This window comes from Lysinibacillus alkalisoli (assembly GCF_014643595.1).
Lineage (GTDB): Bacteria > Bacillota > Bacilli > Bacillales_A > Planococcaceae > Metalysinibacillus > Metalysinibacillus alkalisoli.
Genome location: NZ_BMJT01000003.1, coordinates 1 through 57,671 on the forward strand (window position 1 = coordinate 1; position 57,671 = coordinate 57,671).

Annotated in this window: 59 protein-coding genes and 1 riboswitch (1 of these 60 running past the window's edge); of the genes, 42 read left to right on the forward strand and 17 right to left on the reverse strand. The window is 36.2% G+C overall.

Annotation, left to right across the window (positions count from 1 at the left end):
- Nucleotides 1–10: 10 nt before the first annotated feature.
- A complete protein-coding gene (locus tag IEW44_RS04380; RefSeq protein WP_308421628.1) occupies nucleotides 11–238 on the forward strand; it encodes a JAB domain-containing protein in 228 nt (75 codons plus the stop codon).
- Nucleotides 239–415: 177 nt separating this feature from the next.
- Here IEW44_RS04380 and tnpC read toward each other — a convergent pair whose 3' ends face one another.
- The gene (tnpC, locus tag IEW44_RS04385) at nucleotides 416–1,825 is read right to left on the reverse strand and encodes an IS66 family transposase (RefSeq protein WP_229704161.1); all 1,410 of its coding nucleotides are present in this window, start codon (nucleotides 1,823–1,825) and stop codon (nucleotides 416–418) included.
- Nucleotides 1,826–2,654: 829 nt separating this feature from the next.
- On the opposite strand from tnpC, the gene IEW44_RS04390 reads away from it, so the two are divergent.
- Nucleotides 2,655–3,143: a hypothetical protein gene (locus tag IEW44_RS04390; RefSeq protein ID WP_188613826.1), complete on the forward strand. Its 489-nt coding sequence runs from the start codon at nucleotides 2,655–2,657 to the stop codon at nucleotides 3,141–3,143.
- 15 nt (nucleotides 3,144–3,158) lie between these two features.
- The gene (locus tag IEW44_RS04395; protein ID WP_188613827.1) at nucleotides 3,159–3,575 is read left to right on the forward strand and encodes a hypothetical protein; all 417 of its coding nucleotides are present in this window, start codon (nucleotides 3,159–3,161) and stop codon (nucleotides 3,573–3,575) included.
- Between the two features lie 52 nt (nucleotides 3,576–3,627).
- On the opposite strand, the gene dcm is transcribed toward IEW44_RS04395, so the two are convergent.
- Complete coding sequence (gene dcm, locus IEW44_RS04400; RefSeq protein ID WP_188613828.1) at nucleotides 3,628–4,881, reverse strand: DNA (cytosine-5-)-methyltransferase; 1,254 nt, start codon at nucleotides 4,879–4,881, stop codon at nucleotides 3,628–3,630.
- Between the two features lie 453 nt (nucleotides 4,882–5,334).
- Nucleotides 5,335–6,846 (reverse strand): MutH/Sau3AI family endonuclease, encoded by a 1,512-nt coding sequence (locus IEW44_RS04405; protein WP_188613829.1) that lies wholly within the window; start codon nucleotides 6,844–6,846, stop codon nucleotides 5,335–5,337.
- 91 nt (nucleotides 6,847–6,937) lie between these two features.
- Here IEW44_RS04405 and IEW44_RS04410 point away from each other — a divergent pair, with 91 nt between their 5' ends.
- From IEW44_RS04410 to IEW44_RS04435, 6 genes are all read left to right on the forward strand, one after another.
- Complete coding sequence (locus IEW44_RS04410; RefSeq protein ID WP_188613830.1) at nucleotides 6,938–7,918, forward strand: DUF3427 domain-containing protein; 981 nt, start codon at nucleotides 6,938–6,940, stop codon at nucleotides 7,916–7,918.
- 11 nt (nucleotides 7,919–7,929) lie between these two features.
- A complete protein-coding gene (locus IEW44_RS04415; protein WP_188613831.1) occupies nucleotides 7,930–8,679 on the forward strand; it encodes a hypothetical protein in 750 nt (249 codons plus the stop codon).
- A 242-nt stretch (nucleotides 8,680–8,921) separates the two neighbouring features.
- Entirely contained in the window at nucleotides 8,922–10,745 is a 1,824-nt protein-coding gene (locus IEW44_RS04420) for a DUF262 domain-containing protein (RefSeq protein ID WP_188613832.1), read from the forward strand.
- Between the two features lie 132 nt (nucleotides 10,746–10,877).
- Nucleotides 10,878–11,681: an EVE domain-containing protein gene (locus tag IEW44_RS04425; protein WP_188613833.1), complete on the forward strand. Its 804-nt coding sequence runs from the start codon at nucleotides 10,878–10,880 to the stop codon at nucleotides 11,679–11,681.
- Entirely contained in the window at nucleotides 11,682–12,332 is a 651-nt protein-coding gene (locus IEW44_RS04430) for a recombinase family protein (protein ID WP_188613834.1), read from the forward strand.
- Nucleotides 12,333–12,469: 137 nt separating this feature from the next.
- Complete coding sequence (locus IEW44_RS04435; RefSeq protein WP_188613835.1) at nucleotides 12,470–13,363, forward strand: tyrosine-type recombinase/integrase; 894 nt, start codon at nucleotides 12,470–12,472, stop codon at nucleotides 13,361–13,363.
- Nucleotides 13,364–13,401: 38 nt separating this feature from the next.
- Here the strand turns inward: IEW44_RS04435 and IEW44_RS04440 are convergent, their stop codons facing one another.
- The 4 genes from IEW44_RS04440 to IEW44_RS04455 form a co-directional block, all read right to left on the reverse strand.
- On the reverse strand, nucleotides 13,402–14,127 hold the full coding sequence (locus IEW44_RS04440) for a Fic/DOC family protein (protein WP_188613836.1): 726 nt from the start codon (nucleotides 14,125–14,127) through the stop codon (nucleotides 13,402–13,404).
- Nucleotides 14,128–14,313, reverse strand: coding sequence for an antitoxin VbhA family protein (locus IEW44_RS04445; RefSeq protein WP_188613837.1), 186 nt, complete (start codon nucleotides 14,311–14,313; stop codon nucleotides 14,128–14,130).
- A gap of 107 nt (nucleotides 14,314–14,420) precedes the next feature.
- Nucleotides 14,421–14,702 carry a hypothetical protein gene (locus IEW44_RS04450; RefSeq protein WP_188613838.1) on the reverse strand — a complete coding sequence of 94 codons (282 nt, stop codon included), beginning with the start codon at nucleotides 14,700–14,702 and terminating at the stop codon, nucleotides 14,421–14,423.
- 721 nt (nucleotides 14,703–15,423) lie between these two features.
- Nucleotides 15,424–15,933, reverse strand: coding sequence for a hypothetical protein (locus IEW44_RS04455; protein WP_188613839.1), 510 nt, complete (start codon nucleotides 15,931–15,933; stop codon nucleotides 15,424–15,426).
- Between the two features lie 519 nt (nucleotides 15,934–16,452).
- Here IEW44_RS04455 and IEW44_RS04460 point away from each other — a divergent pair.
- From IEW44_RS04460 to IEW44_RS04510, 11 genes are all read left to right on the forward strand, one after another.
- Complete coding sequence (locus tag IEW44_RS04460; RefSeq protein WP_188613840.1) at nucleotides 16,453–17,283, forward strand: DUF6973 domain-containing protein; 831 nt, start codon at nucleotides 16,453–16,455, stop codon at nucleotides 17,281–17,283.
- On the forward strand, nucleotides 17,280–17,756 hold the full coding sequence (locus IEW44_RS04465; RefSeq protein ID WP_188613841.1) for a hypothetical protein: 477 nt from the start codon (nucleotides 17,280–17,282) through the stop codon (nucleotides 17,754–17,756). The genes IEW44_RS04460 and IEW44_RS04465 overlap by 4 nt, the downstream gene beginning before the upstream one ends.
- Before the next feature lie 552 nt (nucleotides 17,757–18,308).
- Complete coding sequence (locus IEW44_RS04470; protein WP_188613842.1) at nucleotides 18,309–19,445, forward strand: hypothetical protein; 1,137 nt, start codon at nucleotides 18,309–18,311, stop codon at nucleotides 19,443–19,445.
- Nucleotides 19,446–20,174: 729 nt separating this feature from the next.
- A complete protein-coding gene (locus tag IEW44_RS04475) occupies nucleotides 20,175–20,408 on the forward strand; it encodes a DUF896 domain-containing protein (protein WP_188613843.1) in 234 nt (77 codons plus the stop codon).
- 113 nt (nucleotides 20,409–20,521) lie between these two features.
- Entirely contained in the window at nucleotides 20,522–22,516 is a 1,995-nt protein-coding gene (tkt, locus tag IEW44_RS04480) for a transketolase (protein WP_188613844.1), read from the forward strand.
- 730 nt (nucleotides 22,517–23,246) lie between these two features.
- Nucleotides 23,247–23,471, forward strand: a complete 225-nt coding sequence (locus IEW44_RS04485) for a glutaredoxin family protein (protein WP_188613845.1) — start codon at nucleotides 23,247–23,249, stop codon at nucleotides 23,469–23,471.
- On the forward strand, nucleotides 23,468–23,827 hold the full coding sequence (gene nrdI, locus IEW44_RS04490) for a class Ib ribonucleoside-diphosphate reductase assembly flavoprotein NrdI (RefSeq protein WP_188613846.1): 360 nt from the start codon (nucleotides 23,468–23,470) through the stop codon (nucleotides 23,825–23,827). Before IEW44_RS04485 ends, nrdI begins: the two co-directional genes overlap by 4 nt.
- Complete coding sequence (nrdE, locus tag IEW44_RS04495; protein WP_188613847.1) at nucleotides 23,824–25,917, forward strand: class 1b ribonucleoside-diphosphate reductase subunit alpha; 2,094 nt, start codon at nucleotides 23,824–23,826, stop codon at nucleotides 25,915–25,917. Before nrdI ends, nrdE begins: the two co-directional genes overlap by 4 nt.
- The gene (gene nrdF, locus IEW44_RS04500) at nucleotides 25,905–26,873 is read left to right on the forward strand and encodes a class 1b ribonucleoside-diphosphate reductase subunit beta (protein WP_188613848.1); all 969 of its coding nucleotides are present in this window, start codon (nucleotides 25,905–25,907) and stop codon (nucleotides 26,871–26,873) included. Before nrdE ends, nrdF begins: the two co-directional genes overlap by 13 nt.
- Nucleotides 26,874–26,887: 14 nt before the next feature.
- Nucleotides 26,888–27,325 carry a dUTP diphosphatase gene (dut, locus tag IEW44_RS04505; RefSeq protein WP_188613849.1) on the forward strand — a complete coding sequence of 146 codons (438 nt, stop codon included), beginning with the start codon at nucleotides 26,888–26,890 and terminating at the stop codon, nucleotides 27,323–27,325.
- Between the two features lie 329 nt (nucleotides 27,326–27,654).
- The gene (locus tag IEW44_RS04510) at nucleotides 27,655–27,999 is read left to right on the forward strand and encodes a helix-turn-helix domain-containing protein (RefSeq protein WP_188613850.1); all 345 of its coding nucleotides are present in this window, start codon (nucleotides 27,655–27,657) and stop codon (nucleotides 27,997–27,999) included.
- 47 nt (nucleotides 28,000–28,046) lie between these two features.
- On the opposite strand, the gene IEW44_RS04515 is transcribed toward IEW44_RS04510, so the two are convergent.
- The 5 genes from IEW44_RS04515 to IEW44_RS04535 form a co-directional block, all read right to left on the reverse strand.
- Nucleotides 28,047–28,679 (reverse strand): response regulator, encoded by a 633-nt coding sequence (locus IEW44_RS04515; RefSeq protein WP_188613851.1) that lies wholly within the window; start codon nucleotides 28,677–28,679, stop codon nucleotides 28,047–28,049.
- On the reverse strand, nucleotides 28,676–29,689 hold the full coding sequence (locus IEW44_RS04520; protein WP_188613852.1) for a sensor histidine kinase: 1,014 nt from the start codon (nucleotides 29,687–29,689) through the stop codon (nucleotides 28,676–28,678). Before IEW44_RS04520 ends, IEW44_RS04515 begins: the two co-directional genes overlap by 4 nt.
- Nucleotides 29,686–30,351, reverse strand: a complete 666-nt coding sequence (gene liaF, locus IEW44_RS04525) for a cell wall-active antibiotics response protein LiaF (RefSeq protein ID WP_188613853.1) — start codon at nucleotides 30,349–30,351, stop codon at nucleotides 29,686–29,688. The genes IEW44_RS04520 and liaF overlap by 4 nt, the downstream gene beginning before the upstream one ends.
- 85 nt (nucleotides 30,352–30,436) lie before the next feature.
- The gene (locus tag IEW44_RS04530; protein WP_188613854.1) at nucleotides 30,437–31,063 is read right to left on the reverse strand and encodes a PspA/IM30 family protein; all 627 of its coding nucleotides are present in this window, start codon (nucleotides 31,061–31,063) and stop codon (nucleotides 30,437–30,439) included.
- A gap of 36 nt (nucleotides 31,064–31,099) precedes the next feature.
- Nucleotides 31,100–31,444 carry a lmo0954 family membrane protein gene (locus IEW44_RS04535; protein ID WP_188613855.1) on the reverse strand — a complete coding sequence of 115 codons (345 nt, stop codon included), beginning with the start codon at nucleotides 31,442–31,444 and terminating at the stop codon, nucleotides 31,100–31,102.
- 256 nt (nucleotides 31,445–31,700) lie between these two features.
- Here IEW44_RS04535 and IEW44_RS04540 point away from each other — a divergent pair, with 256 nt between their 5' ends.
- Complete coding sequence (locus tag IEW44_RS04540; protein ID WP_188613856.1) at nucleotides 31,701–31,919, forward strand: YneF family protein; 219 nt, start codon at nucleotides 31,701–31,703, stop codon at nucleotides 31,917–31,919.
- 67 nt (nucleotides 31,920–31,986) lie between these two features.
- On the opposite strand, the gene IEW44_RS04545 is transcribed toward IEW44_RS04540, so the two are convergent.
- The gene (locus IEW44_RS04545; protein WP_188613857.1) at nucleotides 31,987–32,937 is read right to left on the reverse strand and encodes an alpha/beta hydrolase; all 951 of its coding nucleotides are present in this window, start codon (nucleotides 32,935–32,937) and stop codon (nucleotides 31,987–31,989) included.
- Nucleotides 32,938–33,091: 154 nt separating this feature from the next.
- On the opposite strand from IEW44_RS04545, the gene IEW44_RS04550 reads away from it, so the two are divergent.
- From IEW44_RS04550 to IEW44_RS04560, 3 genes are all read left to right on the forward strand, one after another.
- Entirely contained in the window at nucleotides 33,092–34,270 is a 1,179-nt protein-coding gene (locus tag IEW44_RS04550) for an acetyl-CoA C-acetyltransferase (protein WP_188613858.1), read from the forward strand.
- Between the two features lie 10 nt (nucleotides 34,271–34,280).
- Nucleotides 34,281–34,535 (forward strand): YqkE family protein, encoded by a 255-nt coding sequence (locus tag IEW44_RS04555; RefSeq protein WP_188613859.1) that lies wholly within the window; start codon nucleotides 34,281–34,283, stop codon nucleotides 34,533–34,535.
- A gap of 83 nt (nucleotides 34,536–34,618) precedes the next feature.
- Nucleotides 34,619–35,746, forward strand: coding sequence for an S-layer homology domain-containing protein (locus IEW44_RS04560; protein WP_188613860.1), 1,128 nt, complete (start codon nucleotides 34,619–34,621; stop codon nucleotides 35,744–35,746).
- Between the two features lie 205 nt (nucleotides 35,747–35,951).
- Here IEW44_RS04560 and thiD read toward each other — a convergent pair whose 3' ends face one another.
- From thiD to IEW44_RS04575, 3 genes are read right to left on the reverse strand one after another with little or no spacing between them, the layout of a single operon-like run.
- The gene (gene thiD, locus IEW44_RS04565) at nucleotides 35,952–36,788 is read right to left on the reverse strand and encodes a bifunctional hydroxymethylpyrimidine kinase/phosphomethylpyrimidine kinase (protein WP_188613861.1); all 837 of its coding nucleotides are present in this window, start codon (nucleotides 36,786–36,788) and stop codon (nucleotides 35,952–35,954) included.
- Nucleotides 36,785–37,234, reverse strand: coding sequence for a VanZ family protein (locus tag IEW44_RS04570; protein WP_188613862.1), 450 nt, complete (start codon nucleotides 37,232–37,234; stop codon nucleotides 36,785–36,787). The genes thiD and IEW44_RS04570 overlap by 4 nt, the downstream gene beginning before the upstream one ends.
- Nucleotides 37,231–38,121: an aldo/keto reductase gene (locus tag IEW44_RS04575; protein ID WP_188613863.1), complete on the reverse strand. Its 891-nt coding sequence runs from the start codon at nucleotides 38,119–38,121 to the stop codon at nucleotides 37,231–37,233. Before IEW44_RS04575 ends, IEW44_RS04570 begins: the two co-directional genes overlap by 4 nt.
- Nucleotides 38,122–38,204: 83 nt before the next feature.
- On the opposite strand from IEW44_RS04575, the gene IEW44_RS04580 reads away from it, so the two are divergent.
- From IEW44_RS04580 to IEW44_RS04610, 7 genes are all read left to right on the forward strand, one after another.
- Nucleotides 38,205–38,756 (forward strand): NUDIX domain-containing protein, encoded by a 552-nt coding sequence (locus tag IEW44_RS04580; RefSeq protein ID WP_188613864.1) that lies wholly within the window; start codon nucleotides 38,205–38,207, stop codon nucleotides 38,754–38,756.
- Nucleotides 38,757–38,820: 64 nt separating this feature from the next.
- A complete protein-coding gene (fur, locus tag IEW44_RS04585) occupies nucleotides 38,821–39,276 on the forward strand; it encodes a ferric iron uptake transcriptional regulator (protein ID WP_188613865.1) in 456 nt (151 codons plus the stop codon).
- An 85-nt stretch (nucleotides 39,277–39,361) separates the two neighbouring features.
- Nucleotides 39,362–40,255 (forward strand): site-specific tyrosine recombinase XerD, encoded by an 894-nt coding sequence (gene xerD / locus IEW44_RS04590; protein ID WP_188613866.1) that lies wholly within the window; start codon nucleotides 39,362–39,364, stop codon nucleotides 40,253–40,255.
- Between the two features lie 82 nt (nucleotides 40,256–40,337).
- Nucleotides 40,338–41,516: a phosphopentomutase gene (deoB, locus tag IEW44_RS04595; protein WP_188613867.1), complete on the forward strand. Its 1,179-nt coding sequence runs from the start codon at nucleotides 40,338–40,340 to the stop codon at nucleotides 41,514–41,516.
- A 15-nt stretch (nucleotides 41,517–41,531) separates the two neighbouring features.
- On the forward strand, nucleotides 41,532–42,836 hold the full coding sequence (locus IEW44_RS04600) for a pyrimidine-nucleoside phosphorylase (RefSeq protein WP_188613868.1): 1,305 nt from the start codon (nucleotides 41,532–41,534) through the stop codon (nucleotides 42,834–42,836).
- Nucleotides 42,837–43,108: 272 nt separating this feature from the next.
- Entirely contained in the window at nucleotides 43,109–44,428 is a 1,320-nt protein-coding gene (gene lysA / locus IEW44_RS04605; protein WP_188613869.1) for a diaminopimelate decarboxylase, read from the forward strand.
- Between the two features lie 162 nt (nucleotides 44,429–44,590).
- Nucleotides 44,591–44,950 carry a GNAT family N-acetyltransferase gene (locus IEW44_RS04610; RefSeq protein ID WP_188613870.1) on the forward strand — a complete coding sequence of 120 codons (360 nt, stop codon included), beginning with the start codon at nucleotides 44,591–44,593 and terminating at the stop codon, nucleotides 44,948–44,950.
- Nucleotides 44,951–45,069: 119 nt separating this feature from the next.
- On the opposite strand, the gene IEW44_RS04615 is transcribed toward IEW44_RS04610, so the two are convergent.
- Complete coding sequence (locus IEW44_RS04615; protein WP_188613871.1) at nucleotides 45,070–45,537, reverse strand: DUF309 domain-containing protein; 468 nt, start codon at nucleotides 45,535–45,537, stop codon at nucleotides 45,070–45,072.
- Nucleotides 45,538–45,588: 51 nt separating this feature from the next.
- Here IEW44_RS04615 and IEW44_RS04620 point away from each other — a divergent pair, with 51 nt between their 5' ends.
- The 11 genes from IEW44_RS04620 to IEW44_RS04670 form a co-directional block, all read left to right on the forward strand.
- Nucleotides 45,589–46,359, forward strand: coding sequence for a segregation/condensation protein A (locus tag IEW44_RS04620; RefSeq protein WP_188613872.1), 771 nt, complete (start codon nucleotides 45,589–45,591; stop codon nucleotides 46,357–46,359).
- Nucleotides 46,337–46,921, forward strand: a complete 585-nt coding sequence (gene scpB / locus IEW44_RS04625; RefSeq protein WP_188613873.1) for an SMC-Scp complex subunit ScpB — start codon at nucleotides 46,337–46,339, stop codon at nucleotides 46,919–46,921. Before IEW44_RS04620 ends, scpB begins: the two co-directional genes overlap by 23 nt.
- Before the next feature lie 65 nt (nucleotides 46,922–46,986).
- Entirely contained in the window at nucleotides 46,987–47,718 is a 732-nt protein-coding gene (locus IEW44_RS04630; protein ID WP_188613874.1) for a pseudouridine synthase, read from the forward strand.
- A 102-nt stretch (nucleotides 47,719–47,820) separates the two neighbouring features.
- Entirely contained in the window at nucleotides 47,821–48,354 is a 534-nt protein-coding gene (gene resA / locus IEW44_RS04635) for a thiol-disulfide oxidoreductase ResA (RefSeq protein ID WP_188613875.1), read from the forward strand.
- Nucleotides 48,355–48,368: 14 nt separating this feature from the next.
- On the forward strand, nucleotides 48,369–50,024 hold the full coding sequence (resB, locus tag IEW44_RS04640) for a cytochrome c biogenesis protein ResB (protein ID WP_188613876.1): 1,656 nt from the start codon (nucleotides 48,369–48,371) through the stop codon (nucleotides 50,022–50,024).
- Nucleotides 50,025–50,026: 2 nt separating this feature from the next.
- On the forward strand, nucleotides 50,027–51,220 hold the full coding sequence (gene ccsB, locus IEW44_RS04645) for a c-type cytochrome biogenesis protein CcsB (protein WP_188613877.1): 1,194 nt from the start codon (nucleotides 50,027–50,029) through the stop codon (nucleotides 51,218–51,220).
- Nucleotides 51,221–51,312: 92 nt separating this feature from the next.
- The gene (locus IEW44_RS04650; RefSeq protein WP_188613878.1) at nucleotides 51,313–52,029 is read left to right on the forward strand and encodes a response regulator transcription factor; all 717 of its coding nucleotides are present in this window, start codon (nucleotides 51,313–51,315) and stop codon (nucleotides 52,027–52,029) included.
- Nucleotides 52,022–53,797: an ATP-binding protein gene (locus IEW44_RS04655; protein WP_188613879.1), complete on the forward strand. Its 1,776-nt coding sequence runs from the start codon at nucleotides 52,022–52,024 to the stop codon at nucleotides 53,795–53,797. The genes IEW44_RS04650 and IEW44_RS04655 overlap by 8 nt, the downstream gene beginning before the upstream one ends.
- Nucleotides 53,798–54,124: 327 nt before the next feature.
- Nucleotides 54,125–54,290, forward strand: a riboswitch (FMN riboswitch).
- Nucleotides 54,291–54,446: 156 nt separating this feature from the next.
- The gene (locus IEW44_RS04660) at nucleotides 54,447–55,034 is read left to right on the forward strand and encodes an ECF transporter S component (RefSeq protein ID WP_188613880.1); all 588 of its coding nucleotides are present in this window, start codon (nucleotides 54,447–54,449) and stop codon (nucleotides 55,032–55,034) included.
- A gap of 143 nt (nucleotides 55,035–55,177) precedes the next feature.
- Nucleotides 55,178–55,651, forward strand: coding sequence for a transcriptional regulator NrdR (nrdR, locus tag IEW44_RS04665; protein ID WP_188613881.1), 474 nt, complete (start codon nucleotides 55,178–55,180; stop codon nucleotides 55,649–55,651).
- Between the two features lie 14 nt (nucleotides 55,652–55,665).
- A protein-coding gene (locus tag IEW44_RS04670; RefSeq protein ID WP_188613882.1) for a DnaD domain protein crosses the window boundary here: on the forward strand, nucleotides 55,666–57,671 show its 5' portion. 625 nt of this gene lie beyond the right edge of the window; only the first 2,006 of its 2,631 coding nucleotides appear in the window; the start codon lies at nucleotides 55,666–55,668; its stop codon lies beyond the right edge, outside the window.

Below are 57,671 nucleotides of genomic sequence, written 5' to 3' on the forward strand. Positions count from 1 at the left end.
AAATTCAAGCATGGTGTCGCCTCGTGAAGTGTTCAAAACGGCAATTATGCAAAATGCCGCAAGCATTATCATTGCCCATAACCACCCGAGTTCCAATGTTGAGCCAAGCCCTGAAGATATCGAAGTAACCAACCGTTTAGTCGAATCGGGCCAGTTACTAGGTATCGAAGTACTCGACCATCTTATCGTTTCCAACCATCGCTATTTATCACTACGTGAGAAAGGGTTTATGATGTAAGAATTAAATTTTCAACTCAAGATTTAAATTTGAAAACAGCTTTCTGAGGTAACCCCCAATCAAACTACGCATAGAAATAATCTAAAATTAATGATTGTACAATCTAGTCAAAAAAAGCGCACCTCATGGTACGCACGACGAATAGCCAACTGACTGAAATTTTTTCAGCTAGTTGGCTTATTTTTTACATGTAGCTTGAATATTTTCTGACCAAGGTAAGTACTGATGTAACATCTCTGGTTGCTGATGAAACGGTAGATTTGGTAATTCCCTCATTAGCTTGACGATGTATTGATAAAAATCAATTCCATTCGCTTTGGCTGTTTCAGCCAAGCTTAAACAAATGGCATTTGCTTGCGCACCTGCTTCACTTACAGAGAAAAGCCAGTTTTTCCGTCCGATTACATTCGGACGAATCGCATTTTCAGCAGGGTTATTATCAAGGGCAACGTGACAATTCTCAAGAAACAGCATTAATTCTTCTTTTCGGCTTAATGTATAGTTAGCTGCTTTCCCAATAGCATTTTTACTGAAGAATGGCGAGCGATCTATCCAATCAAAAAATTCCTCAATGCTTGGCTTGGACTCTTGTTGGCAAATTTGGACACGTTCTTCTGGTGACAGATGTTTGATTTTACGCTCAATATGAAATAATCGGTCACAATACTGTACACCAATCTGTCCATTCTTACTCTCGGCCTTTAACCAATAGCGACGTACATGCGCCCAACAGTTAGCGAATTGAACATCAGGTAATTGCCCATAAGCCGAATAACCGTCGCATATGACGGTTCCTTTAAATCCCTTAATAAAATCTTCTAAAATAGCACGTCCAAGAGAAAGCGCACTTTTAAATAGAACGATTACAGAGCCTTCGCTTTGAACACTACGAGATACCGAGTTATAGGCGGTTGATTGTGCTGGCTTTCCATCGGAACGCTTAAGGATTTGGGAATAAGTTTCATCGAGATGAAGCACTGATTTTGCTGTTAATAATTGCTTCATCAAATCATACAGCGGTTGAAGCCAATCTTCTGCTACACGAATCACCCAATTGGATAAATTTTTATCGTTCGTTTGGAGACCATAGCGTTCCCATTCATTTACCTGACGGTAAAGAGGCAAGTACTGAATAAACTTATCGTAGATAAGCTTAGCCAAAACAGTAGGGCCGGCAATACTTCTTTGAATTGCACCTTTAGGCGCTTTCCCACGTTTAATTTGTGCTTTTTGTAGGGAATCTTTTTTACATGTTTTGCACTCATAAATATGTTCAAAATGCTGTACACGTTTCATTGTGGCTGGAATAAATTTCGCTTCTTCACGTACTAACATCGAACTGAATTCCACCATTTCTCCCTGGCAACATTCACAAGTTAAGTTGGCTGGATGATGATGAATGGCTTCTGTTTCAATATCTTCACGAAATGAATCATTTCGTTTTTTATTCTTCTTTTTACGTGTAACCGAATAACTAACCGTTTCGGTGCTTTGTTCTTCTGTTTGCTCAGGTTCGTTAAAAGACGTGTCGTCTTCAAATAAGGAAACTTGCCCATCGGGCGCTTGATACTTCGATTTTTCTGACATTAATTTTATCTAAGTATAATTAATAATCGGTTCTTGTGCCGTTTGTCATTTATTTAAACGCAAAAAGCCGCCTATACAGTTATAGACGGCCTCTCGTAGCGCATTGATCGTCTCACGCTCACAGTCTGTCTGATTCCGATGATATTAAGGAAACGATGTTGTAGCGTTCACTCTCGTTCACTTCAACATCGTCTCCATGAATGCACACGCTCTTCCACTCTCATCCCCCTCCCCCCGCCGCCCTCGAGCACCCGGCATCCCCCACACCCTATCAAAGCGGGAGGGGATTTTCGAGGCGTTCTTGGGGGGAGGACATTTTGGACCACACCCGCTCCGCTTTGTGCAGTCCAAATTTAGTCGGTGGCGAGGCTTAGGTTGTCATAGTAGTTAGATAATCGCTTTCGCAAAGAGCATGCTCCGCTAGGTCCTTGCGGCGCTGCGCACCTCGTCAGGACACGCTTCACACAAAGATAAAAGCCCTCTCGATGTCGGCGCTGGCGCACCTTTACAGATCGAGAAGGCTTTAGATATCACATTCAATAGATATTGCTATGTAGGTAGTAGTTCGTTGCGAGTGCCGCCTTGGGAGCTCACGCACCTGCAGCCCGCCCTCGTTTATAATTAGCAAGCCCTCTAGATATTCGGCGCTGGCGCACCTTTTCGTGAACCAAAATACCGCCAACTGGTCCCTCGGCGCAAGCACCTTGCGGAATGAAGTTGGCGGTATTAAATAATAGTTTAAATTATATCAAAAAAACATCATAGTGATTTAAAGTTAATAGATATACATATTATAGTTATTTAAAATAAAAGAAGGGAGATGAAAAAAATGAAAAAACATGTATCATTTTTAACTGCTACAGCATGCGCTATGAGTCTATTTTTAACACCAATAGCAAATGCTTTTGCGGATAGTAATACTTTAAATTATGCTGAAAAAGGTAGCGTTTCTAAAAACAAATTTAAAAAAAATAAGCGTTTTGAAAGTACCGTAACAACTACAAAGGATAAACAAATTAAATTGGTGTTTGAAAATAATAAAATCTACTACACTAATTATATTTATGAAGCACCCTGGGATTATAAAATAGTTAAAAAATTAACGATAAAACTAAAAGGAAATAAGAAAATAAATATAAAAAACGGTAAATTTTATTTGAAGGATAAATTATATACAGGATCTATTAGAACTGAAGATACTTTAGTAATTCCATTACAAGGTAAATCGTATTTCTATTTAAAAGGGAAAGTAAAAAAAGGTGTATTAGTTAGTGGAACAGAATACAGGACTGATTACGATGCGGTTTGGGCTGGTTAATGGCATATTGACTTTATGATATCATTAAAAGAAAATAGAAATGGTGAAAACATGCCTCAACTCAAACTTTATTACATAGACTTTCCAGAGCAACAAATGCAGTACGATGTCGGCACTGTAAAGATAAATAATGACAACTTAACTGTTCAAAATGCCGAAATTTGTCGAATTTTAAATGCCGAATCCTATGATATAGCAGACTATAGCGACGAAATTTCTATCCTTGTAGATGACGCCGGTTTCTATAAATCGGGATTGCCAATTTGGAAAATCCATACACCAGACGGCCAGACACTAGAGCTTATTGGTAAGTTGCTTTTCGTACGCAATATCGAAACAGAATATAGCACCGACTTTACTGATATTCGCGCAGAAGATATTTTCAACTTCCGCATTGGAATGGAGATAGAATTGTTGGGAATAAAAAAATAATTTAATTGGCATAAGGTAAAAACGACCGAGCACTAATGCCCGGTCGTTTTTCTTATTTCAAGCTCAAAGAAATTTGAGCCATATCATGCGTTTCCGCTGCCTCAATCTCTTTAATCGTTAAGGCCATTTTTTCAATCATTTGTGTCACAAGCGCATTCCCCATACAGAAATAACGCATACGCTTGCTCATCGTAGCTGTCCAGTTGTCGGGGAAGCCATTTAATCGTTCACATTCAATTGGTGTTAAGAAACGTTTGCGCCCATTTACTTCGACCACATGTGTACTACGATTTGTCGTTCCTTCACTTGTCAGCATTGTACGGCCAGGGAGCTCTAGTAGGTCCGTTGGGGACATACCACCCTCTGAGAAAATATATTTATGACCATCTTTTGACGTCCGTTCAATTTTCTTTGGCCCACGTAAATACGCGAATTTCTCAATTTGTGCTTCATTTAAATAATACGATTCATCGACTTCCGCTTCATCTTGTAAAATCTCGCCAAGTGGAATCGCTTGTGGATTTAATGCCTCTGGGTGCAAGGTATGCACATGACCATCAATCATAATACCGGCTTGGTGATATTCAAATGAAAATTCATCGGAGATTTCAATAATATCTTGTGGTAGCTCGACTTTTTCATCGCGGCCTTTATAAACTTCATCTTTTACGGGAAATGTTTTCGCAAAGAAGCCATCTTTTAAGAGAAGTTCACCCGTTGTGTGCTGTAATTGACGCTCCGCATAAGCGAGTGATTGATCATAGGCAAAGATAAAAATACGACGACGGCGCTGTGATGAACCGTATTCTGCCGCATTAATAATGCGCCATTCGACAATATAACCTAAGTCACGGAACGTAGCGAGCATAATTGAAAAGTCACGACCACGCTGTTTAGAAGGCGATTTTAAGAGACGATCGACGTTTTCAAGCAGCACATATTTAGGATGTGATACTTCAACAATTCGCTTAATCTCCCAGAAAAGGACCCCTTTCTTCCCTTCAATCCCTTTCTCTTTTGAAAGGGAACGTGCGACGGAGTAATCTTGACAGGGGAAGCCGCCCACAAGTAAATCAATATCCATATCTTCAAATGTTTTATTAGAAACTTTCGCAATATCATCGTTGCAGTTTTCGCTCGATGGAAAGTGTGTATTGTAGCAATCAAATGCATCCTGTGCCTTTTTAGAAGGTTCCCATTGGTTCGCCCAAACAGTATCAAATAGCTTTTTATCTGCTTTTTCCAACCCAACACGGAAACCACCTACGCCAGCAAAAAGCTCGACTACATTGAGTGTATTGTTCATTGGTTGACCCTCTTTCTTTTGGTGTTCTCATTATATCGTAAAAAGGTGCTAGGATCAACAATAATCTGCTCACGTTATAAAATAGAAATTTGAAAAAATTACGTAATTATTATATTAAAAATATATTTAATAGTATATTGAATTATTAATTCATCTATAATACAATATTTAAAGTTAATCCTTTGTGGAATAACATATTTTAATATAATTAAATATAAGGAGGAACATAGTGATACCTTTAATTATTTCTATTATTAGCACAGTAGCCAATCTTATTACTATTATTGAATTCATTCAAAGTCGTTTTACTAAGTAATAAGGGGCGTATCCAATTCTGTTGGATACGTGTGGTCAGATAAAATAAAGATTAGAAATTATTAGAGACATCTTCTTTCCTCATTAAATATAGAAAGTGCTGAACAGCTGGTTAATTAACAACTGTTCAGCACTTTTTTAAATAAAATCAATTTCTTTTAATAAATTGACCATCGTAGATCCTTTAATCCACACATATTGAGAATACATATGAATGCCATTTAATACAAAATTTTTATGAGTGGAATCTGTACCGCTTCCTCTTACAAAAACATCATATTCCGCAGACTTAGGAAAATTTAAAGATTTCTTTACCGTATTCGTTTTTTTATTAATCTGTGGTGTCCTATCTTTTTTATAGACAACACTTTCAACTAATAACCCATCGATGACAAGCTCACGAACATCTTCCCATAGCTTTTTAACCGTACTGTTTATAAAGGCTTCATCAAAAGCTAATCGTTTAAAGCCAATGAATTTATTATCGAGTAATTTATCTCCGTCCGTTGACTCTTGGAAAACGATACATAGAAATTGATGCTCTGCAAAATAATTATAAACAAACGATTGATCAAATGTCATAGGCAGCAATTGACCCTCGTCTGAATCATATTCACTACGCGTCCATTCCTCAAAATCAATTTGGAATAGTTTCATATCTTCAGTACGTGTTCCAGCAGTTGTGGTCACTATAGTCTTAGGAATAATTCCAGCTTTACTAAATAAATCAATCTTACTTAATTTCTTCGCCTTACCACCAAGCATTTTAACAATAATCTGCTCAGTTACACTTTTTGATACATCTTTATGTTTATTTAATGTTGCATTAATATGTAGCATTTCAAGTAACTCTCGTACTGTATGACCCTTATATAAAGTTGTTAAACGATGAAGCTCATCATCTAGCTCTTTGAATGACGAATAAGTCTCGTCTAACTCTTCTAATTTTTGGCCAAAGTGCTTTTCAACTATAGTGCCAACCGTAGACTGTTTCAAACGGAAACGAGGCGGATTAGGATATTTAGGTGCTGTATCAATAAGCATCAATTGTTTGCGGAGTTCAGATGAAATGCGCGGATATTCTGTACGAGGATCCACATAATTCGCTTGTATATCTCGAATAAAATCGCGCACAATCGTCCAGTCATTCTTTAAAATTTCTTTATCTTCATCTGAAAATTGATGGAATTGATAACCCTCAATTATAAACTTCGCATATTCTGCCGCAGGAACAGCTTTAGGTGCTGCGTAATTGTAATATACAAGCAATAAATTCTCTAGCTTGTGCCAGAAACGAGAATCCTCAAAATCATCCTCTTTTACAATGTTATTTACAGACACCGCAGTAATAGACATCGGTTCCTTTGCTTTGTACTCTTTTTTCGTCTTTCCCTTTGGAATTTTCACACGAATACCCGTTGTTTTTAATTCTGTGGGAACACCATCGACAATTAAGTCAGGATCACTATCTGAATCAGCTGGATAACCTAATATAGATTGTTCCACAACATCCCCAGCAATTCCTGTAATTTTAGGCTTATCAATTGTTTTGGCAAAGACGTTATTTACATCCGCTTCTCCAAGTGTTTTCCCCGTTGCTTCACTCAAAATCATATTTAATTCATTAAATGTAAATGGATGTTTTGCCATCATGCACATCTCCCTTAATAATGCTATATCAATAATATACCATGTTAAACTTAACGTAAAAGTAATATTATAGATATAGGGAGATGTAAAAATGAAAAAATTGACGTTACATGAAAAATATACTAGAGAAGATGTACATGAAATCTTTGATGGAGGGATTACGAAATTTACTGCTGGTGCAGGTATTTGGGGACTTCATGGCATTGTCAGAATTCCAAATCGTGCACACGATTATGTTTTCTTTGTAACTATTGGCCAAGATAAGTTAGGTGTTACATTTAAAGAAAGTCTCACAGAAGATGGTGTATTGACATGGCAATCTCAAAAAAAACATACGTTAGAACATAAACAAATTATTGAGTTTATTAATCATGATCATACGAAACACAATATTTACTTATTCCTACGCCCTAGTAAAAAGCAGAAAGAATTTCGATATATGGGACGGCTTGCGTATGTTGATCATGATACGACATTAGAAAACCCCGTCCATTTTAAATGGCAGGTTTTAGAATGGAATGATGAAGAAAAATTCGAAGAAATTAAGATTGATGCTATTGAAGAAAATAATGATCAGTCTCAAAATAGTTTGATTGAAACAAATGCTCCAGAAAGAAGAGAGCGAAAAACAAGAAAACGGACATTTACTTCAAGTAAAACTGATTATGTGGCTAGAAATGAAAATAATACAAAATTAGGCTTGTCAGCAGAGTTACTGGTTCTACAGTATACAAAAGAACAATTAATAAAAGCTGGACGAACTGATCTAGCCAATAAAGTAGTACATACATCTGTAGTAGAGGGTGATGGCGCTGGGTACGATATTCAATCGTTTAATCCAGACGGTATATATTTATATTTGGAAGTAAAAGCAACAAAAGGCGGTCTTAACTCAGAATTTTTCATTTCACCAAATGAAATTGCTTGTTCAGAAGAATATCCAGAACAATATCAATTAATTCGGGTATACGATTATGATACAAAAAATAACTCAGGTAAGTTTTATAAAATTGAAGGCGATTTAACAGAGAAATTGCAGCTAAAACCTACGCAGTATTCAGCTAAAATATAGGAGTGATTTTGTTGGAAAAAAGAAAAATTGAAGAATTAAAACAAGTAATTATTAGATTGTATGCAGAAAGGGGAGTAGAAAATTTATTAAAATATATAAGTCTAAGAGGAGATGGGTGGCATAAAGTTTCTTCTGAAGCCCCAGCAGAAACTCCAATCACGTATTGTTCCGGTAAAGAAAATGAACATAATATTGAAATACGTATACCAGGAATAAGAACTTTTTTAAAGGAAAAAGGAAGCATTGAAAAGAATATTTGTTCTTATGATTTCAGAATTTGTTTAAGTAATAACAAAAATAATAAAGGGTTAACACCTATTAAGCATACGGATATAGTCAAATATTTATATGAAATTGTGGCTAGAATTGAGAATCCAAAGCAACGCGGGAAGAAATACGAAGAATTAAAACAGATTCTTACAAATGTATATAATGACAATGAAATTTTCCAATATCCCTTCAATGAAATAATAGAATATGGGAAGAAATACGAAGGAAATTTAAGTTTAGTAGAAATTATAACTTTTATTAAATGGTGTTCCGCTCAAGAAGAATTAAATTTTAGTGGAAATAGAGCATGGGGAAAAGATTTAAGCTTCGCTCGTTATTTTGAAGCTATATATTATGCACAATTTAAGAACGAAAGTGGTTTAAAAAAAGTATTAAAAAATACAGAAAACAAAGAAAAAGGTATTCCATCATTACATAAAAATCCTGAAATTTATGGCGGTTGTTTAGATCATCGCTATACAGACAAATAACATGTCAATAGATTAAAACAGTAAAGTTAGAGCAGCTAAATTATTAATGACTGTTGATTCCGAATATTTTTAATGTGAAGTTGAATTGAATTCTGCTGAGAATAGGATAGAAAAGAGTGCACTGATATATTTCTGTTATAAAATATATTTATAAAGTAATTATTTAAGTGATTTAAATGAGCATATATACTATAATCACACTTAAAGAAAAGCGTGAAAAAACACATAAGGGGATAGGAAAAATGAATTTTGAAGCTACTAGCAATAATATAAAAGGAGTATTTACTGCTACTCGAAGATATAGAATCCCTAGATTTCAGAGAGATTTTTCTTGGGAACAAAGCAATTATAACGAATTCCTTACTGATATGTTATCTCAAATTACATTTAACACAGAGACTAATAAATTTGAAAACTCTCAATATTTTTTAGGTAATATGCTTTTTTTAGGAAGAAAAGAGAGTGATTTAGTTGAGGTAATCGATGGTCAACAAAGAATCACGACTATTACAATTTTATTAGCTGCTTTAAGAAATACATTATATAAATTATCAGAAATAGAATCTAATGAAGAAGAATATAGAAACCTAGCTAAAAGTTATGCCGATACTATTCAAGACGAATATTTAATAAAAAGAATCGATGGTGAACCGCAAAGAAAAGTAGAAACTACTTCAAGTTTTCCATATTTTACTCAAACTATTCAAGACTATCAGACTAGGAATAAAAATGTAGAGCCATCAACAGAAGAAGAGCAATTATTAAAACAAACTTTTGAGTTTTTCTTGAAAAAATTAGAAGAAAAGAATTTCTTGAAAATTTTTTCGGAAAGAGATGAATGTAAGAATTTTGACAAAGTTTATTATTTAGAGGCATTAAAGGCTTTACGAGAGCAAGTTTTAAAATCACAAGTTATTGAAGTATTTGTTGCGGAGAAAGAACAAGCTAACAGAATTTTTGAGAATATTAATTCGAAAGGTAAACCATTGACACCAGTAGATTTAATAAAAAATTCTATATTTAGTAGATTAGATACAACTAGTGCTGGAGTAGATGAAACTTCACTTATCTGGTCTAAATTTAATCAAAAGTTAATTAATTTAGACACATCTTTTAATGAGTTTTTCTTACATTATTGGAAGGCTATCTATCCTGAAGATTCAGCAAACGGATCTAATTTATATAAGAAATTTTCAAGACGATTTAATGCTCAAGCAGAAAATGATACAGAAATTTTATCCGAATTTGTTAGTAATTTATATAAAGGATTTAATTTCTATACAATGATTGTAAATCCTGATTATAATAAATTTAAACGGCAATCGCAAAAGCCTGAATTAGAATACTTAACATCCATAAATTATTTTAAAGGCGTTCAAGTTAGACCGGCATTACTTTCCTTATACATGAAAAATGAAATTTTAGGGGATAATAAAAAATTACCAACAAAAGAAAAAAATGAATTTCTTCAATTTTTAAGTAACTTTCATTTTGCAGCCTTTGGTACAACGTTGAAAATCCGATCAAATACTGTTACAACTCCTTATAAGGAATTTTCAACCAAAGTTACTAAATCTGAGAATAAAGGTGATATAAGAAAAGCAATTTCAAAATTAAAAAGTGATTTAATAGAATTGATTCCGAAAGAAAAATTTCTTCAAGCATTTATAGAACTAGAGTTTTCCAAAAAGAAAAGCAAAAATAAATTAGAATCATTTCCAGCTTCATATGCAATTAAACAGCTATCTAATAAATTAGAAACTAGAGATTTTAGTGATGATGAGTATTCTATTGAACATATTTTAGATGAATCTCTAGGCGGAAATACAAATATTGGTAATCTCGTTGTGCTTGAAACTAAATTTAACGAAGAAGCAAATCAAATTAAACAAAAAAAAGGTGTAATAACTTTTAAAGAAAAAAGAGAAATATATCTTCAAAGTAATTATAAAATGGTCACTTTACTACTTGAAAATTATGAAGTATTTAGTAGAGACAATATTCTGGAAAGAGCCAATGCTTTATCTAATCAATTCTGGGAAATTTATTTCACAGTTGAAAATTAAAAGCTTATCATGTTTTATGATTTGGTTTATAAAACCATACTTTACGGACACCTATTTTTAGGTGTCTTTTTTCGTTTCTAAAGCCTTCCAAATCATTTTACAAACGTTTTTTAAGAAAAGGAGTCGGATTTCATGCAAACATGGATTTTTCAAGGCAACCCAAAACATTTTGATGTAGATACATATTTAACTGAAGAAGAAATTATTACGTGGTCGGTACGCCAAAAACATTTCGTTGATCAAATGCAGCCAGGGGATGTCGTTTATATTTGGCGTTCAGACGGTGGTAAACGCGGAACTGGTGGTGTCGTTGCAAAAACGATCGCCAATTCAGTGCCTTATATCATTGATCAAACAGACAATCGTTCAGAACACTGGACAGAAGATCATGTACCAGATGAATTTGCGTCGATTGATTTGGAGGTACTGGATGTCGATTTAGCGCCTCGCGTTAAACGAGTGGATTTATTAGAGCACGAGCAATTGGCCGACATGCTGATTTTAAGAAACCCTGTTAACACAAACTATCTAATCAGCGAGGAACATGCTGCGCTGCTTCAAAAACTTTGGGACGGTCCGTCTGTAAAAGATGATCTACAAGCGATTGAAGTTGAAAATGGCCACATCGAAGGGAAACTACAAACGTATTATGGCCAGTGCTATGAACGTAACGCTACGAACCGTCGAATGGCCATTGAAATACATGGCACTACTTGTATGGCATGTAGCTTCGATTTCGAAAAAGTGTACGGTGAACGCGGTAGAAACTTTATTGAAGTGCATCACATCAAGCCACTCCATATCACAAAAGAAACGCGCGTCAATCCAGAAACAGACCTTGTGCCGCTTTGTGCTAACTGTCACCGTATGATTCATCGAAATCCACAGCAAGTACTAACTGTGGAAGAACTCAAGGAATTATTGGAGGGAAAATAGATGACGACTAAAACATTCGGTTATATCCGTGTTTCAACTGCAGATCAAAACACAGCACGTCAGGAAGCAAAGATGAAAGCGCTCGGTATCGATGAGCGAGATATTTACATCGACCATGCGAGTGGCAAAGATTTTAACCGCCCACAGTATCAAAACATGAAAAGTCGTCTGCGTGAAGGCGATTTAATTTATGTCGAGGCGCTTGATCGTCTGGGTCGTAATTATGAAGCGATTATTTCAGAGTGGAAGGAAATCACGCGTAAAATTCAAGCAGACATTATTGTACTTGAAAATGAAACGTTGTTCGATAGCCGGAAATTTAAAGCCATGAACAGTGAAGATAGCCAGCTTGGGTCATTAATGGAGGACCAATTCCTATCGCTACTTTCATATGTGGCCGATCAAGAGCGCAAAAAGATTCTGAAACGTCAGAAGGAAGGCATAGCAGCTGCACGCAAAGCTGGGAAGCATTTGGGCCGTCCAGCTATTAGTTTGGAAACATTGTCAAAAGAGCAGCGAGCGATTTTAGAGACTAATTTTGAAAAATGGCAGTCGAAGCAAATTAAAGGTGTGGAGTTTATGGAGATGTTGGCATTGAAGAAGAATACGTTTTATAAAGTGGTGAAGGAATATACTATATCACATAGTTAATAATGCTTATTTAAGGTTGATTATGGTATACTGAAACAAACGCAAGTTCGTACAATTTGGTAAATAACGGAATTACACTTTTCAAAAAGTAGAAAATTCTACTTTTGAAATAGTTCGTGAAGTAGGGAGGCTATATAATGGAAGAAACGCTATTTTCTTTGCAACAATATAAAATGGTAAAAGAGAAGGACGAAACGATTCGTCAAGTCCAACAACAAAAGCTAGCGCAATATGAGCCTGACTTTAAACAGTTTAAAAGTTTTAGTGAGGCGCATGGTTTACCTCTCACGTTTGAGACACTCGAATTGTACCTTCATCAGCTTATTACGCAGCAGCACGTGCGTTTATCTACTTTTAATCGACGTTTAGCGGGCGTAAAGTATTGGTTAGTACATGAACATGGATTTCAATTCACCTCAGCGCATGAAGCTAGCGTGAAATTACTGCGTAGTTTATATGACCAGGAGGCGTATATGCGCTTGAAGCCGATGAGAGGGCAACGTGCAGAAAAACAAAGTGATGTGCTGCGGCTCATTGATCGCTATGCTACGGATAAAAAAAGTGATATTCGTAAGCGTGCGATTTGTTTGGTTAATTTGATTACGGCCAACCGTCCGTCGGAAATGGTTCGGTTGAAGGTAAATGATTTTGATTTAGCTAATCGCACCGTACAGGTAATGATGGTAAAACAGGGCGAAATGAAAGAAAAACGCCTAACACTGGAGTGTGTACAGGCGATTCAAAACTATGTGGCAGCATGTGCGCTGTTACCTGATGATTATTTTGTGGGTGCAGCTGATAAATGGGGGAATCATACAAGCCGTCAGATTAGTGAAGTGAGTTATAACCAAGCGATTCACAGCTGGTTAGGCTTTGCGCCGTATACTTTCCGTAAAACACAAATTACAGCCATGTATCAAAAAGGTGCGGATATCCCAACGATTGCCAAGCAGTCTGGCCATAAATCACACCAAACCATTATGGAGCATTATATTAAGTTGAAATCGGATGATGTAGACGAGTTTTTATAAAATACGTGATTGAATAAAAAAATCGTTAGCGATGATAGCTAACGATTTTTGTCTTTATTTGTTTCAAAGGGTTTTTCTTCATAATGGGCAACATGATAGTTGCCAATCTTTTCATACTTTTCTTTTACCTGTGCCGTCGATTGAATAGAAGTATCTGTATGGTGTGAAGTAAGGGCATCTACAATGATTTTCTGCAAATAACTATCTTCAGGTGCCTCCTCAACTGCAGCCATAACAAGCGCATTGCGCAAGTATCCTGCATTTTGAGAAAGAAGCTCGGCATTAAAAGATAAATCATGCTTTTCAGCAAATAGTTTCATGAAAATTGAGACAGTGCGAGTGTTCCCTTCACGGTACGGGTGAACACGCCAAATATCAGTCATTAGCTTTGAAAATAATGAAGGTAATTGTGGATTTTGATGGGACCATGTCACTTGTTTTGCCCAGTTGAAAATATATTGTAAATCGTGTTGAATCTTTGTGTGATCACAGTACGTAATTGATAAGCCATTCAATACTTTTTCACTTTTATAAATGTTGATTGTTCGAAAATCGCCAGCCCATGTATATAAGGTTTCGAACAAAAAATGATGAATGGTTTGTAAGGAATGGTAATGATCAAAATTGATATCCTCGATAATAGTATCAATATCAATAAGGCCAGCAATTAAAAGTTGTGCTTCAATATCAATAAGTTGCTGTTCATCTTTAATATTGAGCTTATTAATTAGTATAGTTGAGTTATCATAAACATAGGGATCCATCTACTGTTGCACTTTTGCGTATCGCTCGATGATGGCTTTTTTTAGTTGCCCAGATGTAATACGACCTTCTTTATAGTCATCTAATAATTGTTGGGTAAATGCTGTGGGTTTACCACCGTCAAGTGCAGCCATACCTACAGCAAATTGAATTTGTTGCTGTCGTTTATTACGTTCAGTTACTGTCATATTACGCACCCCTCTTTGTAGTAGTAGTTTGATTATATCACGTTATTGAGGCTAGCTTAATTTATAACCTACGTAGGAATTTCTACTTTTAGACTTAATGCAATCATTTAACTCTTTTTTACATACTCAAAAATCACATAAATGGCTTGTTCGTCTTTGCTCGCAAAGCTCAAGTCAAACTTTAATCGCTGGCCTTCGAAACTAAAGGCATCAAGTAAGTAGTTCACTCTAGGCTGCTTATACGCAATACTATTATTTACACATTGCTCCCATACTTCTTCTCGTAAATGCGTGGAATACTGGCGATGTAATGCTGCTTCTTTCAGTAAACTTTTTGTAATGGGAATATAACCTTCCCAAATATTTTTACGTGTGACTTCAAACCACATTGTAGCCCGAATAGCTTCTTCATCTAATACAACATTTGTTGTATTAAATCAAATGTTAGTTACTTTATAAAATAGATTGCAGCAGTTATATCGATGGAACAGGAAGTGATATATGAGCATTAGAGGATTTAGATATTTAAAAAAGGAATAAAACTATGAAATATACGAAAAACCCCGACTAACAACGAGATGTTAGTCGGGCTTAAATTTCAACTCAGCGTAATAATAATAAGTTTACCCATTCAAGAGCGCATTTAATGAGAACTTATGATTAGAGATGCCATGCTACACATAATAATAGTAAATGATAGACTAAGCCAAAAGGTATTAGCTGTAGTTTTTTCTTCGTTTTTTACCTTTTTTAATATTTCGACCAAATTTACACAAAATACAATGCACCAAATGGGCAAAGGTAAAAATCCGATGTAGAGAATGATAAGCTGTATAAACGACATTTAGTTCTTCTCCTTTGCCAAGTTAAGCTTACAAAAAAGTATACTATATAATTCTTTTTCATATTCAAAAATAGAGGTGGTTCGTTTCTCAATACTAGCTAAATCCACTAAATAAGCGAATTCAAGGTGCGTATAGATGAAATAAGGGGAATTACCGTATTTTCTGTTAGATAAATAATCATTTAACTCTTTATAAGTTATACAGCAAAAGAGGAAAACACGCATGTCACGATAACTTCTTTCGCTATTGTTCTTGATTAAACGCATCAATAATTTAATTCATGTTCCTGAAACTTCTTTTCGTTAATGCATGGTTTACGTTGTAACGCTCGTATAAAAGGCTCCAACTCACCTGTATAGCTTTGCTTCGTATCCTGTAAGAGATACAATGTAGCATTGTGATAAATGACAACAGTAAGCTCTACATGGCCACTTGATAGTGTTTCTTGTGTTTTTTGTTTTTCCTCCTTTACTGTCTTGGTTTTCATATCTAATCCCAATAACTCGTTTATATTGAAGGGCAGATCAACTTCAATTTTTTCTAGCTCTTCACCAACTACATTTACTTCCTTACATTTTTCTTCTTGACTATTCGTAGTTGTAGTGAAAGTCACTCTAATCCAGATGTTATATGTTTGCGTAGACTGCGCTTCAAACAAATAAGCAGCTTCTACTGGATCGTTATTTTGTTTCTGAACAAGTTGCACCAAATTATCCAAATACATTGCTCTAATCTGTACCTCATCTGTTTTAGTAATCTTTCTCCTGATAATCATTTGTTCAACAACCTCCTTTGTAATAAAACAAGAGCCACTCCCAAAAGGGAATAGCTCTTCATATTGGAATTGTAATAGTATTTATTATCGAAAAAGTTTTAGAAAAGTTTTGGAGAGTAATAATTGAAGTAAAACTATTACTAGAAATAAGCGAGATAGAACATATGCAAAAATCATATGTAGAACGTTTGATCATCACTGCTAATTGGCGATTGCAAAAGCTTGAAAATTTACAATTACAAGATAAAAAATATGCAGTTCCATTCTACAATTGGCTTGAAGAAAGGTAATGAATATATAGTAAATGGAGGGAATATATTAGCAGTGTAATACCAATTAGTTCTTTATCTAATAAAAATTCTAACATAAATATTTAAAAATGATATAATTAAGTAAATACATTCCTTAAATTCCTTTTTTAAGTGATGTGAGAAGAGGAGGTCCTATAGTTTTAAAAAATATAAGAGGTTCTTATCCCTTGACAATGCAATAATTAAAAGACTAAAAGGAGGAAATATTATGAAAAATAAACTACTATCAACGAGTTTAGCTGTAGCTGTAATTACATTAATATCTAATAGTCCAAATGTTTTAGCATTAGAATCCACGCCTAATGATTCAGAAAATAACTTCTATTTTATTGAAGTGTTAGAACAAAATCTTGATTATGCTTCGATAGTCGAAAACTTAGATATTGAAAGTTTAGAGAGCTACTCTCAAAACAAACAAAACGAAAACCCTGCAATTTCAGAAGACGAACTAAACAATTTGTTAAAGGAAGAAATAATAAAACGTGGGATTGAATCAAACATTATCAATGCAAATGGAAAATTGATGTATCCAGATTTAGGTATATCAACATACTCATATGGTGATTTGCCAATAGTTAAAACAAAATTAGGTACTAATGAAAAGAAAGTGTTTAATGAGAGTTTATCGAAGGGCGTAGCTGTTCTAGCTGCAGGTAAATCAGCTATGTCATATTACAAAAATTATTATTCAGGTGGAGAAGATGATAATGCAGATGCATTTAGACATTCTTTGTGGATGGCTTTTTCTTCCGCTAGTGTTGCTGGTGCAGACTATTCCCGGAGATTTGGTATAGCTCATGAAAATGATTTTCCAAGTAGTGCATTAGCAAGAAGTATGGATTTGTATAATAATAATATTGGGATTAGCTATGGTCCTAAAATCAAAGCTTTTGCTGGTAATGCTGATTTGTATCACTCTATGGCTCTTAAAATGATTAATACAGCTGTGAAAAATGGTGAGATGAGAAGGTTTTATGGGACTGATATTGGAAGAAAAACTTCTTTAGTAAAAACAAATAGTACAGGAGCTAAAAAATGAATTTGAAATCTCGAAAATTCATAAAATACGTATTTTTTTTTGCTTTAACTATAGTATTAGTGGTGTTATATAATTTTTATAAAATAAATGAAAACGATATACTTCGTTCAAATATTAAGCAAGAAGTTCAAAGGAATGAGTATGTTAAACTTAGTGAAATAGTTGATGGAGATTGGGACAATATAATTATAGTTAATCCGTATACGGACAAAGCTGAAATAAATAATAAATATGGAATTGCTGTAAATCGGATCAGTGACTTTTCAGTAGCGCATAGAGATGATAGTGTGCTAATTATATTCTGCAAAGGAAAAGGCATTCGAAACTATATTTATTGGCCAGGAAGTATTTTTTCAAGTGAAGATGAAAAAATATATAACTCTATTAAAATAAAAAAAGAAGACACCAGATTTAAAGCAGATAAAACTTCCGATAACAACACGCCTTTAAATTTAATCCATATAAAAAAATGATGAATGTTTTAAGAAGTACGGCAAAAGCTGTGCTTCTATTCTTTATTAGCATTAGCTGGTAAGATACTGTTTGCACAAAACATAGAAAAAGAATTTAGTATAGACATCGGCAACATTTAAGGCTTAAGATATCTTCTATATTAAGAAACAACTTAAATATTCAATTAGTAGGTATGACTAAAAGAGAGTAAATTATGTTCTGCTCAAAGTGAAAGGGTATTCAAATCGTTATAAAAATCCGCGATTAAGATGATTTTACCAAGCCAATATTATGTGATGTATAGTGTCTAGAATATGATGAAATAGTGTATTATCTAATACATGATTTTGGTAGTGCAATAGAATGTAGTTTCTAGCAAAAGCAACCTTAACTAATATAATTTAAAAGTGTTAGACTAATTTCAAAATTGGTCCAACACTTTTTTGTTTCATCCTCACTTTATACATTAGTAAGTATAATTCGGAAGGTTTTTCTAAAGATTACTATTATGACGCCAATGAAAAACAGTGAATAGTATTACTAAGACTATAAAGTAATTTAAGTGAGTACGTTTGTTCTATAAAGTTTTTAACAGTATTAATATATTAATCTTGTTGACTATGGTAAGTAATAAAATTATAGCAACTTTCAAACTTGCATTTCAAACTAGATTTTTGGCAGCTGATATCGAAAAGACATATAGTACTAATTTAAGTATTCTTGACGGTATGAAAATGGATTTAAGGAAACACGAAACTGTTATTAAAGAAGAATTACAAAAAAATGCATATGATTTCATGTTAAGAAAAGATTTTGTACGAATGCTAAAAGAAATTAAAATCTTAAAAAGACTTTCAGATGAAGAACTAGATAATTTACATCAGATATACGATGAAAGTGTTTTAAATAAAGGTGAAATTGAGAAAGCAAAAGGTTCTACAATAAGATTTAGGAATCAATATAACTTATGCTTTCACATTATACTTTCAACATTAATTTTTATAGTAGTAGTCAATCCCCTGTCTAATAAGCTTTATTCAAATGAGACTATTATAAGTATAGTAGTTATCTTTCTGCTCCTTGAGATTATTCAAAGAGGAGTAGAAATAAGTATGGCTTTTTATTTAGATATAAAAGAAGGTCAACCTAAAACGAGTAATTTATCTAATTCGGATCGTTTAATGCTTGCTATTAAAAGTATGATTGAAATATCTTTAATTAGTTTAAGCGTAAGATTATTAATATTAGATTTTGAAAATGTAGAATCAATTTTCAATACTATATTACAATCGTTTTCAGTTGGGTTATTCAATATATCCTATTCAGATAAAGTTGTTGAAAATATAGATGGATTAAAAGAGTTAATTATTAGTTTTACACACTTTTCACAAGTGGTAATATCAGTTCTATTACTTACCATGGCTATTGCTAAATATTTAAGTAATGATAAAGATAATTATGATTTTTGCATAAGACGTAAATCTAATATTTATTCTTCAAAATATGTATTAGACAAATTAATTAAATCACCCTATCAAACAAAAATTATTTTTTTAGTAGAAGGTAAGACATTTCAAGAGCTTGAGGAAAGATGTGGTAAGTTGTTAAGAGAAAATAATTTGACTATAGATGAATATAACTCTATACAAACGTATCTTTATCGCTATTGTTATAAGAAAGAAAAGAGAAAAAATAAGTGCAGAATATAGCACAAGTAGAAAAGTAGGGATTTCGACTTAAAAGCTACTAGCAACGCGCCGAATCTAGCTTTATATTGTTTATTGAGGGTGCTATAGTTAGACGCATAAAAAAGAAAAGAGGCTTTGTCACAACTAGTTTTCTACTTTATGTAGTATTCAGTATAAATAATATTGAAACTAAAGTTACGTATTTAAAAATAGCTTCTAATCAAGAATTAGATTTAATTAAAAGTTACTCTAACCCTTCATTAGAAAAATCGGAAGGTAATAGTGAATTCCTAAAAAATATTAATATTATACAATATAAGTTAATTATGGTTACCTTAATAATGCAAAAACACAAAATCTTTATCACTAATCTACTATTATGATAGGTAAATACATTGTTAGGCTAGTGCCAAACTAGATGGGTCCAGGTATGACTACATATTTTTTAATGGAATCTCATTAAAGATGAATATAACAAGATATTAAAGGCTGCTTTTGATAAAATGTGGGCGTAAGATGTAGACCAGGCAAAATAGTCAGTAGAAGTAGTCAGATTTCATCTAGAGCCTATTTGTGAGACCTTAAACTACCATCGATTCAAAGTCAAATAAGAGGCTATACAATAGCAAACCTAAAGTATAATTATTAAAATAGGCTAGGATATAACTTGTTTTATTTCAATACATATAAAATACTTGCACTTTATCTATAATTTGCATACTTTTATAATAGAAGAAAGGTGTGAGTAAAATGTTATCACAAGAAAAAATAGCACGAATTAATGAATTATCTAAGAAAGCTAAAGAAGGTACGTTAACAGAACGAGAAGCAAAGGAACGCTCTGCTTTGCGTAAAGAATACCTAGAATCATTCCGTAAATCAATGCGTACTACTATTGAAAATGTAAAAGTGGTAGATGAGGAAGGTAATGATGTAACGCCAGCTAAAGTTAAAGCGCTACAAGAAAAACGAAAATTGAATTAAGTATGACACAATCCGAAATTGTATGACCTAAAACAAATAAAACCATTGTTTTATTAAGCAATGTTGACTACACTATTAAATGAAACTATTATGTGCGAGAAAGGATGTCAAAAATGACTCAAACTCCGGATCAAATTGCAATTAATGCAATCCGAACATTGTCAATTGATGCAATCGAAAAAGCAAACTCAGGTCACCCTGGCTTACCAATGGGCGCAGCACCTATGGCCTATACATTATGGACGAAACATTTACGTCACAACCCTAAAAATCCAAATTGGTATAACCGTGACCGTTTTGTTTTATCAGCAGGGCATGGCTCAATGTTACTTTACAGCTTATTACACTTAGGTGGTTATGATTTACCGTTAGCTGAAATCCAAAATTTCCGTCAATGGGATTCATTAACTCCTGGTCACCCTGAATATGGTCATACTGTTGGGGTAGAAGCAACAACAGGTCCACTTGGTCAAGGGATTGCAATGACAGTAGGTATGGCAATGGCTGAAGCACATTTAGCGGCAAAATATAATAAACCAGAACATACCATTGTGGATCATTACACATATGCATTATGTGGTGATGGTGATTTAATGGAAGGTGTAGCGGCAGAAGCGATCTCACTTGCAGGTCACTTACAATTAGAAAAACTTATTGTACTTTATGATAGTAATGATATTTCATTAGACGGCGAGTTAGGTATGGCGTTCTCCGAAAATATTCAAAAGCGCTTTGAATCATATGGCTGGAATTACTTACGTGTTGATGATGGTAATGATATTGAAGATATGAATGCTAAGATTGAAGAGGCTAAACAATTAAATGGTAAACCTACATTAATTGAAGTCAAAACAATCATTGGTTTTGGTTCACCTAATAAATCTGGTAAATCGGATTCACATGGTGCGCCATTAGGTAAGGATGAAGTTGCTTTAACAAAAGCTGCATATGATTGGGAGCATGAGCCATTCCATATTCCATCAGCAGTATATGACACATTCACACAAGCAGCTGAACGTCAAGGTATTAGTGAAGAGGCAGCTTGGAATGCTAAGTTTGAAGCCTATAAAGAAGCTTATCCAGAGCTTGCAGCAGAGTTTGAGAATGCTATGGAAGGTGACTTGCCAGCCGATTATGCAGCAGAAGTGCCTGTATATGAAACAGGCAAGGCAGTAGCAACACGTTCGTCATCTGGAGAGGTGATTAATGCATTAGCTAAAAAATTACCTTCATTCTTTGGTGGTAGTGCCGACTTAGCTAGCTCAAATAAAACAACGATTAAAGGCGAAGACAACTTCTCGCCAGAAAACTATGCAGGCCGTAATATTTGGTTTGGTGTACGTGAATTTGCGATGGGTGCAGCATTAAATGGTATGGCATTACATGGCGGTTTACATGTATTTGGTGCAACATTCTTTGTGTTCTCTGACTATGTGCGTCCCGCAATGCGTTTATCAGCGCTTATGGGCTTACCAGTAACCTATGTGTTTACACATGATTCAATTGCGGTTGGTGAAGACGGTCCAACACATGAACCAATTGAACACTTAGCATCATTACGTGCAATGCCAAACTTAAATGTCATTCGTCCAGCTGATGCTAATGAATCAGCTGAAGCATGGAAACAAGCTATACTATCACCAAATGCACCAACAGCATTAGTGTTATCTCGCCAAAATCTACCTGTATTAGCTGGTACAGACAAGTTAGCAACTGAAGGTGTAGCACGTGGTGGTTACGTCATATCAGCAGCGCAAAAAGAGACACCAGATGCTATTTTAATTGCAGCTGGATCTGAAGTAGCGTTAGCTGTCGATGCGCAAAAAGCATTACTAGCTGAAGGTATAGATGTCTCTGTAATATCTATGCCATCTACTTTTGCATTTGATCAACAAGATGCCACGTATAAAGAATCTATTTTACCAAAAGCGGTAACAAAGCGTTTAGCGATTGAAATGGGTGCTACACAAAGTTGGTATAAATATGTTGGTCTAGATGGTGATGTATTAGGAATTGATACATTTGGTGCATCAGCTCCTGGTGACCTAGTTATTGAAAAATATGGTTTCACTGTCGATAATGTTGTCAATAAAGTGAAAGCACTATAATTGATAAAGTATTCAATAGATTTGATCTCCCTTCATAATTGAAGGGGGATTTTATTTTGCATGGAAATAATATAGGAAGAAACTCGTGAAATCCCTTTTAAAAATAATTAAGATAAAGAGTTAGACCCAAGTGATAAAAAAATAAAAAATAAGCCGAAAGATGTGGCTCTTATGGTAAAGAAAATCGTAACACCGTTTCTTTCGTGCAAAAGGTGTAGTTAGTTTATCGTGATTTGAAAAATACATAATAATAACTAATTTATGGGAAGTAGAATGGTAACATCCTTTTTTGTGTTTAAGAAGGTGTGGAGTAGGTATATGAATATTAATAGATGTGACCAACTGACATAATACGTGAAAAGGTGATGAAAAAAAGCAAGCTTTGTAACAGTTATTTCATAGCTTAATCTCATTTTTGATAACATACTCTTTAGGTTATAGGCTAATGTAATTTTCTTTGCTATAATGTGAATTTGTATGTGTAAACAGGTGGGGAAAAAGATATTTTTTAAAAGCTAATGTAATTTACATTTCATTTGAATGGTGATACACTTAGTTCTGCAAGACACTATATATAGTGTTTGAAAATCTTAATAACACTATATACGGTTATAAGCAAGAGATAATGATTAAAAAAATAAAATTTTTTTATTGACAAGGTCACTTGTCAGGGCTGTCTCGCTCCAGTTAGGGAGATAGCTTTTTTATATGATAGAAAGAGGGATATAAAATGAAATTATACACAAAAACAATCTGTCCAAAATGTCTTTGGGTGAAATCTGAATTGGAGAATGCTGGGTTAGCAGCAGACCTTGTAAATATTGACCATGATGAGGAAGCAAAACAAGCCATTGTGAATGCAGGTTTTTTAAGCGTGCCTGTACTTGAAGCAGACGGTAAAATGATTGGTGATGTTAAGGAGATTGTTTCACATATTGAATTGATTGCACAATGATTGTGTATGCTACTCGCACAGGTAATGTTCGTTATATTGTTTCTCAACTAACAACAGATGCTATAGAGTTGACAGCAGACTTGCAGGTGGACGTGAGGTATTTGTTAATTACTTATACAGATGGCTTAGGTAATATACCTGCCAAGGTAGAACAGTTTATGAAACATAATCATAATCTTTGCCAAGGTGTAGTAGTAAGTGGTAATAGTAATTTTGGTCATCACGTCTTCGGAGGTGCAGGCGACAAATTGTCTCAAATGTATCATATACCGTTAGTACGTAAGTTAGACTTGCGCGGCAATCAAAAAGATTATGATGCAATACAATCGTTTTATGAAAGTAGGGTAAAGGGATGAAAACATATTTAAAGTTAAACAACGATGTACTGAATCGCTATAGTACAACAGGTCAGTTAGAGTTAGAGAAAGACCGTGAAGCAACACGCCGTTACTTTTTAGAGTATGTTAATGTGCGCTTACGTTACTTTATTGATATTGAAGAAAAAGTGCGTTATTTAGTAGATGAAGGCTATTATGAAAAAGAATTCATTGACATGTATGATATGGATTTTATTAAACAAATGTATAAAAAAGCCTATGACTATAAATTCCGTTTTCCATCATTTATGAGTGCGAGTAAGTTTTACGATAGCTATGCGATGAAAAGTAGAGATGGCGAAGAAATTTTAGAAAAATACGAAGACCGCATTGTTATTATTGCGCTTTACTTAGCTCAAGGCGATAAAGCTTTGGCAGAACGTGCTGTAGAGTCAATGATGGAAGCCTATCAACCAGCAACGCCTACAGCGCTTAATAGTGGTAAGCAGGCACGAGGTGAGTTAGTAAGCTGCTTTAAGTTATCTATGGACGACTCTATGAATAGTATTGCTGAAAATATTGGTTACTGTTTAGAATTATCTCGCCTTGGTGGTGGGGTAGGTGTAAACTTAACAGATTTACGTCCATTAGGCGACCCTATTAAACAAATTTTAAATCGTGCTAGTGGTGTAATTCCGGTTGCTAAATTATTAGAGAACTCCTTTAGTTATTCTAATCAATTAGGTCAACGTAATGGCTCAGGTGTTGTTTATTTAAATATTTTTCATGCCGATATTGAAAACTTTATTTCTTCTAAAAAGCCAAATGCGGATGATAAAATTCGCCTTGCGACATTATCAACAGGTGTGATTATTCCGAGTATTTTCTTCGATTTGATGAAACGAGATAAAGATATTGTATTATTTAGTCCTTATGATATTTATAAAGAGTACGGTAAACGTATGTCAGAGATCTCGATTACAGAGATGTATTATGAGCTATTAGATAATCCTAATATTCGTAAAATTAAACGCTTAAATGCCCGACGTTTATATACAGAAGTAAAGAAAGCACAATTTGAATCAGGATATCCATTTGAAATCTTTGATGATAATGTGAATAATGCGCATCCTTTAAAAAATATTGGACGTGTGAAAATGTCGAATCTATGTACAGAGATTTTACAACTGCAAGAAACGAGCAATATTACAGACCAAGACCAGCCGAATGAATATGGTTTAGATGTGTCATGTAATTTAGGCTCCCTTGACATTCATGCAGCAAGTAAAGTAAAAGATTTCGGCACGTTAGTAAATACCGCTATGCGTTTGTTAACGAATGTTTCTGAGATGACGAATATTACAAACGTACCATCGGTAGTAAAAGCAAACCAATTGATGCATTCTGTAGGTTTAGGTTGTATGAACTTACATGGTCATTTAGTTACCCAAGGCATTATGTATGGTTCCAAAGAGTCGGTGGAATTTATGGATCACTTTATGGAAGCAATGAATTATTACTCATTAAAGGCTTCAATGGAAATGGCGCAAGAAAAACAAAAAACATTTTACCGTTTTGAAGAGAGTGACTATGCAACGGGTGAGTATTTTGAACAATATGTTACAAAAGAAGCGCAAAATGTATCGCCAATCGTAGCTAAAGCATTAGGGAATGTACCGATTATTACAGCGGCTATGTGGGAAGAGTTAAAACAACAAGTGATGGAACATGGTATTTTCCATTCGTATCGTTTAGCAATTGCACCAACAGGTAGCATTTCATATATTCGTAGCTGTACAGCATCCATCTCACCTTGTACAGAACGCGTGGAAGTACGTGATTATGCAGATAGCCGTACGATTTATCCGATGCCGCATTTAACAAATGATAATAGTCATTTATATGTAGAGGCATATGATGTAAATCCATATGATTTAATTGACTTATATGCCGCTTCACAAAAGCATGTCGACCAAGGGATTTCCATGACTTTGTATGTAACCGATAATTGGACAACAGAGCAATTGGCAAAAGTGTATATTTACGCATGGATGAAAGGTATTAAATCTGTGTATTATGTGCGCCAACGCTTACAAAGTTTAGAGGAGTGTGTGGCATGTCAAATATAACGTATGAAGCAATTAACTGGAATAAATCAACAAGTGAATTAGCACAGGTATTTTGGGACCAACAATGGAAACAAATTTGGTTTCCAGAAGAGATTGCAGTAAGTAAAGATATTAAACAATGGAAAGGATTTGAGCATCAAGACACATATAAAAAAGTGTTGGCTGGCTTAACACTTTTGGACACAGTGCAAACGAATATTGGTATGAACCGTGTGGCTGCATTTGCACCAGATATGCAAGAAAAAGCTGTGTTCACCATGTTTGATGCCTTTGAAGCAATCCATGCTAAATCCTATTCTTATATTTTCACAACGTTATGCACAAATGAAGAAATTGACGCGCTATTTGAGTGGATCAAAAAGAATGAGTTCTTGCAATATAAGGCAGATAAAATTGCTACCGTTTATAATGCTATTGAAGAAGATGACCCAGAAAGTTTATGGAAGGCGATGTTTGCTTCTGTAATGTTAGAGTCTTTCCTTTTTTACTCAGGTTTCTTTTACCCTCTTTATCTAGGCGGTCAAGGTTTCTTACGTAATAGTGCGGAGATTATCTCACTTATTTTACGAGATGAATCCATTCACGGGGTGGCAGTAGGTTTCTTTGCTCAAAATATTTATAAAAACTTCTCTACGGAAAAGCAAGAGGAATTAAAATTATGGGGCTTTGAATTATTGTTAGATTTATATCAAAACGAAATGAAATATACAGAAGATGTGTATGCAGAAACAGGTTTATCACCTGAAGTGAAAGCATATGTGCGTTATAATGCTAATAAAGCATTGATGAATATTGGTTTTGAAACAATGTTCCCAGAAGAAGAAGTGAACCCTATTGTTATGAATGGGATTCGTAATGAAGGCTCAACATATGACTTCTTCTCGCAAAAAGGCTCGACCTATGCGAAGGCAAAAGTCGAACCTATTACAGATGATACATTTAATTTTAATCGCTGAGGATGACTATTATTATGAATTTAGAAGTAAAAGTAAAACGCGCACACCAAGATGCTATTATGCCAAAGCAAGCAAACCCTGGTGATGCAGGTATGGATTTGTATGCAATTGAAGCAGTAGCGATTGCACCAGGTGAAGCGAAATTAATTAAAACAGGCATTCATCTAGCATTACCTCAAGGTACAGAGGCTCAAATTCGCCCAAGAAGCGGACTTGCGTTAAAACATAGCATTACGGTTTTAAATAGCCCAGGCACTATTGACGAAGGCTACCGTGGTGAATTGGGTATTATTCTAATTAATCATGGCACAGCAGTGTTTCAAGTAGAAAAAGCGATGCGTATTGCACAGATGGTTATACAACTTGTACCAACTGTAACATTAGTTGAAGCAACAGAATTATCTGATACGGCGCGAGGTACGACAGGCTTTGGTGCGAGTGGTACTCAATAAGGTTATGACTAAAAAAGGTGAAGTGATTTTTAAAATCGCTTCACCTTTTTGCTGTTTTCGTAATGCGGTAGGTAAGTTTTACAGGGGTATGTACTTGTTCACTATTATGTTAGGCGTTGTCTAGTCTATGACGTCGTTATACCCTCATAAAATAATAAAAGTAAAGCGAAGATATAGTGCGCTTTTTCTCGCCTTATACCGACTTGCAACTAAAAATGTTATCCTCTGTTGCGCGCTTGCAACATGTTGTTGCCGATTTCGCTATTTTTCCTCTCGTCTATTGCTAGTATTTAATTTATACTTAACCATAAGTTTAAGGAGGGTAATTCATGATGAACGAACGATTAAAACAATTGCGCGAAAAGGCAGGATTTTCACAAGAGCAGTTAGCAGAACAACTTCATGTGACGAGGCAAGCTATTTCAAAGTGGGAATTAGGAAAGGCAGAGCCGAGTATAGATGTATTGCTACAATTAGCCTCTATTTATGATGTGACATTAGATTATTTAATTAAAGGGCAAGAACTATATACACCTGAAACATTTGTGATGCCTAAATCAAATTTTGAGTTGGCATTAGATTTTATTCAGCGTAATACAGGTTTAACCATTACCATTTTTGCCATATTTGCAGGGTTAATTATTAGCTTAGTGGCTATTATTTTGGGTACATAACGTCTTGAAGGAGATAAGACGGGGAATAATTTATTATTCCCCATCATTCATTGTTTTAACTGGTGTTGGAAAGCATAGACGACTGCTTGTGTCCGATCTTGAACCTCTAATTTCGCTAAAATATTACTGACATGCGTTTTCACGGTTTTTAATGCGATAAATAGCTCGTCTGCAATGGCTTGATTCGTCAAGCCATCTGCCATTAATAATAATACTTCATGTTCTCGCTCTGTAAGTTGTTCATGTAATGGTGTTACTTGTTGCGAACGCATACGAGACATCATTTTATGCGTGACCTCTGGCTCTACAATCATCTCACCTTGCACGGTTTTACGAATGGCCTCTGCAATATGTTTAGCATTAGAGGTTTTTAATAAATAACTTACTGCACCAGCCTCTAGAGCAGGATATACTTTATCATCGTCTAAAAAACTCGTAATCATCATAATTTTAGCTTCTGGCCATTTCGCTATAATTTGCTCAGTTGCCTCAGCCCCTGTTAGTTTTGGCATGACATTATCCATTAAAATAATATCAGGTTTGTGTGTGAGCGCTAATGTAATCGCTTCTTCTCCATTTGTTGCCTCGCCTACAATAGTCATATCAGGTTGTGCATTTAAATAAGCAGATATGCCGATGCGTACCATCTCATGATCATCTGCAATCACAATAGTAATCATACGTTCACCTCCTCTAATTGTGTTTTAACTTCGACAATAGTCCCTTCATTAGGTATGGAAACAATTTTATACGTACAGCCAATTTCGACAGCACGTTCAGCAATATTTTGCAGACCATAACTTGCTGTTTTGTCTTGTTCAATATTAAAGCCAATTCCATTATCTTGAATACGCAAGATGGCGTGATTATCTCTTGCAATGAAACGAAGCTCTAATTCGGTTGCTTTAGCATGACGCAGTGTATTAGATAACGCTTCTTGCGCAATGCGGAATAAATGGTCTTCTTCTGCACGTGATAATGGGATTTCTTCGATAAAGTAATCGATAGGAAAATATACTTTTTGTTGTAATTCAACAATGAGCTCTTCTAAACCTTGCGCTAATGTTTTGTTATTTAAAGCGACAGGACGTAGGTGTAGTAATAGTGCACGCATTTCGAGTTGTGCTTGTTGTACCATATGCTCTACTTGTAAGAGCGTGTCATTTGGTTCGTCAACTTGTTCATTTAATGCAGATAACAACATAGATGCAGCAAATAATTGTTGAGATACAGAGTCATGCAACTCTCTAGCTAGGCGTTGTCTTTCAGCTACAATGCGGTCTTTTGTTACCTCATCAATGGATTCTGTGCGTTCTTCAGAGAGTTTTTGTAAACGTTTGCGCTGCGTTTCAATGAGTTGTTGTGTGTTGCGTAGTGATTTTTTTAATAACATAGGTGAACGTTTAATATGACGTTCTGTTAAATCATGGATGTTCACTTTTTTGAGTAGACGCGCAGCTTGGCGGTCTCGCATAATAATAGAAAATGTCATCCAAAACGTAATGCTAATGGCAAGTATCGTTAAAATACTCATAATAACTGCTAGTAAAGGCACGCCGTTAATATTTTGTAACCATAGCACAGACCAGGTGTCTCGCTTAGGCATACCTAATAATAAGATGAGAAAACTAGCGGTACTTGCCATCAATAATAATTGCAACATAAACCAACGTGAAAAGAAACGAATCATTGGTAAGACACCTCCAAATCACCTAAGCCTGTAGTGACATGAATAACAATTTCTCTTACAGCTGCAAGATCTTCTTCTTGATGATATAATGTTTCATTTTTTAATAGTTTCGTATCATGGGGAAGTGTCGCAACCCCATACACTGTAGTATAGACTAATCGGTAAGGTGTATCATAAGGTAAAATAATATGCACATTGCCAATGAGCTGGCGTGCTGTAATGACTGACGTTCTTCTCGGTAACACAGTTTGTGTAGCATCAATAGTAATAATACCTGCCAAACGTTGAATATTAACATCTTTCCAAGCATAAGATTCTGTTGTCTCGTCTGTGCCAATAAAGCGCTTATGTTGCACAAATAAATCATGATCTGTTTGTAACGTATACGTTTTATCTTTTTTATAGTAATGATAAATGTAATAAACAGCCATTGCTACGATAGCAATACGCAATGTGATAAGGGAGACAAAAGCAATTAATAAGAAAATGCAACTTACTACATAAAAAGAGGTCTTTTTGTATTTAAAACCAAAATATAATAAAATAACACCTGCTAAAAAATAGAATAAGCTAAAAAAATGAAAGGTAATGGCCTCAATAATGAGAGCACTTAAAAAAATACCAACTAACCACTGAGCTTGTTTTGTGGAAAAAAGACGCATAATTACACTCCTTTCTTAACATGAAGAAGCGGGGCTAGGGGTGTTATCCCGTAGCCCCGTATGGATTATCATACAGATTGTTATATTATAGCACTGTTGATTCACTTTGTTGCAATTTCGCAAGACGCCATTCATACATGGATTGTTGTTGACGTGCATCAACATCTACTGTAAGTTGGTCGATGTAACGTTCTGCTTGTTCAAAGTTTTGGATGGCTCCGTCTGCTTGTTCTTGTAATACATAGTTCATTTGGTGGTTGGCACGTGTCACATTTTCCTTACCCATTAATTGTAACTGACGTACACGCATATCTTTAATTTTATGCTTCATTTCTTCATAACGACGTTCCATATCAAAGTATTGGCTTGCGGTTAATTCAATGCTATCTTGTAGTGTTTGTTGGCGATTTGAGTAAATCGCTACCTCCTGACTAGCAAAGGCGATTAAATCTGTTTCACCACTTTGTTCGGCTAAGACGAGTTGTTGTTGACGTTTCGTTAACATAGCTGTTGCTGCAGCTAGTTCTTGTTCAAGCTTAGTTTTTAATTGTGCTTGACGTGTGAGTAACTTGCTTGTCTCCTCTACTTGTTTTTCTGCATCTTTAATATATTTGTTTAACATAATAGCAGGGTTTTTTTGTTCTTTTTTATCTAAGGCATATTGCACCTCAGCCTCTACAGATTGGAAAAAGCGTTGAAATAAGTTTGTCATAATAAATAAGCTCCTTTATATGTTTTTGTTTACTTCTTATTTTGAGATTTTTGCCCATTCACGTTCAAAGTTAGCAAAAGGGTCGTTATTTTCAATTACAGTTGTTTCTGACTTAGTTGTTAATTTTTTATAAACATAATAAGTTAATGCTAATGTAGCAATACCAATTAAAGCAGGGATGTTAGATATCGCAGAAACGGCACTAACGATTGCAACCAGTACAAGAAATACTTTCATTACTTTGCTTGATGTACGGTTATATAAATAAATGCTACCTCCTGTTAATGCGACAGATAATGCGAGTACTGCTAGTGGGCCAATGGCTGCTAAACTAATGAGCACAGCTACAATCCCAATACTTAGCCAAAGTATTTTTTTCATAATGTTTCGCTCCTTTCATTTGTTAACCTTATGTTATCAACTGAAGAAAGAAAGCGTAACGGGCGCTAAGATGATTTTCTTCTAGGTCTAGAGGCTGAGTACTCGTCAGCCTGTCATAAGTTCGCTATAATATATATAGGGAAAGAACAATAATCTTCTTATTTTACAAAGTATTTATAGTAACGTCTTCTGTTTTATTGTATAATGCGGTTTGGAGAGTATTCTCGGAAGAAAGTAGCAGAGGAGGTTTAGCATAATGCATTTATGGCTTGCTATTTTACTAATTGTTGTGGCATTAATCGCTGGGGCAGCGCTTGGTTTCTATTTCGCGCGCCGTTATATGTTTAAATATTTAAAAGAAAATCCACCTATTAATGAGCAAATGATTCGTGTTATGATGGCACAAATGGGACGTAAACCGTCTGAAAAACAAGTGCGTCAAATGATGTCACAAATGAATAAATTCCAACAATAAGTACAGGTTGTTTTAACAGCTTATAAGTAAAGGAGGAACGTTGCCTATTAGGCGACGCTCCTCCTTTTTAATTTGTTGCTTTTAATTTAAAGGCAGGGACATATTCATCTAAAAACTTTGTTACAACAGCCATATATTCGCGCGGATTTTCATTAAATGATTCCGCATGGCGACCAGTGTCAAAAAGTTTTAGCATTTTAGGTCCTTCCTTTACAGCATACATCTCTTTCGTCATCGTAGCAGGAATAAAGGTATCAGGTTCACTATGGATGAATAGTACGGGTTTTTGAATGTGTTTAACAGCTTCGATTGGTGAGACATCACGTAAAGAATAGCCATCTCTTAAACGTAAAAAAGCATCTGCAATTCGCACAGGTACGCCAGAGGTGAAATGCATCTCCTCTCTTGCAATATGACCAATTAACGATTCAAAATTAGAGAAGCCACAGTCTGAAATATAAAAGTCCGCTTCATCTTCCATCAAACCCGCATATAACAAAGTAGTAGCTGCACCCATAGACTCCCCGTGCACACCAATGATGGCATCTTCGCCAACCATTTGTCGTACCGTTTTTACAACAACATCTAAATCAAGTTTCTCATAATAGCCATAGCTCGTTGTTTTACCACCTGACAGCCCATGGCGACGATGATCATAAATGACAGCATTATAGCCAAGTTTTTCAAACATACGTGCGAAGCGTACTGAGTTAATTTTATTTTCTGTTACTCCGTGACAAATAATCATAGTGTTTTTCGTGTCTAATGGCTTTAGTAGTACGCCACTAATGCTATAACCATTAGGGGATTGAACGGTTAATTCTTGAGCAAGATGTTTATTGTACCAAGCTTCATCAAAGCGCTCTGCTAATGTTTCACGCTCTAAAATGAAACCATCATCCTTTTTTTTAATATACATTAATCTATTGGAAAGCTTAACGCCAAAAATGGCTGTAGAAGCTGCGGCAATGGCTGTAACAATACTTGAGGCAAGCAGTAATTTTTTTTTAGTCGTCATATTATTATCCTCCTAAAACATTGTAACTCTATTGTAAGGGATAGGGTGAGGTTACGCACATAATAACCTCGTATAATTGTCGAAAAACCGCAATTGGTTTGATACACTAATAGAAGATGCCATGGCGACGTGGCAACACAAAGGGGGAGAAAAGATGACAGAAGTTGTTATTGTAAGTGCTGTACGTACAGCGATTGGTTCTTTTCAAGGGGCATTAAAAGATGTTGCGGCTCCAAAATTAGGGGCAATTGTAATTGAGGCGGCTCTAGACAAGGCACAAGTAGATAAAGCACTTGTAGATGAAGTTATTATGGGGAATGTATTACAAGCAGGCTTAGGTCAAAACCCAGCTCGACAAGCAGCTATACAAGCAGGTTTACCACAAACTGTACCTGCTATGACGATCAATAAAGTATGTGGCTCAGGTTTAAAAGCAGTACATTTAGCCGCTCAGGCCATTAAAGCAGGAGAGGCTGATATTATTGTAGCAGGTGGTTTTGAAAATATGAGTCAAGCCCCTTATTTATTACCTAAGGCGAGACAGGGGTATCGCATGGGTGACCAACAAGTCGTAGATAGTATGATCAAAGATGGCTTATGGTGTGCATTTAATGACTATCATATGGGTGTAACAGCAGAAAATTTATGCGAACACTATCAATTGACACGTGAAGCACAAGATGCGTTTTCAGCGCGTTCTCAACAACGTGCTGAGGCAGCGATAAAGGCAGGGAAGTTTACAGACGAAATTGTGCCTGTAACTATCCCACAACGTAAGGGTGAGCCTATTGTGTTTGCGCAAGACGAGTACGTAAAGGCAGGTACAACTACAGAGAGCTTGGCTAAGTTACGTCCCGCGTTTAAAAAGGATGGCTCTGTAACAGCAGGTAATGCTTCAGGCATTAATGACGGAGCAGCCGCTGTTGTTGTAATGTCAAAAGAGAAAGCACAAACGCTCGGTCTAACACCAATGGCAACGATTGCAAGCAATGCCTCAGCTGGTGTTGACCCAGCAATTATGGGGATAGGCCCTGTAGAAGCGGTTAAAAAATCGTTACAACGTGCTAATAAAACATTAGCAGATATTGATATTATAGAAGCTAATGAAGCATTTGCCGCACAATCATTAGCGGTGGACAAAGAATTGCAATTTGATAATGAAAAATTAAATGTAAACGGCGGTGCAATTGCTTTAGGTCATCCGATAGGTGCAAGTGGCGCACGTATTTTAGTGACACTATTGCATGAAATGCAAAAACAAGATGCAAAGAGTGGTTTAGCTACATTATGTATTGGTGGCGGACAAGGCGTTGCAACCGTAGTCACAAGATAGGATTGAGAAGATGGCAAAGAAAAAAGGACAAAAAGTAGCAGGTGCTACTAATAAGCAACCAACAGAACAAGTTACGTTAGCTGACCAATTACAAACAGATGTATTAGCTAAATTGGCCGCGACGAAAAAACAATTGACACAAGATGCTAAAGCACAAGCTTTAGCTCAGGAAGAACAAGCAAGAAAAGAGCGTAAGGCACGTGAAAAAAATATGACATTTGAAGAATTGCTTGATCAATATGGAGATCAAGGTTCTAAATTTTAAGATAAAAGCAACTTTTAAAGTTGCTTTTATCTTATTTTAATGGAATAATTAGTATTAAAATAAGGATATAAGGTGGTTTTTACTTGGGTAGAAAAATGGGGATAATAATAAGCATATGTTTAATGATATTTATACTACCTTTAGAAGTCTTTGCACATAAAAATAATGATTATGGACAAACATATATAGATGTGCACCATAATGATAGCAATTATGATGTTATTGACTATCTAACATATCTTGGAGTTGTAAAGGGAACAGGTGATGGACAATTTCATCCACAAAGCAATGTAACTAATAGACAAGTAGCATTAATGTTAGTTAGAGCTCTAAAAAAGCAAGGTATGGTTTTTTATGAAAATCCCGGATATAAAGATGTTAAAATATATGATGATGGCTATAAAGAGATTGCTATAGCAACACAACTAGGTATTTTCCCTAAGGAAAAATATTTTCGTCCGCATCAAGCTATCACAAGAGATGAAATGGCTAGAGCTTTAACAAGAGCTTTTGAATTGAATATAAATACAGATTATACTTTCAAAGATGTTGATAGTAATTATTGGGCTCATAGTTATATTTCAACAATAGCATCTTATAATATTACAACAGGTTATCAGGATGGAACATTTCGTCCTAAACAAACATTGACACGTTCACAATTTGCTGCCTTTGTAGCAAGGGCGCTTGTACCCGAAATACGTCCAACAAACAAGCAAATCAAATACAATCAAGGTATGATGCCGTCTCGAATGATTAGTGAGAAAGAGTTTATTAACGTACTAGCATTAGAAGTAGAAGGTTATGATTATTGGGAGATAATTACTGAAAAATCACCTTCAAGAGAACACTGGGTTACTTTAGGTATAGATTATTATGGTAATACCAAAAGATTATATGAAGATACACCAAATAGTTTTATCTCTCATATATACGGTATAATAGAATTACCATATCCATTATATAATGGTAAAAAATGGATTTCCGGTGATGAAACACCAGGTGTTACTACTACATATACGATAGTAAATACACAAGGAATAGCCGTTTTACCTCATAAAGTATACAAAGATGTTGTTGTAATAAATTTAGAACACCGTACAGATTATGGCGATTATATGCCAGCAACTTTATGGTTCGCAAAAGGTCATGGATTTATTCGTTCAATGACAGGAGATGGTTATTCATTTCTTGAAGAAATAGAATACTAAGTCAATTTTAATATAATATTAACAAACTATAAAACGAGACTTGGGCAAAATAAAGAGGAGAAGTGATTTTTAGAATCATTTCTCCTTTTTACTGTTAAGAATAGGGTTTTGGTATTTGATTTTAGAGGGAGAATTTATTTTTATTTTGAAAATTGATTTATATCTAGGTCTTTTTTTAAAAGATAGTCAATATGTGGTCATACTATCAAACATGCTCAATGCTCACTTTAACAGTAGTTTCTCCGGATTCATTGAAAGCGGCATGATGAGTGGGGCCAACAGTATTGCCAATAGGTTTGCCGTGACGAATCGCAGCTGTAATGAAACGTTTTGCGATTGTTACAGCCTCTACCATCTCTGTCCCTTTTGCTAATTCGGCAGCGATTGCAGCTGAGTAGGTACAACCTGCGCCATTTGTATGTATGGTATCGATACGTGGTGCGTGTAATACGTAATAATAGGTACCGTCATACAAAACATCTGTGGCATCGTCTTCAAGGCGACCTCCTTTAACTAATACATATGTTGGACCTAATGCATGTAAAGTTTTAGCAGCATGTTTTAAATCCGCGATATTTTTTAATGTGCCTTGGGGATAACCAAGTAATTTTTCAGCTTCAGGCATATTAGGTGTAATAATGGTAGCTTGTGGGATGATAGCCGTTTTCATTGCTTGCATAGCATCATCTTGTAATAAAGCCGAGCCAATTTTGCCAATCATTACAGGGTCAACGACAATTTTATCCGTTTGTGCCAAACGTAATTGACCTGCCACAAAATAAATGATTTCGGTTGTGAATAACATACCTGTTTTAATAACATCTGCCCCGATGTCACATAAAGCAGTATCAATTTGTGCTTCGATTGCATCTAACGTTTGCGGAAAAATATTTTGCCCTGTGCGTGGGTTTTTAGCGACAATCGCCGTAATCGCTGACATCCCATAAACCCCTAATTCTTGACAGGTTTTTAAATCGGCTTGAATGCCTGCCCCGCCTCTCGCTGCAGCGCCAGCAATGGATAATACACGATAAGTTGTCATACCTTTCTTTCCCTTCTTTTTCGTAAAAATAAAATCACACTAATCGCAAATAAGCCACCAGCAGTATCTAACCATATATCATGAAATGACATAGTGCGACCAGGATTAAAGCCTTGTCTGACCTCATCTAATGTAGCAATGATTATCACAATAAATAACACCATACATGCACGCAATTTGAATTGCATTAAAGCTACTGCAATACAAGCAAAAATAATAAAATGACAAGCTTTGCGAATTAAAAATTCAACAAATAAAAAGTAACCACGTTCATCGATCGATACGACCGTATCCCAGTATGGAATATGTAACCATGAAAGTTGTGCCTTAAAAGGTTCATTTACTAACCAGGTTTGGAGTAATGGTTGTAGGGATTGCTGTTTCGCCGTCATGCTAGATGAGACTACTAAGAGTAAGAGTAATACAATAAGCCACCATTTTTTCATCGATGCTTAGTATAAGTAGTTAATTTAGTATGTTCTTTAGCAAAAGCAAAATCGTCGATTTGTTGTGCAACTTGATACGCCTTTATCGTTTGTTGTAATTGTGTTACAGAACTCGCGCCAATAATCGTAGACGCCACTACAGGAGAGCGTAAATTAAAGGCTAATGCCAAGGCATGCAAGTTACCATATTGAGCTGTTAATTGTGATAGTAACTGACGTAATGTTTGTTCATCGTAATGAGTGTGAGCTTGCAAGCGCTCTTCCCATGCCGTTGTTAATAGCCCTTTTGCTAAAGTGCCACGGCTAACAACAGATGCGCCTTGTTGTTGAATAAATGGAAAGAATTCTTCAGGTTCACGGTCAAGTAAACTGTAAGGCATCATAACAGTACTAGCCTGTGCTAAAGGCAGAAAGGTTTGTAATACGTTAGGGCGCAATGTCGATATGCCATAAGAGCGAATAAGCCCCTGTTTTTTTAAGCCTTCAAATGTATCAATTACCTCATCAAAGTCATCGTCTAAAGTGCCCCCGTGTAATTGATATACATCCAAATAGTCGGTTTGCAGCCGTTTTAAACTTTCGCGAACGGCTGTTTCGATGTAAGCTTTAGATATGTCCCAAGTCCAACCATCTTTTGTGGCATTTGCTTTATTCCCTACTTTACTTGCTAGAGTAATCTGATGCCGATGGTTTTTTAATACTTCGCCTATTACAGTTTCATTATGCCCAAACTGATATAAATCGGCTGTGTCAAAATACGTAATACCGCTTTGCAACGCCTCAAGTAAGATCGGCTTTGCTTCATTTATAGCAGGGGGTAGGGACATACAGCCAAGTCCAATTTCTGAAATTTGTAGCGTGCTTTGCCCAAGTTGTCTTTTTTCCATAAAAAAATGCACTCCTCCATCGATTTTTTCTAGCTTAATGGTACAATGAAAGTGTGTACCAGAACAAGTGAGGGGGCAGTATCATGCCAAAATTTGAAGAAAAAACAATCGCAACTAAAAAAATATTTCAAGGTCATATAATTAACGTTCAAGTTGATGATGTGGTATTACCAAATGGTAAAGTAGGCAAGCGTGAATTAGTTAAACATCCTGGAGCAGTTGCTATTATTGCCATTACTTCAGATGATAAAATTGTACTCGTTGAACAATTTAGAAAACCTTTAGAACGCACGATTATTGAAATACCTGCAGGTAAAATGGAAGCTGGAGAACTACCATTACATACCGCAAAGCGTGAATTAGAAGAAGAAACAGGCTATGGTGCTGAGCATTGGGAACATGTGCAAACCTTTTCAACATCACCAGGCTTTGCTGATGAAATCATTCATATTTATGTTGCACAAAACCTTTATGAAGTCAGTAACCGAGCAGTGATGGATGAAGATGAGTTTGTCGAGTTAATAGAAGTATCCTTGCAAGACGCACAACAATTAATGACAAATGAACAAATCTATGATGCAAAGACAGTCTTCGCGATTCAATGGTGTTTATTACACAAACTGACGAAGAAATAAAGGTACTTACTTGTTTTTCTTTTTATTGCTTTGGTATAATGATAGAAGTTTAGGAGGGCGTCGTATGGAAAGCCGTATTGATCGAATAAAAAAGCAATTGCATAGCGCAAGTTATAAGTTAACACCCCAACGTGAAGCGACTGTAGCAGTCTTGCTTGAGCATGAAGAAGATCATCTTTCAGCTGAAGACGTTTTTTTGCTCGTTAAAGAAAAAGCACCTGATATCGGCTTAGCGACCGTATATCGTACATTGGAGTTATTAACAGAATTAAAAGTGGTTGATAAAATTAACTTTGGTGATGGTGTATCTCGATATGATTTACGACAAGAGGGCGCTACCCATTTCCACCACCATTTAGTATGTGTGGAATGTGGTGCAGTAGATGAAATTCAAGAAGATTTACTTGTGGATGTTGAAAAAGTAGTAGAGAAGCGTTGGAACTTTAAAATTAAAGACCATCGTTTAACTTTCCATGGTATATGTTGGCGTTGTCACGATAAGGAAAATAATGAGGCGTAAAAGCCTAACATGAAAATTTAAGGAGTTGTCCCGATTATTGCTAATCATATAGGGGCAACTTCTTTTTTTGTAAGGAGTGTTAATCGTGAAAGTATTTATAGATCTAGTGAAGGATTATTTACATTTTATTCGTGTAGAGAGACAATTAGCAGCTAATACATTAGCCTCTTACGAACGTGATTTAACAGCTTATGTACAATTTATGCAAAAAAACCAAAAAGAAACTTTGAATGATATTACACGTGCAGATATTCAAGCTTATTTACTATATTTAAGGCAAACTAATAAGTCACCACGTACAATGGCACGTCATATCTCATCCATTCGTAGCTTTCATCAATTTTTATTGCGTGAACGTTTGACAACGCAAGACCCAACAGTGCATATTGACTTGCCAAAAACGACGCAACGTTTGCCAGATGTACTAAGTGTAGAGGAGGTTGAGGCATTGATTAATGCCCCTCATCATAACAAGCCTCAAGGTGTGCGTGATACGGCAATGTTAGAGCTATTATATGGTACGGGTATGCGTATTACAGAATGTATGGACTTAAATATTGACCAAATTCATTTAACGATGGGCTTTGTGCGTATTTTTGGTAAGGGGCATAAGGAGCGTATTGTCCCACTAGGCCAAAGTGCATTAACGGCTTGTGAACGTTATTTGAATGAAGCGAGACCACAATTATTAAAAGAGCCTACAGAAGCATTATTTATTAACCAACGTGGTAAAAGACTAACAAGGCAAGGTTGTTGGAAGTTAATCAAGCAGCATGCTCAACAAGCAAAATTACAAAAAGCAATGACCCCTCATATGTTACGTCATTCTTTTGCCACACATTTAATTGAAAATGGCGCTGATATACGCGCTGTGCAAGAAATGTTAGGACATGCTGATATTGCAACAACTCAAATCTATACACATGTAAGTAAAACACGTTTATCAGAAGTGTATAAGCAGTTTCACCCTAGGGCATAGTTTGTGTCAGATGTCTGACCTTACTTTTTGTTACTGTTTTTGTTAAAATAATTAAGAGAATGAAAATTGGAGGGGAAATCCTATGGAAAAATTTAAACGCATACATGTTATTGTCATGGATTCAGTTGGTATTGGCGAAGCTCCAGATGCGGCTGCTTTTGGCGATACTGGTGCACATACATTAGGTCATATTGCTGAGCAAATGGATGGCTTACATATCCCTAATTTAACGGCAATGGGCTTAGGTAATATTGAACCATTGCATAAGGTGGAAGCTGTCCCTTCACCAAATGCCTATTTTGGCAAGATGCAAGAAGCCTCAGTGGGTAAAGACACAATGACAGGTCACTGGGAGATGATGGGGTTAAATATCGATAAGCCATTTAAAGTATATCCGAATGGTTTCCCTCAAGCATTGATCGAAGCATTAGAACAACGCACAGGACGAAAAGTGTTATGCAACCAACCAGCAAGTGGTACACAGATAATTGAAGATTATGGAAAAGAACATATGGAAACAGGTGCATTGATTGTCTACACTTCTGCTGACCCTGTATTGCAAATTGCGGCACATGAAGATGTAATTTCCATACAAGAATTATATCGTATTTGTGAAATTGCACGTGAATTAACATTAGACCCTGCATTTTTAGTGGGACGTGTAATTGCGAGACCATTTATTGGCGAGCCTGGTCATTTTACACGTACGGCTAACCGTCATGATTATGCGTTAAAACCTTTTGCCAAAACAACGATGGATGTCATGAAACAAGCAGGTTTTGATGTGATTGCAATAGGCAAAATCTCAGATATTTTCAATGGTGAAGGCGTGACAGAAGCCATTCGTACTAAAAATAATATGGATGGCATGGATCAATTAGCAAACGTTGTTAAACAGCCGTTCTATGGCATGAGTTTTTTAAATCTCGTTGATTTTGATGCGAATTTTGGCCATCGACGAGACCCTTTAGGTTATGGTAAAGCCATTGAAGAATTTGATGCGAGATTGCCAGAGATTTTAACACAATTAACGGAAGACGATGTACTCATGATTACAGCAGACCATGGTAATGATCCAACATTTGCAGGCACTGACCATACGAGAGAGTTTGTACCATTACTTGTATTTTCGCCAAAGTTCACTCAACAAGGGGCATTACCACTGCGTCATACATTTGCAGATGTGGCAGCTACAATTGCAGAAAACTTTGCGGTTGAGTTACCAGAATACGGGGAGAGTTTCTTATCATTATTGAAGTAACGGGGGATGACAATTATGAGAATGGTAGATATCATTGAAAAAAAGAGAGATGGCGGTGTGTTAACATCAGCTGAAATCACATTTTTTGTTGAAGGTTACACAAATGGCTCGATACCAGATTATCAAGCAAGCGCATTATTAATGGCTATCTATTTTCAAGATATGACAGATGAAGAACGTGCAAACTTAACAATGGCAATGGTAAATTCAGGTGACAAAATTGATTTGTCAGCCATTGAAGGTGTGAAAGTAGATAAACATTCTACAGGTGGTGTTGGTGACACAACAACGCTACCATTAGCTGCTATGGTGGCGGCAGTAGGTGTCCCTGTGGCAAAAATGAGCGGTCGTGGCTTAGGGCATACAGGTGGCACAATTGATAAGTTAGAAGCTATTGAAGGATTTCATGTAGAAATTACGACAGAAGACTTTGTTCAACAAGTAAATGAAATTAAAATGGCTGTCGTTGGTCAGAGTGGTAACTTAACACCAGCAGATAAAAAAATCTATGCTTTGCGCGACGTTACAGGCACAGTAAGCAGCATCCCTTTAATTGCCAGCTCCATTATGAGCAAAAAAATTGCCTCAGGTGCGGATGCTATTGTGTTAGATGTAAAAACAGGTGACGGTGCATTTATGAAAACAGAAGAAGATGCCAAACAGTTAGCACAAGCAATGGTGAAAATAGGTAACGATGTGGGACGTAAAACAATGGCTATTATTTCTGATATGAGTCAGCCATTAGGATTAGCCATCGGAAATGCGCTAGAAATTAAGGAAGCTATTGATACATTGCAAGGCAAAGGACCAAAAGATTTAGAAGAGTTATGTTATACATTGGGTTCCCAAATGGTGGTGTTAGGTGGACATGCTGCCTCATTACAAGAAGCACGACAACAGCTTGAAACCGTTGTCATGAACGGGCAAGCTCTAGAAGTGTTAAAGCAGTTTATTATCGCTCAAGGTGGTAATGGTGAAGTAGTGGAGCATCAAGACCTGTTACCACAAGCGCAGTATATTACTGCCTTACCAGCTAAAAAGTCAGGCTATATTGCAAAGTTAGAAGCAGATGACATTGGTACCGCGGCTATGCTATTAGGCGCAGGGCGCGCAACAAAAGAATCCGAGATTGACCTCGCAGTAGGGCTTATGTTAAATAAAAAAGTGGGCGATTATGTAGAAGAAGGGGAATCATTGGTGACCATTCATGCTAATCAACAAGATATTGCTCAGGTTGAACAAAAATTATATGATCACATTATCATTAGTGATGCAAAAGTGGAAGCACCAAGTTTAATACGTGCGATCATTATGACGTAAAGTTGCGACTACTAAAGCATAAAAAACTTTGTACCTGCAGGTAATTTACAATTAGTTGAAAGCAAACAAGTGGTAAGGGAGATGCATTCTCCTTACCACTTGTTTTTAACTTACGCCTCTTATACAATTTATTTTTTCCATTTGTAAGCGTTTTAAGTGAGCGTTAGGTGGGAATTTAGCCTTCTTAGTAGTGTTTTGGCAGATATTGATTACAAACACAGCGTGTGGTAAAGTTTGCTTTATACATTTTACTATGCGAAGGGGCGAATGAAATGCATTTATATGGCACACAAGCAATTTCACACCAAGGGCACTTAACCATTGGTGGGGTTGATACAATTGAATTAGCGAAACAATATGGTACACCGTTATTCGTTTATGATGTAGCATTAATTAGAGAACGTGCGAGAGGGTTTCGTCAAACATTTGAAGACCTTGAAGTTAAAGCACAAGTTGCCTACGCCTCAAAAGCATTTTCATGCATTGCGATGTATCAACTTGCGATTGAGGAACAATTATCCATTGATGTAGTATCTGGTGGAGAACTTTATACGGCATTACAAGCAGGTGTACCAGCTGAAAAGATTCATTTTCATGGTAACAATAAATCAATAGACGAATTAACAATGGCATTGGATGCAAAAGTAGGGTGCCTTGTTGTAGATAATTTTTATGAAATCGCCTTGATTAAACAAATGGCTAATGAGCGTCAACAAGAAGTCGCTATTTTATTACGTGTAACACCAGGTGTAGAGGCACACACACATGACTTTATCACAACAGGTCAGGCAGACTCTAAATTTGGTTTTGATTTACATAATGGGCAAGCAGATCAAGCTTTTAAAGAAACGTATCAAGCACCATATATTCGATTACTTGGCTTGCATTGTCATATTGGGTCACAAATTTTTGATACAGTCGCTTTTGGTCTGGCAGGCGAGAAATTAGTAGACAAAATGCAACAATGGCAAACAGATTATCACTTTACAAGCACAGTTTTAAATCTTGGTGGCGGCTTTGGTATTCGTTATACAGAAGAAGATCAACCATTAGCTCCAAAGGTATATGTGGAGGATATGATTAAAGTAGTTAAAGAGAAAGTGAAAAAGGCGTGCATACCAATGCCAGAGATTTGGATTGAGCCAGGACGTTCACTTGTGGGAGATGCTGGGACTTCACTCTATACGGTAGGCTCACATAAAACGGTGCCTGACGTGCGCGAGTACATTGCAGTTGACGGTGGGATGAGCGATAATATTAGACCAGCGTTATATGAGGCGAAATATGAAGCAGTCATTGCAAATAAAGCGAACAAAGCACGTAATCAATGTTATACTATAGCAGGAAAGCTTTGTGAATCTGGAGACAAATTAATTGAGCATGCCGCACTTCAAGTGGCACAAGCAGGCGATATTTTAGCTATGTTTTGTACAGGTGCTTATGGTTATGCTATGGCGAGCAATTATAATCGTGTGGCAAGACCTGCAGTCGTATTTGTTGAAAAGGGTCAGCATCAACTTGTGATTAAACGAGAGAGCTATGAACATATCGTAAAAAATGATCTTCCTTTCACATTAAAAAAGGGTGAATAATGAATGAAAAAGAAAAACCTTCTCGTATTATTAGCCATTGTAGCCATTGCAGGGATATGGGTAGCCATTTATTGGTTCTTCCTTGTGCCAAACGGTTATATTAAGCCAGAATAAATCAAATAGCATGTCGTTATTCAGGCAAAAAATGAGGGAATTGTAATTATGTTAATTCGATACAAAAAATCGTTTAAAAAAATAGCGATGGGTTTACTTTCGCTAATGCCAAGTGAGAAAAATATAAAAAAACTTACAGAGACGATTGATGCGTACGAGAATGATAGTCAACAGCAACTTTATTTATGGAAAGACGACGAAGAATATGTAGGTATTGTTGGGGTGAGTGTAAAAAAAGATACCGCTACTATTCAGCATATTTGTGTATTGCCGTCATATAGAAGTGAAGGTGTTGCGACTAAAATGATACAACAACTACTGTCACAAAAAGAATATGAACATGTGACAGCTGAAGCAACAATTCAAGATTTACTGGAGAAATGTACAAATTGTAAATCCGAGTATTAATGAAATTTTGGTGTAAGGGTGTTTGGGATACTTTCCAAACACCCTCATTTCTTTGCATTATGATTTTACAATGTACAGAAAGATGCTGTCCTGGCAGGATTCCGTAGACAGCATCTTTTTTATTGCCTATTATTTTGCTTGGCTTGTTTAGCGCGCAATCTTTCTGCAATCACATCGCTGCGGTCACGCAAGGTATGTTTGTGTAATAAATAATCATCATCAAGGCGTGGGAGCTCTTCTACTCGCGCTGCGACTCGTGCAGCGAGTGGGGCTAATAACGAGAGAGAGTATTGTTCACGCTTGGCAAGATTAATCAATGTATGTTGTGGTATATAATCATAAAAAGCAGAAGGGGACGCTGTAATAATAGTTTGTGCATTTTGAAGTAAACGCTTAGCCCCTACATCATTGCCACGACGTGCGTGATAATGACCAGCAGCAATTTGAATATAAGCAACAAGTGGATGTTTCTTATGCCCATGCAGTGCCTTCCAATATTCTTCTGCCACTTCATGGCATTCAAAGTAGTCACCAACGACAAAATACGCACAATAATCAATAAATAATGGGTGGAGTTGTGGATGCATTACAAACCTCTTTCCTCTATACTAATACTTGGACCAGAAGGGAGTTAGCATATGTCATACGAAGTAAAAATAGATGCTTTTTCAGGCCCACTCGATTTATTATTACATTTAATTCAGCGTTTGGAAATTGATATCTATGATATACCTGTAGCTGAGATTACTGCTCAGTATATGAATCATATTCACGCTATGCAAGTATTAGAGCTTGATGAAGCCAGTGAATATTTAGTTATGGCAGCCACACTACTAGCTATTAAAAGCCGTATGCTACTGCCAATTCATGAAAATGAACTTGACGAAGCGTTTGTAGAAGAAGTTGACCCGCGTGAAGAATTAGTACAACGCTTAATTGAATATAAAAAGTATAAAGAAGCAGCCAATCACCTAGAGCAACGTGAGGTAGAGCAAGGTTATCAATATACGAGACCATTAGCAGACTTATCTATGTATATGAAAGATGAGCAACTTGCTTTATTTGATACAGATGCGAATGTGTACGATATGTTAGCCGCTTTTCAAAAAATGTTAGCACGCAGAAAATGGCAAAAACCATTATCTACACGTGTGGCACGACAAGAAATCGCGATTAAAGACCGTATGACAGCGGTGTTTGTACAATTACAACAACGTGGGGGGAAAGCTAACTTTAGTGATTTATTTGAAGATGGCAGCAAACCTTCGCTCATTGCTACTTTTTTATCGATATTAGAATTAATGCGTCAACAAGTAATAATTGTGCAACAACAACATAACTTTGATGAATTATGGATTATATTATTACGAGAGGAGTGGGAAGACCATGACATTGACTACTCAAATTGAAGGACTATTATTTGTCGTTGGCGAAGAAGGGTTAACAAAAGAGCAATTGGCCTCTATTACAGGCGAAACATTAGTTGCCATTGAACAAGCCTTGCATGAGTTAAGAATACGGTACGAAGATGAAGCGTTTGCTTTTTACTTACGCCAAACAGCTTCTCGCTATCGCTTAATGACAAAACCCGCATTAGAAAATGTAATCGAAAAGCTTATTGACAATCCTCCTGTACAAGCATTATCTCAAGCAGCACTAGAAGTATTAGCTATTGTAGCTTATGAGCAACCTGTCACACGCATCGATGTAGAAGCAATACGTGGAGTGAAAAGCGAGCGTCCTCTACATACACTAGCAGCTAAAGGTCTCATCCGAGAAGTAGGTAGGCATGATGGGATAGGGCGTGCGATTTTATACGGCACTACAGATGATTTTTTACGACATTTTGATTTAACGGATTTAAGTGAATTGCCGCCATTGCCAGCAGCAGAAGAAGAACAAGATGAGACAACAGACTTATTTATGTCTAAATTTGAAGCGACATTTCATGACAATGAACAAGAATCCTAACTATTACTATACGTCACGCATAAAGTGTGACATAATTTCAACGATACTATGAATGAGGTGTAACCATGGAAAGATTACAAAAAGTAATTGCTTATGCAGGTGTAGCATCACGACGCAAAGCAGAACAATTAATTGTAGAAGGTAAAGTGCGTGTAAATGGTAAAATTGTGCGTGAGTTAGGTACAAAGGTTAGCGAATCTGACGAGGTTGAAGTGGAAGGTGTGAAGCTTGAGAAGGAAGATAAAGTTTATTATTTATTGTATAAACCAAGAGCCACCATTTCGGCTGTAACAGATGATAAAGGACGTAAAACCGTAACGGACATTTTTAAACATATACCAGAGCGTATTTTCCCTGTGGGACGTTTAGATTATGATACGACAGGTTTATTATTGTTAACGAATGATGGGGAGTTTGCGTATCAATTAACGCATCCTAAATTCAAAATCGATAAAACATACGTAGCTAGAGTAAAAGGTGTACCCACGATTGCTAACTTGAAGAAATTACAACGTGGTATTCAATTAGAAGATGGGAAAACAGCACCTGCTAAAGTAAGTATGATGTCAGCAGATGAGAGTGCTCAAAAAGCCATTTGTGAAATTACGATTCACGAAGGGCGTAATCGCCAAGTGAGACGCATGTTCGATGCTATTGGTACACCTGTTGTTAAATTAAAGCGTGAGCGTTTCGCTTTTTTAGATTTATATGGCTTAACACCTGGTGAGTACCGCGAACTAACAAAGCACGAAGTAAAGCGTCTGCGTGTTTTGGCGGAAACGGGTAATTTAGACTAAGAAATAAACGTTCATAATTCAGTCAACATTATATGACCTTTAAAAAGTAATTGTTTGATATAATAGAGACGGTATTTACGCTTTTTAGGAGGTTTTTACTTCATGGATAAGAAAAAAAAGCGGTTAGTGATGCGTACAGTGATTTTAGCTGTATTAGTAATTGGAATTGCTTACACCATTTACGCAGCAGCTACGCAAGATAAAACGAAAACATTGCAAGTTGGTGATGATGCACCTGATTTCGTATTAACCGACTTAGAAGGTAACAAACATAAACTTTCAGATTATAAAGGACAAGGTGTTTTCCTTAACTTCTGGGGAACATGGTGTCCACCTTGTGAAAAAGAAATGCCTTATATGAACAGTCAGTATGAAGTGTATAAAGATCAAGGTATCGAAATGTTAGCGGTTAATATTGCGCAATCAGAATTTGAAGTGCAAACTTTCGTAGACCGTTACGGATTAGGATTCCCTGTAGTTATTGATACAACAAAGAGTGTGCGTAATGCATACAGTGTTCGCCAATTGCCTGCAACAATTTTAGTTTCACCAGAGGGGAAAGTAACTGAAATTACAACAGGCGAGCTAACGGAGCAACGTATTGGCGAGATGTTAGAATCGATTAAACCGAATTAGGGAGTGGCAACATCATGGAGAAGGAAACAGTAATTTGTACTTGTGGACATGAGAATCCTTTCGGTACAAAGTTATGTGAGAAGTGTGGTAATCCTTTAACAGAAGAAGAAAAAAATACAAAAGTTGTCGATATGCGTTACGATGGTAAAGCAATTCGCTCTAAAACCTATAATAAATCGTTTGTTGATAAAGTATGGAATTTCTTCTCAAGTGTTAAAGTAGGTATTACACTTATTGTCATTTTACTTTTAGCAGCTTCAATTGGAACATTTTTACCGCAAGAGATGTATGTTAACGCAGGTAGTCCAATTGCTGATAAAGGTGCGTATTATGAAAGCGTTTATGGTTTCTTCGGTAAAATATACTATATGCTAGGTTTAACCGATTTATATAGCTCGTGGTGGTTCCAAATTTTAGTCGGAATGTTGGGGATTTCGATTATTGTAGCGAGTATTGACCGAGGAATACCATTGCATAAATCATTAAAGAATCAACGTGTAAAACGTCATGCTAGTTTTATGAAGCGTCAACGTGTTATTGCATCAGGTGAAGTAGCAGACGGCGAGACAACGTTAAACGACATTGAAAAACAATTAAAAGCTCAAAAATTTAAAGTGCGTCGTGATGGAACAGCATTATTAGCTGAGAAAAATCGTATATCTCGTTATGGTCCTTACATTAACCATGTGGGATTAATCATTTTCTTAGTAGGTGTATCGTTACGTGTTGTGCCAGGCTTTTATGTAGATGAGTCAATGATGGTTAAAGAAGGCGAAATGGTAGAAGTACCTGGTATGCCTGGTTATTATTTTAAAAATGAAAAGTTTATTCTTGAAACACATGACAATAATGGTCAATTGTCAGGCGAACAAGAAAAACAAGGTGTGAATGTGGTAGCTAAAAACTTCCAAACAAACGCCAAATTATATAAGCAACCTGAGGGAGCTGTATCGGGGGATACATCCGAATTAGAGTTGGTAAAAGAAGCGGAAATACGAGTCAATCACCCACTACAATATGATGGTTACTCGATTTATCAAATGGATTATCGCTTAGGTGATTTAAGTGGTATGACATTTAAACTAATGAATAAAGCAACAGAAGAAAGTTATGGTGAGTTAACGATTGATTTAACAAATCCATCAAAAATGTATGATTTAGGTAATGGTTCGTCTGTGGAAATTTTAACGTACTTACCAGATTATGATGGTTTTAAAGATGGTCAACCTGTTACAAAGTCACCAAACCCTAATAACCCTGCCTTCATCTTTATGATGAAGACGCCTGAGACACCAGAGGGTGAAACGAGTTTTGTAGAAATTAAAAATACCATTGAGCCTTTAGGTGAAAACCAAAATATGATGAAATTCGTAGCGCCACAAACAAGTAATGCATCTGGTTTAACGATTAATAAAAACTCAACATTGCCTATTTTAAGTGTAGGTGGCATTATTTTCTTATTAGGCGTGGCTATTGGTTCGTACTGGAACCATCGTCGTATTTGGGTACAAATTACTGACAATCAATTATTATTAGCAACGCATACGAACAAAAACTGGCATGGTATGAAGCGTGAATTGGATAAGTTATCGGAACATGTAGCGCTCCCTGCTTATGAGGACCAGTTAGCGTTGACAGATTCTGAAGATGAAGAGGAAGGTGACCAATAGTTATGAACTTACTAAGTTTAAGTGGTAACTTGTTATTCGTAGCTTTCATCGCTTATTTAATTGCAACATTCTTCTTTGGCGGTGCCGTTAAAAATTCACATGATAAAACGGAAGCAGCATCACGCCATGCAGACCGATGGGGCAAATTAGCAATTAGCATTACGATTATCGGATTTATTTCGCATCTGAGTTATTTTATTACACGCTGGGTATATACAGGACATGCGCCAGTAAGTAATATGTTTGAATTTACAACAGCTTTTGGCATGTTTATTGTGTTAGCATTTATCGTGATGTATTTCATGTATCGTGCAACAGTAATCGGGCTTGTAGCATTACCTATCGCTATTTTGATTATTGGTTATGCTGCGATGTTCCCAACAGATGCTAGTCCACTTGTACCATCTTTACAAAGTAACTGGCTAACTATTCACGTTATTACAGCAGCTTTAGGGCAAGCCGTTTTATCTATTAGTGCATTAGCTGGTTTAGTTTATTTATTAAAAGTCGTAAAGTTAGATAAGCCTTCTAAGGATCGTTTTTTCCTTGAAGCAGTTATGTTCTTTTTAGTCGTCGTAATTGGTTTTGTTATTGCTTCTACAACATTTAGTGCAATGGGTTACGAAGCAGAGTTTACGTATATCAATAAAGAAGAACAACAAGCGCAAATTAAGTATGATATGCCACCAATTTTTGGTATGAATCAATACCAACAGTTAACAGAAGGTACAATGAAGCCATTAATTGAAACACCACCGCTTATTAATGCTAAGAAGTTAACAACAGTAACATGGGCATTATTAATTGGCTCTGTGCTCTATGTATTGATTCGTCTTATCGCAAGACGCAGAGTAAGTGCTATTTTCCAACCACTTGTGAAGCGTGCTAATTTAGATTTGATGGATGAAATAGGTTATCGTTCTGTACTGATTGGTTTCCCAATCTTCTCATTAGGTGCTTTAGTATTTGCTATGATTTGGGCACAAGAAGCATGGGGCCGTTTCTGGGGTTGGGACCCTAAAGAGGTATGGGCATTAATTACATGGTTATTCTATGCTGCATTTTTACATCTCCGTTTATCAAAAGGTTGGGAAGGTAAAAAATCAGCTTGGCTTGCCATTGTAGGTTTTGCGATTATGATCTTTAACCTTGTTGTGATTAACTTAATTATTGCAGGACTCCATTCCTACGCATAAAATTAAAGGGAAGCATGTATACATGCTTCTCTTTTCAATTGCGAAAGGAAATTGTACAATAGATATAGATGAATGTGGAAAGGGGTAACGAAATGTCAGAGAATATTTCAATCCTTGTAGTAGATGACGAAGATCGTATTCGTCGCTTATTAAAAATGTATCTTGAGCGTGAAGGCTATGAAGTAGATGAAGCAGAAAATGGCGAACAGGCACTTACAATGTCCTTAGAAAAAGAATATCATTGTATTTTATTAGATATTATGATGCCTGAAAAAGATGGGCTACAAGTGTGTGAAGAAATTCGTGAACGTGCAACAACACCGATCGTCTTATTAACGGCAAAAGGTGAAGAAGCTAATCGCGTACATGGTTTTGAAATTGGCGCTGACGATTATATCGTAAAACCATTTAGTCCAAGGGAAGTCGTATTGCGTGTGAAAGCGATTTTGCGTCGTTCGCAAGCATTTGCACCAGCTTCTAACACGTCAGCATCTAAAGACTTAGTTGTCTTCCCTCATTTGATGATTGATCACGATGCGCATCGTGTCACAGCAGATGGTGTGGAAGTAAACTTAACACCGAAAGAATATGAGTTATTATACTTTTTAGCAAAATCACCAGATAAAGTGTTTGACCGTGAACAATTATTAAAAGAAGTATGGCATTATGACTTCTTTGGTGATTTACGTACAGTCGATACGCACGTAAAGCGACTGAGAGAAAAGTTAAATCGCGTCTCCGAAAATGCTGCGAAAATGATCGTAACGGTTTGGGGCGTAGGTTATAAATTTGAGGTTGTTAATGAATAGAATATGGAATAGTGTTGTCGGGAAGCTATGGGTAACCATTTTGCTTCTCGTTTCATTTGTACTGTTTGTTTTTACTTTATTAATGCTAGAGTTTCTGCAAAATTATCACGTGCAACAAGCAGAGGCATCATTAAGACAAACAGCTACGACAATTGCTAGCGTATTTGATGAGGAGCATCCGAGTAAGGAGACAGAAGGGGTATTAGCAGACATCTTACCAGAAGGCACCAATGCCCTTGTGGTTAATGCTGCAAAACAACCTATCTTAACGATGCAAGAAGGCGAGAATCAAGCCGCCATTGCAAAAGAGATTTTATCAAATCAACAACTAGAAAAAGCCTATTCATCCAACGAACCAATTGTAAAAGAGATGTTAATGCCCTCGTCTTCTAATAAAGAGGCCATTGATACTTATCTTGTACTAGCATTTCCTTTAAATGCTATGAATGATATGCACGGGGCTGTTTTTATGTATCAAAACCCAGATGCCCTGCACAAAACCTCAAGAGAGACAACTAAAATTGTCTTATTATCAGCAGCAATTGCTTTTATTTTAACAACTTTCTTTGCTTTCTTTTTATCATCAAGAATTACATTACCTTTAAGAAAAATGCGAGAAACCGCTTTTGAGTTAGCCAAAGGAAAATTTGATAATAAAATTGAAGCAAGTCAAAATGACGAAATTGGTCAACTTGCCACTGCTTTTAATCAAATGGGACGGCAACTTAAACAAAACTTAGAGCTGATTAACCAAGAGAAAGAGCAATTGTCTAATATTTTAACGTCTATGACAGATGCTGTAATCACTTTTAATACCGATAGCACAATTTTATTAAGCAATCCACATGCTGAAAAGTTAATGCAAGAGTGGTTTATTAGTAAAGGGGCAGGTACTGAAGAACCACTGCCCCCAGAAATTTATCATATGCTTGATCATGTATTAGTATTTGAAGACAAGTTAGAAGAAGAGTTTGAAATGGATAATGCCTATTACAGTATCACCATTAGCCCGTTATATAGTGGCACTTCTATTCGTGGTGCTGTAGCTGTCATTCGTGATATGACAGAGCAACATCGTCTAGAGAAGTTACGCTCTGACTTTATTGCGAATGTCTCGCATGAATTACGTACACCTATTGCTATGTTGCAAGGTTATTCAGAGGCTATTTTAGATGAAGTCGTGACGACAGAAGAGGATCGTACAGAGATGATTCGTATTATTTATGACGAGTCTAAACGTATGAGCCGTCTCGTGTCAGAGCTATTAGACTTAGCTAGGATGGAATCAGGGCATATGCGTTTATATAAAGAAGAACTGCCCATTAACGCTGTATTTGAGCGCATTACGCAAAAGTTTGCACAAGTAGCTCGTGACCATCACGTGCATTTACAGTATGAGAGTAACTTTGCTAATCATGAAACGATTAAATTAGATGAAGACCGTATTGAACAAGTATTAACTAATTTAATTGATAATGCTATTCGCCATACCCCACAAGACGGAACGGTTTCTGTCAAAATTATTAATGAGGCAAACTTTGCTAAAGTGCAGGTGAGTGATACAGGATGCGGGATTCCGCAAGAGGATTTACCTTATGTGTTTGAGCGCTTTTATAAAGCAGATAAGGCACGAACGAGAGCAAAGGGTGGTACTGGCCTTGGATTAGCGATTGCACGAAATATTGTTAAAACGCATAACGGCACAATCCAAGTCGATAGCGTTGAAAAAGAAGGTACAACGTTTACCTTCTCCTTGCCACTGCATTAATCGTGTCAGAATAAAAAATGAGACAAAAGTAAAAAAGCTGAGATGTAATGACCTTAGTAGAAAAATGACGTTAGGCCGAGTGGTATCTCGGTCTAACGTTTTTTGATTTAAGGAAACGATTTATGCCAATGAAAGGGGAGGCATTGGTGTGCCATTTGCAAGCGTCGAGTGATAAGGTAGCCCAGTATATTTTAAAAGATAAATCTTTAGGTGTATTAAATCATACTATTTTTATATGTTTTTAGTTATTTTATACGAAATATAAAACAAAAGGGTTTACTTTTCGTGCAAAGTCTCCTATAGTAGAGTTGTATAATCAAATATATGATTCATCTTCGGGGCAGGGTGAGATTCCCGACCGGCGGTATTTTTGTTGTTATATAGCTAATTACATATAACAGTTGTAACAAATAAGCCCGCGACCCACTTTTTAAGTGGCTGATTTGGTGAGATGCCAAAGCCGACAGTATAGTCTGGATGGGAGAAGGTGAAGGTACGACATTTATTTTTGCTTTGGCAATAGAGGTGTCTTATTAAATGTGCCTAAATTCTCCCTACTACAAATTTGTGGTAGGGTTTTTTTGTCAAACAATAGGTATTGTCGACCTTTCTTCTTGCGAGATGTAATCAGCAAAGAGGAGAGAAACAAATGAATAAGAAAAACCGTACGAAATATTTTGTAACAATTGGTATGTTAAGTAGTATTGCTTTTGTATTGCATTTACTTAACTTCCCAATACCCCCATTTCCGCCATTTTTACGTGTAGATTTTAGTGATATGCCTGCTTTATTAGCAGTCATTACAATGGGGCCAGGTGCAGGTATTTTAATTGAACTGTTTAAAAATGTATTAGATTGGCTCTTCACAGGTACAGAAACGGGTGTACCAGTAGGGCATATTGCCAACTTTACAACAGGTGTCTTATTTATTTTGCCTGTGTATGCTGTTTTTAATCGTTTTAAAACAGTAAGAGGTCTAGTAGCAGGGTTAGCTTTAGGTACTGTTGTTATGGCTGTAGGTATGAGCTTTTTAAACTATGCCGTATTTTTACCAATGTACACGTACTTCTTAGGTATGGAAAAGGTAGTAGGCAATGATTTATATGCGATGATTGTGAAAGGGATTTTGCCATTTAATATCGTTAAAGGCATTATTGTCACATGCATTATGGTAGTATTATTTAACATGATGAATAAATGGATTGTTCAGCAACGTAAACTGGCTGGGCGTCATTAAAATAAGGAACACATTCGCTTACAGATGCGATGTGTTCTTTTTTATGTTTAACATTGTCATAAGGAAAAAGGGAGCTTGACTTTTTGTAAAGCATAAAATTTGTTATAATTGATTTATCACATAAAAGTACAGGAGAAAACAATATGAGATGTCCTTCATGTCAATATAATGGTACGCGTGTAGTAGATACACGACCTATAGACGATAATAAAGAGATTCGCCGACGTAGAGAATGCGAATCATGTGGTTTTCGATTTACAACATTTGAACGAATTGAAGAACGACCATTAATCGTAGTGAAAAAAGATGGTTCAAGGGAAGAATTTAGCCGTGAGAAATTATTGCGCGGTATGATTCGTGCTTGTGAGAAGCGCCCTGTGGCAGTGAAAGTGTTAGATGAATTAGCGATAAATATTGAAAAAAAATTACGCCAAATTGGTAATGCAGAAGTGCAGTCCTATGATATTGGTGAGATGGTAATGGATGAATTAGTGACAATTGATGAAGTATCCTATGTGCGATTTGCATCCGTTTATCGTCAATTTAAAGATGTGAATGTATTTATCGATGAGATTCGTGAAATTATTGAAAGGCAAGCAAATGCAAAAGAGAAGTAAGGGGTGAAGGGGTAATGTCGCTATTGCCAAAAGAGTTGCATCAAAATGACTATTTTAAAGTAGATATGCCAGATTACCTTTCGACGAATGAACGCCAATTGTTAACATTATTGTACCAACCAATTGTAGGTGCACAAGCATTAAGTCTTTACTTTACATTATGGGCAGAAGGCGAGGCCAATCACGACCGCGCTTCTACCCATTTTTATTTAATGCAAATGTTAAATACATCATTACAAAATATATGGCAAGCTCGCATTTCTTTAGAAGCAATTGGTTTGTTACGGACATTTAGAAAAGATGACGATGACGATGTTTTATTAATTTATGAATTAGAACGCCCAGTTCCTGTGCGCCGGTTTTTAGCGGATCCTTTATTATCGATGCTATTATATAGTAAAGTAGGCGAGCACAATTATCGTAATTTGCGCCAGCGTTTTTTACGTAAAATAACAGACCGTTCAAATTGTAACGAAGTAACCCGCTCTTTTACAGATGTTTATCAACCGATTAATGTGACATTGCCTCAAGATGTACAGACAGTGCCTGCTTTGACAGGGGCGGTTGATTATCCATTTAAGCATTATCAATTTGACTATCGTTTATTCCAAAGAGGTTTGTCAGAGCAATTTGTGCCTGCGAAAGCGTTAACAGCTGAAGTGAGAGAATGGATTATGAAGTTAGCGTTCTTGTATTCTTTTGATGAGTTGCAAATGCAAAGAGTTGTGCATGCAGCGATCGATGCCTCTCATCGCATTCCTTTACAACGGCTCAAAGAAGAAGCTCGTGCGCTCTACAAATTACACGTCTCAGTGACACCGCCACAGTTAAAACCTGTATTTACAAGAGCGACAAATACCGCAACAGAGACAAAGCCAAAAACGAAAGAACAGCGGCATATTTTATATCTTGAACAAACAAGCCCTATTGAAAACTTGCAAAGGCTACACAAAGGTAGCCAACCATCCCAAGAATCTATTGATATTGTACATCGTCTATCAACGGATTATGATTTTTCTTTTGGTGTGGTGAATGCGTTAGTTGAGTATGTCATGCTGATTACAGATATGAAGTTGCCAAAGCGTTTCGTTGAAACAGTAGCTGAACAGTGGCAAAGAAAAGGCATAAAAAATGCCACTGAAGCTTTACAATTGGCAAGGCAAGAGCAAGATAAAAAGCAGCAGCAATTTGTGCCTAAAGTAACGACAGTAACAGAGAAAACAGGTAGTCATTATGATGATTTAACACCGTACGAATTTTTAAAACAATTGAATGACAATAAAGAGCCATTTTCATTTATTGTCGAACAAGCGGAACGTTTAGTGTTACAACAGGGGATGCCGATTGGTGTGGTGAATGTATTAATGGAGTTTGCGATGGCTAAAACAAACGGTACAATGTCACGTAAATACATTGAAACGATTGCGAGTAATTGGTTGAACCTAGGTATTGAAACAACACAACAAGCAAAAGACTATCTTGTACAAGATAGTCAACAACTTAATTATCAACCTAAAGTGACAGCAGCCCACTTTACCACACAGCAAGTGGGAGCTGTGTATGAGCGATATGAGTTCACAACACCTTATCAATTTGTAAAAAATTATAATAACGGGGCGGAACCGTTTTCAAGTATGATGCAAATGATTGAGAACTTAGTATTGCAATACGAACTTTCTGTCGGTGTTGTCAACGTATTAGTAGAGCATGTATTAACAGAGCAACAAGGCCAACTGCCTAAGCGCCTTGTAGAGACGATTGCGAATACATGGCGTCAACAAAACATCACAACAGCGGAGCAAGCCTTACAAGCAATTGAGCAAAACGAAGTGCGTAAAAAAGCACAGTTCACACCTAAAGTGACAACAGCTCCTACTACACAGCTTGATGAGGAAAAACCATATGCGGTAACACCCTATGTCTTTCTTAAAAAAATGCATAAAGGTAAAGAACCACTGATTAAAGACGCTCAGTTGGCAGAGTCTTTAGTTGTGAAGTTTGAGTTACCTATTATGGTTGC

Excerpts from the sequence above, each read along its gene's own strand:
- IEW44_RS04520 (WP_188613852.1), bottom strand. The coding sequence starts at position 29,689 with ATGATTCGTTTCTTTTCACGTTGGTTTATGTTGCAATTATTATTGATG.
- IEW44_RS04460 (WP_188613840.1), top strand. The coding sequence starts at position 16,453 with ATGAAAAATAAACTACTATCAACGAGTTTAGCTGTAGCTGTAATTACA.
- resA (WP_188613875.1), top strand. The coding sequence starts at position 47,821 with ATGGATAAGAAAAAAAAGCGGTTAGTGATGCGTACAGTGATTTTAGCT.
- IEW44_RS04445 (WP_188613837.1), bottom strand. The coding sequence starts at position 14,313 with ATGACAGTAACTGAACGTAATAAACGACAGCAACAAATTCAATTTGCT.
- fur (WP_188613865.1), top strand. The coding sequence starts at position 38,821 with ATGGAAAGCCGTATTGATCGAATAAAAAAGCAATTGCATAGCGCAAGT.
- lysA (WP_188613869.1), top strand. The coding sequence starts at position 43,109 with ATGCATTTATATGGCACACAAGCAATTTCACACCAAGGGCACTTAACC.
- IEW44_RS04465 (WP_188613841.1), top strand. The coding sequence starts at position 17,280 with ATGAATTTGAAATCTCGAAAATTCATAAAATACGTATTTTTTTTTGCT.
- deoB (WP_188613867.1), top strand. The coding sequence starts at position 40,338 with ATGGAAAAATTTAAACGCATACATGTTATTGTCATGGATTCAGTTGGT.
- IEW44_RS04435 (WP_188613835.1), top strand. The coding sequence starts at position 12,470 with ATGGAAGAAACGCTATTTTCTTTGCAACAATATAAAATGGTAAAAGAG.
- nrdE (WP_188613847.1), top strand. The coding sequence starts at position 23,824 with ATGAAAACATATTTAAAGTTAAACAACGATGTACTGAATCGCTATAGT.
- IEW44_RS04545 (WP_188613857.1), bottom strand. The coding sequence starts at position 32,937 with ATGACGACTAAAAAAAAATTACTGCTTGCCTCAAGTATTGTTACAGCC.
- IEW44_RS04655 (WP_188613879.1), top strand. The coding sequence starts at position 52,022 with ATGAATAGAATATGGAATAGTGTTGTCGGGAAGCTATGGGTAACCATT.
- IEW44_RS04485 (WP_188613845.1), top strand. The coding sequence starts at position 23,247 with ATGAAATTATACACAAAAACAATCTGTCCAAAATGTCTTTGGGTGAAA.
- liaF (WP_188613853.1), bottom strand. The coding sequence starts at position 30,351 with ATGCGTCTTTTTTCCACAAAACAAGCTCAGTGGTTAGTTGGTATTTTT.
- IEW44_RS04660 (WP_188613880.1), top strand. The coding sequence starts at position 54,447 with ATGAATAAGAAAAACCGTACGAAATATTTTGTAACAATTGGTATGTTA.
- resB (WP_188613876.1), top strand. The coding sequence starts at position 48,369 with ATGGAGAAGGAAACAGTAATTTGTACTTGTGGACATGAGAATCCTTTC.
- IEW44_RS04610 (WP_188613870.1), top strand. The coding sequence starts at position 44,591 with ATGTTAATTCGATACAAAAAATCGTTTAAAAAAATAGCGATGGGTTTA.
- IEW44_RS04615 (WP_188613871.1), bottom strand. The coding sequence starts at position 45,537 with ATGCATCCACAACTCCACCCATTATTTATTGATTATTGTGCGTATTTT.
- IEW44_RS04575 (WP_188613863.1), bottom strand. The coding sequence starts at position 38,121 with ATGGAAAAAAGACAACTTGGGCAAAGCACGCTACAAATTTCAGAAATT.
- IEW44_RS04430 (WP_188613834.1), top strand. The coding sequence starts at position 11,682 with ATGACGACTAAAACATTCGGTTATATCCGTGTTTCAACTGCAGATCAA.
- IEW44_RS04420 (WP_188613832.1), top strand. The coding sequence starts at position 8,922 with ATGAATTTTGAAGCTACTAGCAATAATATAAAAGGAGTATTTACTGCT.
- IEW44_RS04515 (WP_188613851.1), bottom strand. The coding sequence starts at position 28,679 with ATGATTACTATTGTGATTGCAGATGATCATGAGATGGTACGCATCGGC.
- dut (WP_188613849.1), top strand. The coding sequence starts at position 26,888 with ATGAATTTAGAAGTAAAAGTAAAACGCGCACACCAAGATGCTATTATG.
- nrdR (WP_188613881.1), top strand. The coding sequence starts at position 55,178 with ATGAGATGTCCTTCATGTCAATATAATGGTACGCGTGTAGTAGATACA.
- IEW44_RS04630 (WP_188613874.1), top strand. The coding sequence starts at position 46,987 with ATGGAAAGATTACAAAAAGTAATTGCTTATGCAGGTGTAGCATCACGA.
- IEW44_RS04535 (WP_188613855.1), bottom strand. The coding sequence starts at position 31,444 with ATGAAAAAAATACTTTGGCTAAGTATTGGGATTGTAGCTGTGCTCATT.
- tnpC (WP_229704161.1), bottom strand. The coding sequence starts at position 1,825 with ATGTCAGAAAAATCGAAGTATCAAGCGCCCGATGGGCAAGTTTCCTTA.
- IEW44_RS04390 (WP_188613826.1), top strand. The coding sequence starts at position 2,655 with ATGAAAAAACATGTATCATTTTTAACTGCTACAGCATGCGCTATGAGT.
- IEW44_RS04570 (WP_188613862.1), bottom strand. The coding sequence starts at position 37,234 with ATGAAAAAATGGTGGCTTATTGTATTACTCTTACTCTTAGTAGTCTCA.
- IEW44_RS04600 (WP_188613868.1), top strand. The coding sequence starts at position 41,532 with ATGAGAATGGTAGATATCATTGAAAAAAAGAGAGATGGCGGTGTGTTA.
- nrdF (WP_188613848.1), top strand. The coding sequence starts at position 25,905 with ATGTCAAATATAACGTATGAAGCAATTAACTGGAATAAATCAACAAGT.
- IEW44_RS04405 (WP_188613829.1), bottom strand. The coding sequence starts at position 6,846 with ATGGCAAAACATCCATTTACATTTAATGAATTAAATATGATTTTGAGT.
- scpB (WP_188613873.1), top strand. The coding sequence starts at position 46,337 with ATGACATTGACTACTCAAATTGAAGGACTATTATTTGTCGTTGGCGAA.
- IEW44_RS04475 (WP_188613843.1), top strand. The coding sequence starts at position 20,175 with ATGTTATCACAAGAAAAAATAGCACGAATTAATGAATTATCTAAGAAA.
- IEW44_RS04425 (WP_188613833.1), top strand. The coding sequence starts at position 10,878 with ATGCAAACATGGATTTTTCAAGGCAACCCAAAACATTTTGATGTAGAT.
- IEW44_RS04455 (WP_188613839.1), bottom strand. The coding sequence starts at position 15,933 with ATGATTATCAGGAGAAAGATTACTAAAACAGATGAGGTACAGATTAGA.
- IEW44_RS04550 (WP_188613858.1), top strand. The coding sequence starts at position 33,092 with ATGACAGAAGTTGTTATTGTAAGTGCTGTACGTACAGCGATTGGTTCT.
- IEW44_RS04395 (WP_188613827.1), top strand. The coding sequence starts at position 3,159 with ATGATATCATTAAAAGAAAATAGAAATGGTGAAAACATGCCTCAACTC.
- tkt (WP_188613844.1), top strand. The coding sequence starts at position 20,522 with ATGACTCAAACTCCGGATCAAATTGCAATTAATGCAATCCGAACATTG.
- ccsB (WP_188613877.1), top strand. The coding sequence starts at position 50,027 with ATGAACTTACTAAGTTTAAGTGGTAACTTGTTATTCGTAGCTTTCATC.
- IEW44_RS04440 (WP_188613836.1), bottom strand. The coding sequence starts at position 14,127 with ATGGATCCCTATGTTTATGATAACTCAACTATACTAATTAATAAGCTC.
- IEW44_RS04555 (WP_188613859.1), top strand. The coding sequence starts at position 34,281 with ATGGCAAAGAAAAAAGGACAAAAAGTAGCAGGTGCTACTAATAAGCAA.
- IEW44_RS04510 (WP_188613850.1), top strand. The coding sequence starts at position 27,655 with ATGATGAACGAACGATTAAAACAATTGCGCGAAAAGGCAGGATTTTCA.
- IEW44_RS04380 (WP_308421628.1), top strand. The coding sequence starts at position 11 with ATGGTGTCGCCTCGTGAAGTGTTCAAAACGGCAATTATGCAAAATGCC.
- IEW44_RS04410 (WP_188613830.1), top strand. The coding sequence starts at position 6,938 with ATGAAAAAATTGACGTTACATGAAAAATATACTAGAGAAGATGTACAT.
- IEW44_RS04450 (WP_188613838.1), bottom strand. The coding sequence starts at position 14,702 with ATGTGGTTTGAAGTCACACGTAAAAATATTTGGGAAGGTTATATTCCC.
- dcm (WP_188613828.1), bottom strand. The coding sequence starts at position 4,881 with ATGAACAATACACTCAATGTAGTCGAGCTTTTTGCTGGCGTAGGTGGT.
- thiD (WP_188613861.1), bottom strand. The coding sequence starts at position 36,788 with ATGACAACTTATCGTGTATTATCCATTGCTGGCGCTGCAGCGAGAGGC.
- IEW44_RS04580 (WP_188613864.1), top strand. The coding sequence starts at position 38,205 with ATGCCAAAATTTGAAGAAAAAACAATCGCAACTAAAAAAATATTTCAA.
- IEW44_RS04540 (WP_188613856.1), top strand. The coding sequence starts at position 31,701 with ATGCATTTATGGCTTGCTATTTTACTAATTGTTGTGGCATTAATCGCT.
- nrdI (WP_188613846.1), top strand. The coding sequence starts at position 23,468 with ATGATTGTGTATGCTACTCGCACAGGTAATGTTCGTTATATTGTTTCT.
- IEW44_RS04530 (WP_188613854.1), bottom strand. The coding sequence starts at position 31,063 with ATGACAAACTTATTTCAACGCTTTTTCCAATCTGTAGAGGCTGAGGTG.
- IEW44_RS04650 (WP_188613878.1), top strand. The coding sequence starts at position 51,313 with ATGTCAGAGAATATTTCAATCCTTGTAGTAGATGACGAAGATCGTATT.
- IEW44_RS04620 (WP_188613872.1), top strand. The coding sequence starts at position 45,589 with ATGTCATACGAAGTAAAAATAGATGCTTTTTCAGGCCCACTCGATTTA.